Origin of the sequence: Pseudomonas baetica, from assembly GCF_019733355.1 — a bacterium.
In the GTDB taxonomy this organism is placed as follows: domain Bacteria; phylum Pseudomonadota; class Gammaproteobacteria; order Pseudomonadales; family Pseudomonadaceae; genus Aquipseudomonas; species Aquipseudomonas baetica_A.
The window spans coordinates 1-56337 of sequence record NZ_JAIHLQ010000023.1 but is presented as its reverse complement, the minus strand read 5'-3'; the positions used below and the strand labels follow the sequence as shown (position 1 = coordinate 56337).

General features: G+C 59.8%; 52 protein-coding genes and 1 riboswitch (1 of these 53 only partly in view). Of the genes, 32 read left to right on the top strand and 20 right to left on the bottom strand.

Annotation, left to right across the window (positions count from 1 at the left end; translation table 11 throughout):
- From ruvX to gshB, 4 genes are all read right to left on the bottom strand, one after another.
- On the bottom strand, positions 1-306 hold the 5' portion of the coding sequence (gene ruvX / locus K5E40_RS20835; protein ID WP_008077844.1) for a Holliday junction resolvase RuvX. It extends 132 nt beyond the left edge of the window; only the first 306 of its 438 coding nucleotides appear in the window; it begins with the start codon at positions 304-306; its stop codon lies beyond the left edge, outside the window.
- Positions 306-878, bottom strand: coding sequence for a YqgE/AlgH family protein (locus K5E40_RS20830; protein WP_221732378.1), 573 nt, complete (start codon positions 876-878; stop codon positions 306-308). Before K5E40_RS20830 ends, ruvX begins: the two co-directional genes overlap by 1 nt.
- Positions 879-1049: 171 nt before the next feature.
- Complete coding sequence (locus tag K5E40_RS20825; protein WP_221732377.1) at positions 1050-1949, bottom strand: energy transducer TonB; 900 nt, start codon at positions 1947-1949, stop codon at positions 1050-1052.
- Between the two features lie 77 nt (positions 1950-2026).
- Positions 2027-2980, bottom strand: coding sequence for a glutathione synthase (gene gshB, locus K5E40_RS20820; RefSeq protein ID WP_221732376.1), 954 nt, complete (start codon positions 2978-2980; stop codon positions 2027-2029).
- Between the two features lie 225 nt (positions 2981-3205).
- Here gshB and pilG point away from each other — a divergent pair, with 225 nt between their 5' ends.
- The 15 genes from pilG to madM all read left to right on the top strand — a co-directional run bounded on the left by pilG (position 3206) and on the right by madM (position 20621).
- Entirely contained in the window at positions 3206-3610 is a 405-nt protein-coding gene (pilG, locus tag K5E40_RS20815; protein WP_221732375.1) for a twitching motility response regulator PilG, read from the top strand.
- 60 nt (positions 3611-3670) lie between these two features.
- Positions 3671-4036, top strand: coding sequence for a twitching motility response regulator PilH (pilH, locus tag K5E40_RS20810; protein ID WP_221732374.1), 366 nt, complete (start codon positions 3671-3673; stop codon positions 4034-4036).
- Positions 4037-4046: 10 nt separating this feature from the next.
- Positions 4047-4586 carry a chemotaxis protein CheW gene (locus K5E40_RS20805; protein WP_221732373.1) on the top strand — a complete coding sequence of 180 codons (540 nt, stop codon included), beginning with the start codon at positions 4047-4049 and terminating at the stop codon, positions 4584-4586.
- A gap of 141 nt (positions 4587-4727) precedes the next feature.
- On the top strand, positions 4728-6788 hold the full coding sequence (locus tag K5E40_RS20800) for a methyl-accepting chemotaxis protein (RefSeq protein WP_221732372.1): 2061 nt from the start codon (positions 4728-4730) through the stop codon (positions 6786-6788).
- 11 nt (positions 6789-6799) lie between these two features.
- Entirely contained in the window at positions 6800-12709 is a 5910-nt protein-coding gene (locus tag K5E40_RS20795; protein WP_221732371.1) for an Hpt domain-containing protein, read from the top strand.
- Positions 12702-13172: a chemotaxis protein CheW gene (locus tag K5E40_RS20790; RefSeq protein ID WP_221732370.1), complete on the top strand. Its 471-nt coding sequence runs from the start codon at positions 12702-12704 to the stop codon at positions 13170-13172. Before K5E40_RS20795 ends, K5E40_RS20790 begins: the two co-directional genes overlap by 8 nt.
- Positions 13173-13394: 222 nt before the next feature.
- A complete protein-coding gene (gene mdcA, locus K5E40_RS20785) occupies positions 13395-15065 on the top strand; it encodes a malonate decarboxylase subunit alpha (RefSeq protein ID WP_221732369.1) in 1671 nt (556 codons plus the stop codon).
- Positions 15065-15937, top strand: a complete 873-nt coding sequence (locus tag K5E40_RS20780; RefSeq protein ID WP_221732368.1) for a triphosphoribosyl-dephospho-CoA synthase — start codon at positions 15065-15067, stop codon at positions 15935-15937. The genes mdcA and K5E40_RS20780 overlap by 1 nt, the downstream gene beginning before the upstream one ends.
- Positions 15937-16236, top strand: a complete 300-nt coding sequence (locus K5E40_RS20775) for a malonate decarboxylase subunit delta (protein ID WP_007913697.1) — start codon at positions 15937-15939, stop codon at positions 16234-16236. The genes K5E40_RS20780 and K5E40_RS20775 overlap by 1 nt, the downstream gene beginning before the upstream one ends.
- Complete coding sequence (locus K5E40_RS20770) at positions 16229-17080, top strand: biotin-independent malonate decarboxylase subunit beta (RefSeq protein WP_221732367.1); 852 nt, start codon at positions 16229-16231, stop codon at positions 17078-17080. The genes K5E40_RS20775 and K5E40_RS20770 overlap by 8 nt, the downstream gene beginning before the upstream one ends.
- Positions 17077-17862, top strand: a complete 786-nt coding sequence (gene mdcE, locus K5E40_RS20765) for a biotin-independent malonate decarboxylase subunit gamma (RefSeq protein WP_221732366.1) — start codon at positions 17077-17079, stop codon at positions 17860-17862. The genes K5E40_RS20770 and mdcE overlap by 4 nt, the downstream gene beginning before the upstream one ends.
- On the top strand, positions 17856-18476 hold the full coding sequence (locus K5E40_RS20760; protein WP_221732365.1) for a malonate decarboxylase holo-ACP synthase: 621 nt from the start codon (positions 17856-17858) through the stop codon (positions 18474-18476). Before mdcE ends, K5E40_RS20760 begins: the two co-directional genes overlap by 7 nt.
- Entirely contained in the window at positions 18473-19393 is a 921-nt protein-coding gene (mdcH, locus tag K5E40_RS20755) for a malonate decarboxylase subunit epsilon (protein ID WP_221732364.1), read from the top strand. The genes K5E40_RS20760 and mdcH overlap by 4 nt, the downstream gene beginning before the upstream one ends.
- Before the next feature lie 65 nt (positions 19394-19458).
- Positions 19459-19851 (top strand): malonate transporter subunit MadL, encoded by a 393-nt coding sequence (gene madL / locus K5E40_RS20750; RefSeq protein ID WP_221732363.1) that lies wholly within the window; start codon positions 19459-19461, stop codon positions 19849-19851.
- A 5-nt stretch (positions 19852-19856) separates the two neighbouring features.
- Positions 19857-20621: a malonate transporter subunit MadM gene (gene madM / locus K5E40_RS20745; protein ID WP_221732362.1), complete on the top strand. Its 765-nt coding sequence runs from the start codon at positions 19857-19859 to the stop codon at positions 20619-20621.
- 105 nt (positions 20622-20726) lie between these two features.
- On the opposite strand, the gene K5E40_RS20740 is transcribed toward madM, so the two are convergent.
- The gene (locus K5E40_RS20740; protein ID WP_221732361.1) at positions 20727-21641 is read right to left on the bottom strand and encodes a LysR substrate-binding domain-containing protein; all 915 of its coding nucleotides are present in this window, start codon (positions 21639-21641) and stop codon (positions 20727-20729) included.
- A gap of 141 nt (positions 21642-21782) precedes the next feature.
- On the opposite strand from K5E40_RS20740, the gene trhA reads away from it, so the two are divergent.
- Positions 21783-22400, top strand: coding sequence for a PAQR family membrane homeostasis protein TrhA (gene trhA, locus K5E40_RS20735; RefSeq protein WP_123469511.1), 618 nt, complete (start codon positions 21783-21785; stop codon positions 22398-22400).
- 174 nt (positions 22401-22574) lie between these two features.
- On the opposite strand, the gene K5E40_RS20730 is transcribed toward trhA, so the two are convergent.
- Positions 22575-23294 (bottom strand): 16S rRNA (uracil(1498)-N(3))-methyltransferase, encoded by a 720-nt coding sequence (locus K5E40_RS20730; RefSeq protein WP_221732360.1) that lies wholly within the window; start codon positions 23292-23294, stop codon positions 22575-22577.
- A gap of 153 nt (positions 23295-23447) precedes the next feature.
- Positions 23448-24854: an adenosylmethionine--8-amino-7-oxononanoate transaminase gene (locus K5E40_RS20725; RefSeq protein ID WP_221732359.1), complete on the bottom strand. Its 1407-nt coding sequence runs from the start codon at positions 24852-24854 to the stop codon at positions 23448-23450.
- 223 nt (positions 24855-25077) lie between these two features.
- Between K5E40_RS20725 and K5E40_RS20720 the strand changes: the two genes are divergently transcribed.
- From K5E40_RS20720 to K5E40_RS20710, 3 genes are all read left to right on the top strand, one after another.
- The gene (locus K5E40_RS20720) at positions 25078-26853 is read left to right on the top strand and encodes a flavin monoamine oxidase family protein (RefSeq protein ID WP_221732358.1); all 1776 of its coding nucleotides are present in this window, start codon (positions 25078-25080) and stop codon (positions 26851-26853) included.
- 327 nt (positions 26854-27180) lie between these two features.
- Positions 27181-27732: a cytochrome b gene (locus tag K5E40_RS20715; RefSeq protein WP_221732357.1), complete on the top strand. Its 552-nt coding sequence runs from the start codon at positions 27181-27183 to the stop codon at positions 27730-27732.
- Positions 27733-27763: 31 nt separating this feature from the next.
- Complete coding sequence (locus K5E40_RS20710) at positions 27764-28357, top strand: YceI family protein (protein ID WP_221732356.1); 594 nt, start codon at positions 27764-27766, stop codon at positions 28355-28357.
- Positions 28358-28608: 251 nt separating this feature from the next.
- Here the strand turns inward: K5E40_RS20710 and K5E40_RS20705 are convergent, their stop codons facing one another.
- The 4 genes from K5E40_RS20705 to ahcY all read right to left on the bottom strand — a co-directional run bounded on the left by K5E40_RS20705 (position 28609) and on the right by ahcY (position 34113).
- Positions 28609-30492, bottom strand: a complete 1884-nt coding sequence (locus K5E40_RS20705) for a DEAD/DEAH box helicase (RefSeq protein ID WP_221732355.1) — start codon at positions 30490-30492, stop codon at positions 28609-28611.
- Positions 30493-30714: 222 nt separating this feature from the next.
- On the bottom strand, positions 30715-31527 hold the full coding sequence (locus K5E40_RS20700) for an ABC transporter substrate-binding protein (RefSeq protein ID WP_221732354.1): 813 nt from the start codon (positions 31525-31527) through the stop codon (positions 30715-30717).
- A 170-nt stretch (positions 31528-31697) separates the two neighbouring features.
- Positions 31698-32543: a methylenetetrahydrofolate reductase [NAD(P)H] gene (metF, locus tag K5E40_RS20695; protein WP_221732353.1), complete on the bottom strand. Its 846-nt coding sequence runs from the start codon at positions 32541-32543 to the stop codon at positions 31698-31700.
- A gap of 160 nt (positions 32544-32703) precedes the next feature.
- Positions 32704-34113: an adenosylhomocysteinase gene (ahcY, locus tag K5E40_RS20690; RefSeq protein WP_221732352.1), complete on the bottom strand. Its 1410-nt coding sequence runs from the start codon at positions 34111-34113 to the stop codon at positions 32704-32706.
- Between the two features lie 23 nt (positions 34114-34136).
- Positions 34137-34235, bottom strand: a riboswitch (S-adenosyl-L-homocysteine riboswitch).
- 197 nt (positions 34236-34432) lie between these two features.
- Here ahcY and K5E40_RS20685 point away from each other — a divergent pair.
- Together K5E40_RS20685 and K5E40_RS20680 are read left to right on the top strand one after the other, a co-directional pair.
- Positions 34433-34840, top strand: coding sequence for a hotdog domain-containing protein (locus K5E40_RS20685; protein WP_221732351.1), 408 nt, complete (start codon positions 34433-34435; stop codon positions 34838-34840).
- A gap of 162 nt (positions 34841-35002) precedes the next feature.
- On the top strand, positions 35003-35884 hold the full coding sequence (locus tag K5E40_RS20680) for a formate/nitrite transporter family protein (protein ID WP_221732350.1): 882 nt from the start codon (positions 35003-35005) through the stop codon (positions 35882-35884).
- Between the two features lie 11 nt (positions 35885-35895).
- Here K5E40_RS20680 and K5E40_RS20675 read toward each other — a convergent pair whose 3' ends face one another.
- Positions 35896-36756 carry a LysR substrate-binding domain-containing protein gene (locus K5E40_RS20675; RefSeq protein ID WP_221732349.1) on the bottom strand — a complete coding sequence of 287 codons (861 nt, stop codon included), beginning with the start codon at positions 36754-36756 and terminating at the stop codon, positions 35896-35898.
- Positions 36757-36867: 111 nt separating this feature from the next.
- Between K5E40_RS20675 and K5E40_RS20670 the strand changes: the two genes are divergently transcribed.
- Together K5E40_RS20670 and K5E40_RS20665 are read left to right on the top strand one after the other, a co-directional pair.
- Positions 36868-37281 (top strand): VOC family protein, encoded by a 414-nt coding sequence (locus K5E40_RS20670; protein ID WP_221732348.1) that lies wholly within the window; start codon positions 36868-36870, stop codon positions 37279-37281.
- Between the two features lie 58 nt (positions 37282-37339).
- Complete coding sequence (locus tag K5E40_RS20665; RefSeq protein ID WP_221732347.1) at positions 37340-38623, top strand: amidase; 1284 nt, start codon at positions 37340-37342, stop codon at positions 38621-38623.
- 83 nt (positions 38624-38706) lie between these two features.
- Here the strand turns inward: K5E40_RS20665 and K5E40_RS20660 are convergent, their stop codons facing one another.
- Complete coding sequence (locus K5E40_RS20660) at positions 38707-39969, bottom strand: sodium:proton antiporter (protein ID WP_221732346.1); 1263 nt, start codon at positions 39967-39969, stop codon at positions 38707-38709.
- A gap of 269 nt (positions 39970-40238) precedes the next feature.
- Between K5E40_RS20660 and K5E40_RS20655 the strand changes: the two genes are divergently transcribed.
- The gene (locus K5E40_RS20655) at positions 40239-41072 is read left to right on the top strand and encodes an EamA family transporter (protein WP_221732345.1); all 834 of its coding nucleotides are present in this window, start codon (positions 40239-40241) and stop codon (positions 41070-41072) included.
- A gap of 38 nt (positions 41073-41110) precedes the next feature.
- Entirely contained in the window at positions 41111-41494 is a 384-nt protein-coding gene (locus K5E40_RS20650) for an MAPEG family protein (protein ID WP_221732344.1), read from the top strand.
- 96 nt (positions 41495-41590) lie between these two features.
- On the opposite strand, the gene K5E40_RS20645 is transcribed toward K5E40_RS20650, so the two are convergent.
- Positions 41591-42778 (bottom strand): murein transglycosylase A, encoded by a 1188-nt coding sequence (locus K5E40_RS20645; RefSeq protein ID WP_221732343.1) that lies wholly within the window; start codon positions 42776-42778, stop codon positions 41591-41593.
- Between the two features lie 128 nt (positions 42779-42906).
- On the opposite strand from K5E40_RS20645, the gene K5E40_RS20640 reads away from it, so the two are divergent.
- Entirely contained in the window at positions 42907-43356 is a 450-nt protein-coding gene (locus K5E40_RS20640) for a cytochrome c (RefSeq protein WP_221732342.1), read from the top strand.
- A 63-nt stretch (positions 43357-43419) separates the two neighbouring features.
- On the opposite strand, the gene K5E40_RS20635 is transcribed toward K5E40_RS20640, so the two are convergent.
- From K5E40_RS20635 to K5E40_RS20620, 4 genes are all read right to left on the bottom strand, one after another.
- Positions 43420-43815 carry a DUF1090 domain-containing protein gene (locus K5E40_RS20635; protein WP_221732341.1) on the bottom strand — a complete coding sequence of 132 codons (396 nt, stop codon included), beginning with the start codon at positions 43813-43815 and terminating at the stop codon, positions 43420-43422.
- 96 nt (positions 43816-43911) lie between these two features.
- Positions 43912-45588 carry an NAD-dependent DNA ligase LigB gene (gene ligB / locus K5E40_RS20630; RefSeq protein WP_221732340.1) on the bottom strand — a complete coding sequence of 559 codons (1677 nt, stop codon included), beginning with the start codon at positions 45586-45588 and terminating at the stop codon, positions 43912-43914.
- Positions 45589-45816: 228 nt separating this feature from the next.
- The gene (gene metK / locus K5E40_RS20625; RefSeq protein ID WP_221732339.1) at positions 45817-47007 is read right to left on the bottom strand and encodes a methionine adenosyltransferase; all 1191 of its coding nucleotides are present in this window, start codon (positions 47005-47007) and stop codon (positions 45817-45819) included.
- Positions 47008-47025: 18 nt separating this feature from the next.
- A complete protein-coding gene (locus tag K5E40_RS20620) occupies positions 47026-48021 on the bottom strand; it encodes a metalloregulator ArsR/SmtB family transcription factor (RefSeq protein ID WP_221732338.1) in 996 nt (331 codons plus the stop codon).
- Positions 48022-48280: 259 nt separating this feature from the next.
- On the opposite strand from K5E40_RS20620, the gene tkt reads away from it, so the two are divergent.
- The 6 genes from tkt (at position 48281) to fba (ending at position 54614) form a co-directional block, all read left to right on the top strand.
- Entirely contained in the window at positions 48281-50278 is a 1998-nt protein-coding gene (gene tkt / locus K5E40_RS20615; protein ID WP_221732337.1) for a transketolase, read from the top strand.
- A 180-nt stretch (positions 50279-50458) separates the two neighbouring features.
- Positions 50459-51511, top strand: a complete 1053-nt coding sequence (gene epd, locus K5E40_RS20610; RefSeq protein ID WP_221732336.1) for an erythrose-4-phosphate dehydrogenase — start codon at positions 50459-50461, stop codon at positions 51509-51511.
- Positions 51512-51523: 12 nt separating this feature from the next.
- Positions 51524-52687: a phosphoglycerate kinase gene (locus K5E40_RS20605; protein ID WP_221732335.1), complete on the top strand. Its 1164-nt coding sequence runs from the start codon at positions 51524-51526 to the stop codon at positions 52685-52687.
- Positions 52688-52721: 34 nt separating this feature from the next.
- Positions 52722-52943 (top strand): hypothetical protein, encoded by a 222-nt coding sequence (locus tag K5E40_RS20600; RefSeq protein WP_221732334.1) that lies wholly within the window; start codon positions 52722-52724, stop codon positions 52941-52943.
- A gap of 57 nt (positions 52944-53000) precedes the next feature.
- Positions 53001-53333, top strand: a complete 333-nt coding sequence (locus K5E40_RS20595; RefSeq protein WP_221732333.1) for an MliC family protein — start codon at positions 53001-53003, stop codon at positions 53331-53333.
- Positions 53334-53549: 216 nt separating this feature from the next.
- Entirely contained in the window at positions 53550-54614 is a 1065-nt protein-coding gene (gene fba / locus K5E40_RS20590) for a class II fructose-bisphosphate aldolase (protein WP_221732332.1), read from the top strand.
- 86 nt (positions 54615-54700) lie between these two features.
- On the opposite strand, the gene K5E40_RS20585 is transcribed toward fba, so the two are convergent.
- Both K5E40_RS20585 and trxA read right to left on the bottom strand, forming a co-directional pair.
- Positions 54701-54982 carry a hypothetical protein gene (locus K5E40_RS20585; RefSeq protein WP_221732331.1) on the bottom strand — a complete coding sequence of 94 codons (282 nt, stop codon included), beginning with the start codon at positions 54980-54982 and terminating at the stop codon, positions 54701-54703.
- Between the two features lie 463 nt (positions 54983-55445).
- A complete protein-coding gene (gene trxA, locus K5E40_RS20580; protein ID WP_221732330.1) occupies positions 55446-55775 on the bottom strand; it encodes a thioredoxin TrxA in 330 nt (109 codons plus the stop codon).
- Positions 55776-56337: the final 562 nt, after the last annotated feature.

Genomic DNA, 56337 nt, shown 5'->3' with positions numbered 1-56337 from the left:
GAACGTGGTCAGGCGTTCGTCGTGGGTATAGAAGGGCACGTTGAAGCGGCCGTTGAGGCGGCGGGCGAATTTCTCGGCGCGCAGGCACATCTCGCTCGGCGTACCGTCCATGTTCAGCGGCAAGCCGACCACCACGGCGTCGGGTTTCCATTCCTTTATAAGGGCCTCGACCTGGTTCCAGTCGGGCACGCCGTTCTGCGCTTTCAAGGTGCAGAGTTCGCGGGCTTGGCCGGTGATCACCTGGCCGACGGCAACGCCGATCTGTTTGGTGCCGTAGTCGAAGCCAAGAATCAAGCGCAGGGCCATCAGGCGTGACCTGCCTGGCTGGTCAGCAGATTGAGGTTGATTCCCAAGTGCCTGGCCGCCGCTTCAAGGCGTAATTCGCTGCTGGTGTTGAACAGGATGTCGGCGTCGTACGGGCAGGTCAGCCAGGCGTTGTCGGCCATTTCGGCCTCCAGTTGCCCGGCTTCCCAACCGGCGTAGCCGAGGGCGATCAGGCTTTTCGCCGGGCCCACGCCGTCAGCAATGGCGAACAGCACGTCCTGCGAGGTGGACAGGGCCAGATCGCCGTCGAGCTGGGCGGTGGCCTGGAAGGTCTTGCCCGCCGGGTGCAGGACAAAGCCGCGATCGGTTTGTACCGGGCCGCCGATGAAAATCGGCACATGCTGGCAGAGCGCAGGCGGGTCGATTTCCGGGCGCAATTGCTCAAGGATGTCAGCCAGATTCAGCTCTTGCGGCCTGTTGACCACAATGCCCATGGCGCCATTGGCCGTGTGCTCGACGATGTAGGTCAAGGTGTGGGCAAAGTTCGGGTCGGCCATGTGGGGCATGGCGATCAGGAATTGGTGCTTGAGGTAGCTGGGGCTGACGTTTTTCATGTGCGCTAGTGTGGCGTTCAAGGGGCGAACTGACAAGCTGGGGATGTAAGCAACACACCGATCAAATGTAGGAGTGAGCCTGCTCGCGACGAGGTCGGCAGACTCAAAATTGCACTGTCAGGCAGATTGCTATCGCGAGCAGGCTCGCTCCCACAGGGGGCTGCGGTGTATTCAGTTGCTGGACAACCGGTCACCCCGGGCGAATTTCCAGGTGCGGATGATTTCCAGTCGGTCGATATCTGACAGATCGCCGGTAAACGGTGCAAACGGCGCCGCCAGTCGGACGATGCGCTGTGCCGCCTGATCCAGCAGCGGATGGCCGGACGATTCCAGCACCAGCACTTCATACAGAGAACCGTCGCGGTTGATCGAGACCAACAGCCGCAAATTGCCGTAGATCTGTTTGCGCCGCGCTTCGTCGGGGTAATTGAGGTTGCCGATGCGCTCGACCTTCTTGCGCCAATCGTCTTTGTACCAGGCGCCCTTGTCACGCATGGTCGACGCGGCGCTCAAACGGTGGATGCGTGGGCGTTTGGCGTACAGCTGTTGTTCCTTGGCCAGTTCTGCTTCGAGGCTGGCGATGTCGCTGGACAGTTGCGAGCTGTCGAACTGCGGCGCGTCGACGGTCGGTTTGACTGCGGTCTTGGGTTCTTCTTTCTTGGTTGGCGCTTTTTTCGGCTTTGGCGCGACCGTGGTCACGGCAGCCTTGGGCGCGGCTTCCTGCACTGGCGGTTTGGCGGCCGGTGGCGGGGTGACCTTTTTGACCTGATTGTCCTGGAACGGCGCGACTTCGGTGGTCTTGGGGATCGCCTTCTTGTCGAGGGTGCCGCTGCCTTCCTGATGTTCCTGCGCCAGAAAGTCAGCTTTCTGGGGCTTCTTTTCGCTCTTGAAGGTGGCGAGGGTGATTTCCAGGGTTTTGCTGATCTGCTTGGGCTCGACCATCGAGAAGCCGACGCCAAGCAGCAGCGCCAAATGAATCAGCACCGCGAGAAACAGGGTAAATCCGAGGCGATCGGCCGGGCGCACGCCGCGATGGGCGAGTTCAGTGGGCAGATCGGACGGGAGGGTCATGACAAGGAAACCAACATCGCGTTTTTCAGAGGCGGGGCATGATAACGCAATGTTGGTCGCATCTTGGTTGTTCTATCTCAACGAGCTTGAAGCTTCTGATCGATGGCATCCATCAACAGGCCACCAATGTCGGTGCCAAACGCGTTATCGATTTCACGGATGCAGGTCGGGCTGGTGACGTTGATCTCGGTCAGGTGCTCGCCAATCACGTCCAGGCCGACGAACAACAGGCCTTTCTCGCGCAAGGTCGGGCCGACCTGAGCGGCGATCCAGCGATCCTTGTCGGTCAGCGGCCGCGCTTCACCACGGCCACCGGCCGCGAGGTTGCCACGGGTTTCGCCCTGCGCCGGAATCCGCGCCAGGCAGTAATCCACCGGCTCGCCGTCGATCATCAGAATGCGCTTGTCGCCGTCCTTGATGGCTGGCAGGTAAGCCTGACCCATGATCTGCTGGCCGCCGAGGGCGGTCAGGGTTTCCAGAATCACCGAGAGGTTCGGATCGCCTGCACGGTGGCGGAAGATCGACGTGCCGCCCATGCCGTCCAGCGGCTTGAGGATCACGTCGCCGTGTTTGGCGGCGAATTCACGCAACACATCCGCGCGGCGGCTGACCACGGTCGGTGGCGTGCACTGCGGGAACAGCGTGGCGAACAGCTTTTCATTGCAGTCGCGCAGGCTCTGCGGCTTGTTGACCACCAGCACGCCCGCGGTTTCGGCTTGTTCGAGCAGATAAGTGGAGTAGACGAACTCCATGTCGAACGGTGGATCCTTGCGCATCAGGATCACGTCCAGATCGCTCAGCAGGTTGTCCTGCTCGGCGTCCAGCTCAAACCATTTTTCCGGGTTGGCGAAGACTTTCAGCGGCTTCATGCGCGCCCGGGCCTGACCTTCGCCCTGATACAGGTCGCGCTGCTCCATATAGAACAGCTCCCAGCCACGCTTTTGCGCAGCCAGCAGCATGGCCAGCGAGCTATCCTTTTTATAGGAGATGCTGGCGATAGGGTCCATGACAATCCCGACGCGAACGCTCATTGGGTTTTCCTCGAAAATTGGCTACCGGATCGGTATGAAAAAAGTGCCGCCAGAGTGGCGCCGGGCGGGTTTGCGGTCAAGGAAAAACCCGTCGATAGATTGCATCTGGAGACTGTGCTAAAAAGGCTGCCATGCCGTGCTGGCCCTTGAACATCAAGGGTTTCCGGCCATCAGTCATCACAAAACGGACAATTTGATTCGCAAAGGCGACGGTAGAGCCCCCTTATGGAACAGCAGTCCAGCGCCTTGAAGGTCATGGTGATCGACGACTCCAAAACGATTCGTCGCACCGCCGAAACATTGTTGAAAAATGTCGGCTGCGAAGTGATCACGGCGATTGACGGTTTCGACGCGTTGGCGAAGATCGCCGACAACCATCCCGGAATCATTTTTGTCGACATCATGATGCCGCGTCTGGATGGTTATCAGACCTGCGCTTTAATCAAGAACAACAGCGCGTTCAAGGAAACGCCGGTGATCATGCTGTCGTCCAGGGACGGGTTGTTCGACAAGGCCAAGGGCCGGATTGTCGGTTCTGATCAATTTTTGACCAAGCCTTTCAGCAAGGAAGAACTGCTCAACGCGATTCAGGCCCATGTTCCGGGCTTCGCCGCTGTTTTGCCGCAGTAAGACACGCACAGTGACGCTCGGCCAGCGGGCCGGATGTCGACAAGAAAAATGGGGAAGACCATGGCACGTATCCTGATCGTCGATGATTCGCCGACTGAAATGTACAAACTGACCGGCATGCTGGAAAAGCACGGCCACGAAGTGCTGAAAGCCGAAAACGGCGCCGACGGTGTCGCGCTGGCCCGTCAGGAAAAACCTGACGCGGTACTGATGGACATCGTCATGCCCGGCCTCAACGGCTTTCAGGCGACCCGTCAGTTGACCAAGGACGCCGATACCAGCCACATCCCGGTGATCATCATCACCACCAAGGATCAGGAAACCGACAAGGTCTGGGGCACTCGTCAGGGCGCCAGGGACTACCTGACCAAACCCGTCGACGAAGAGACCCTGATCAAAACCCTGAACAACGTCCTCAAAGGCTGATCGCGCAACCATGAGCGAATCGCTGACCGCGTTCGAACTGCTCTGGCAGATCGACCAGCGCTGCCGCTTGCTGGCGGCGGACCTGCCGTCGCAACCGGCGCGCCAGGATCGCTGGAGCGGCATCGGCTTTCGCCTCGGCGAGCACTGGTATGTGGCGCCGATGGGCGAAGTCAGCGAAGTGCTGCATGAACCGCGTTTCACTCAGTTGCCCGGGGTCAAGCCGTGGGTCAAAGGGGTCGCTAATCTGCGGGGGCGCTTGTTGCCGGTCATGGACCTGTGCGGTTTCTTCGGACATGAACTGTCGCCACTGCGTAAACAGCGGCGGGTATTGGTGGTCGAGCATGGCGAGGTGTTTGCCGGGCTGATGGTCGATGAGGTCTTCGGTTTGCAGCACTTCGATCAGGACAGCTTCGAGCCCATTTCGATCAGTAAACGGCAGGGCTCCAAGGCTGAGTTCGTCAAAGGGTATTTCCGACGCGAGCAGAACTGGCGGGTGTTCAGCCTGTTTTCGCTGGCAAAATCCCCGGTGTTCATGAGCGTCGCAATTTAGTCGAAACACCACAAATCCCATGTGGGAGCGGGCTTGCTCGCGAATACGGTCTGACATTCAATTCGATGCTGGCTGACCCACCGCATTCGCGAGCAAGCCCGCTGCCACATTGAATGCGGCAGGTTTCATAGGCGAGGACCGATGACAAAAGCAAACACAGGCAAGTCGGCGGAAGGATCGCGCAGTCGCTCGCAGATCGTCGTGCTGTTCATCGCACTGATCGTGTTCATCATGCTGCTGTTCGCCAACTTCGCCTACCTCAACACCCAGGCGAACCACGACAAACAGTACATCGGCCACGCCGGTGAGCTGCGCGTGCTCTCGCAGCGTATCGCCAAGAACGCCACCGAAGCCGCTGCCGGCAAAGCGGCTGCGTTCAAGTTGCTCAGTGATGCGCGCAATGATTTTGCCCAGCGTTGGGGTTATTTGAAAAAGGGTGACCCGGCCACCGGCCTGCCACCCGCGCCGTCTGCCGTGCGCCCGGAAATGCGCGCCGTGCAACTGGACTGGGAGCGACTGCTGAAAAACACCGACGCCATTCTCTCCAGCGAACAGACCGTACTGTCCCTGCATCAAGTCGCCGCGACCCTGGCCGAAACCGTGCCGCAGTTGCAGATCGAATACGAAAAAGTCGTCGAGATCCTCCTCCAGCGCGGCGCTCCGGCCGCCCAAGTGGCGATGGCTCAGCGCCAATCGCTGTTGGCCGAACGCATCCTCGGCGCGGTCAACACGGTGCTTGCCGGTGATGAGAACTCCCAACAAGCTGCTGATGCCTTTGGCCGCGACGCCACCCGTTTCGGCCAGGTACTCAACGGCATGCTTCAGGGCAACCCGACGCTGAAAATCAGCCAGGTCGAAGACCGCGACGCCCGTGCACGCTTGAGTGAAATTTCCGAACTGTTCCAGTTCGTCTCCGGCTCCGTGGATGAAATCCTCGAAACCTCGCCGGAACTGTTCAAGGTTCGCGAGTCGGCCAGCAACATCTTCAACCTGTCGCAAACCCTGCTCGACGAAGCTTCGCACCTGGCCAACGGTTTCGAAAACCTGGCGGGCGGGCGCAACACCGACACCATCGGTGGCTATGTGCTGGGGTTGCTGGCGCTGGCCTCGATCATCCTTATCGGCCTGGTGATGGTGCGTGAAACCAATCGCCAACTGCGCGAGACCGCCGAGAAAAACGAGCGCAACCAGAACGCGATCATGCGACTGCTCGACGAAATCGAAGACCTCGCCGACGGCGACCTGACCGTGACCGCCTCGGTAACCGAAGACTTCACCGGCACCATCGCCGACTCGATCAACTATTCCGTCGACCAACTGCGCGATCTGGTCGCAACCATCAACCTCACCGCCGGCCAGGTCGCCGCAGCGGTGCAGGAAACCCAGGCCACCGCCATGCACCTGGCCCAGGCTTCGGAACACCAGGCCCAGCAGATTTCCGAAGCCTCGACCGCGATCAGCGACATGGCCCAGTCCATCGATCAGGTCTCGGCCAACGCCGCCGAATCGTCGGCGGTGGCCGAGCGCTCGGTAGAGATCGCCAACAAGGGCAACGAGGTGGTGCACAACACCATCCACGGCATGGACAACATTCGCGAGCAGATTCAAGACACCGCTAAACGCATCAAGCGCTTGGGCGAGTCTTCGCAGGAGATCGGCGATATCGTCAGCCTGATCGACGACATTGCCGATCAGACCAACATTCTGGCCCTCAACGCCGCGATTCAGGCGTCGATGGCCGGTGATGCCGGACGCGGTTTTGCCGTGGTGGCCGACGAAGTGCAGCGGCTGGCCGAGCGCTCGTCCGCCGCCACCCGGCAGATCGAAACCCTGGTGCGGGCGATCCAGACGGACACCAACGAAGCGGTGATCTCGATGGAGCAGACCACCACCGAAGTGGTGCGCGGCGCACGGCTGGCGCAGGATGCCGGTGTGGCCCTGGAAGAAATCGAAGGCGTGTCCAAGACGCTCGCGGCGCTGATTCAGAGCATCTCCAATGCGGCGCAGCAGCAGACGTCATCGGCTGGGCAAATTTCGCTGACGATGAACGTGATCCAGCAGATCACTTCGCAGACCTCGTCCGGCTCCACGGCCACCGCCGAGAGCATCGGCAACCTGGCAAAAATGGCCAGTCAGTTGCGCCGCTCGGTGTCCGGCTTCACCTTGCCGGCGGCCTCCGCGTCGGCGACGGATAAAGTGTGATTGGAGCTGCTATGGGTGATCGCCACGACTATGTGGCCCTCGAGTGGGTCAAAGGCGAAATAGCCGAAACGCTGAAACAGGCGCATCAGGCCATTGAAACCGTGCTCGATGATCCGCAGGCGACGCCTGGGCTGGACGAGTGCCTGGATTACATCCATCAGGTCCACGGCAGCCTGCAGATGGTCGAGTTCTATGGCGCGGCACTGCTGGCCGAAGAAATGGAGCAACTGGTCGAAGCCCTGCAACACGAGCGTGTCAGCCATCGCGACGAAGCCCTGCACCTGTTGCTGCAAGCCCTTGGGCAATTGCCGATCTACCTTGATCGCGTGCAGAACGCTCGGCGCGATCTGCCGTTGGTGGTGCTGCCGCTGCTCAACGATTTGCGCAGTGCCCGGGGCGAAAGCCTGCTTTCGGAAACCAGCCTGTTCAGCCCACAACTGCCCGAACTGCCGCCCCTGAGCGCAGAAGCGCTGGCATTGCTGGCGCCGGCAGAACTGCCAAACATGCTGCGTAAATGGCGCCAGATGCTGCAAATGGCCTTGGTCGGTTTGCTGCGCGAGCAGGACGATCAGACGCACCTCGATTATCTGGCGAAGGTCTTCACCCGCCTCGAAGCCTTGAGCGGCAATGCGCCGTTGAGCCCCTTGTGGCAGGTGGCATCAGCCTTGGTCGAAGGCATGCGCCAAGGCGAGATCGCCAACAGCCCGGCGCTGCGCAGCCTGCTCAAGGATGCTGACAAGGAACTCAAACGTCTGCTCGAACAGGGCATGGCCGGCCTCAACCAGCCGCCACCGCCGGAGCTGCTCAAAAGCCTGTTGTTCTATATTGCCAAAGCCGAACATCCCACCGGGCAGATGCTGACCATGAAAGATCACTACTCTCTGGACGACGCGTTGCCCGACAGCGCGATGGTCGACGAAGAGCGCACGCGCCTGGCCGGCCCCGACCGCGACGCGATGCGCTCGGTGCTGGCGGCGTTGTGTGAAGAACTGGTGCGGGTCAAGGAGCGCCTGGACCTGTTCGTGCGCAGCGACCGTCAGCACATCTCGGATCTGGAGACGCTTCTGGCGCCGCTGCGGCAGATCGCCGACACCCTCGCGGTGCTCGGTTTCGGCCAGCCGCGCAAAGTCATCATCGATCAACTGGCGGTGGTGCTCAGCCTCGCTCAAGGCCAGCGCGAGCCGAACGACGCCATCCTGATGGACGTCGCCGGGGCGCTGCTGTATGTCGAAGCAACGCTGGCCGGCATGGTCGGAACCGTCGAGCCGCAAAGCCCGGAAGATTCGCGCCTGCCGACCACCGACCTGACGCAGATCCACCAGATCGTGATCAAGGAAGCGCGCATTTGCCTGCAACAGGCCAAGGACATGATCGTCGACTACATCGACGCCGACTGGGATCGCCAGCATCTGCTGCCGCTGCCGGCGCTGCTGACCCAGGTGCGCGGTGCGCTGGCGGTGATTGCGCTCAGTCGCGCGGCCAATCTGGTTGAGGCCTGCAATGGTTTTATCCGCGAACACCTGCTACTCGATCCGCACGAACCGGGCTGGCAGCAACTGGACAACCTCGCCGACGTCATTACCAGTCTTGAGTATTACCTTGAGCGTTTGAGCGATGACCCACTGGCGCCGAGCGAGCAACTGTTGGACGTCGCGCAAAAGTCCCTCGCCAGCCTCGGTTTCTTTCCCGACGAGCAGCCCAACGAACAGCATGTGCCGGTGCTCGACGATGTGCTCAGCCCCAGCGAAGCGCTGGTGATGCAAGACATGCAGGCGCTCGACGACCCGCACATCGTCCAGTCGCTGGCGGATGTGCTGGCCAGCCCGGTGTCGGCGGTCAACCCACCGGCACTGATCACCCCCGGCAGCCTGATGCCGCCGCCGGCGGATGAAGAACCGGTCGACGATGAACTGCGCGAAGTGTTCCTCGAAGAGACCGACGAAGTCCTCGAAGTCCTCCACGAATACCTGCCGCGCTGGACGGCCAATCCGCAGGATCGTGCCGCGCTGAGCGAACTGCGCCGCGCCTTCCATACCCTCAAGGGCAGCGGACGCATGGTGCGTGCGTTGATCCTCGGGGAGCTGGCGTGGGCGATGGAAAACCTGCTCAATCGCGTGCTGGAACAGAGCGTCGAGCCCGGCTCGATCGTGCAGCAACTGCTTGGCGACACCGTGCTATTGCTGCCGGAGCTGATCAGCGAGTTCGCCACCCAACGTCAACGCCAGCGCAGCGATGTCGATCAACTCGCCGCCCGCGCCCACGCCCTGGCCAAGGGTGACGAGCCGCTGGCCGCCGAAGACGTCGATGACGTCGCGGCGCTCGACCCCTTGTTGCTGGAGATCTTTCGCAACGAGGCCGAAAACCATCTCGTCAGCCTCAATCGTTTCCTCGATCAAGCCGCCGAACATGTGCCGCTGCAAGCCAGCGACGAGTTGCAGCGCGCGTTGCACACCCTCAAGGGCAGTGCATCGATGGCCGGTGTTTCGCCGATTGCCGAACTGGCCGCCCCGCTCGATAAACTCGCTCGCGAATTCAAGGCCCATCAACTGGCGCTGGACCTTGATGAGGTGGAATTGCTGCTTGAAGCCGAAGGCCTGTTTCGGGTCGGCCTGCGTCAGCTAAAGCACGATCCGCTGGCACCGATTGTCGGTGCTCAGTCGCTGATCAAACGCACGGAAACACTGCTTGCCGAACGTCTGGAATCGATCCTCAATGCGCTGAACACCGGCCTGCGCGTCAAGCGCGACCCGCAACTGATCAACAATTTCCTCGCCCAGGGCATGGACATCCTGCTCGACGCCGAAAGCCTCTTGCAGCGCTGGCAGCAGCACCCCGGCGAACGTCAGGAACTCAGCGCGTTGCTGGACGAACTGACCACCCTCGGCGAAGGTGCGCACCTGGCGGATCTGCTGCCGGTCGACGTGTTGTGCGAAGCCTTGCTCGACCTTTATGGGGCCGTCGAAGAAAGCAGCCTGGCGGTCAGTGACAGGTTTTTTCAGGAAGCGCAGAACGCCCACGAAGCGCTGATCAACATGCTCGACGAACTGGCTGCCGGTCAGGAAGTCACGCCGCAGCCTGAGCGGATTCGTGCCTTGCATGACCTGCTCGATGAGAGTCTCGACCCGTCGTCCATGGGCTTGATCCGCAGCGATGGCAGCCGCAGCCTGAGCATCCGCGAACTGGGTGCGGCGACGGCCGAACTGTCACAAACCGCTGCGTCTGCTGCGCCGGATGACGAGATTGTCGAGATCTTCCTCGAAGAGGCGGTGGACATTCTCGACAGTTCCGGCCAGGCCTTGCAGCGCTGGTTGAAAGACCCTGACAACACCGCGCCGCTGTCGTCCTTGCAACGCGACCTGCACACCCTAAAGGGCGGCGCGCGGATGGCTGAGGTCGAGGCCATCGGCGATCTGGCTCAGGAACTGGAAAGCCTTTATGAAGGGCTGCTCGATCGGCGCTACAGCCATAACGAAGCCTTGGACCGCTTGCTGCACAAGAGCCATGACCGGTTGGCTCAGTTGCTTGATCAGTTGCAAAACCATCAGTCGCTGACCCCGGCGCAGGAGCTGATTGAAACCATTCGACAGCTGCGCCAGGGGCAGTCGCTGAGCGAGACACACCAGCCGACGACGGATCACGACAGCGCCGGGCACGATCCGGAACTGCTGGAAATCTTCCTCGAAGAAGGTTTCGACATCATCGAAAACTCCGGCGCCGCGCTGCTGCGCTGGCAAGCCGAGCCGGGCAATCGTCAGGAAGTCGAGACCCTGCTGCGCGATCTGCACACCCTCAAGGGCGGCGCGCGGATGGTCGAGATCGGTCCCATCGGCGACCTCGCTCATGAGCTGGAATACCTTTACGAAAGCGTCTCGGCGGCCACGCTGCAAACCTCGGGCGAGCTGTTCGCCCTGGTGCAGCGCGGCCATGACCGATTGGCGCAAATGCTCGATGCTGTGCGCGCCGGGCAACCGTGCCCGCCGGCGGATCGCCTGATCAATGCGATTCAGAATTTCAGTCACCCGGCGAGCCTCGACACGCCGCCGCTGTTGCCTCTGGCGGTTAAAACCGAAACCACGGCGCCCGCCCCGGACGCGGGTGCGGACATGGTCAAGGTCTCCGCCGAACTGCTCGACGATCTGGTTAACCTGGCCGGGGAAACCTCGATTTTCCGGGGCCGCATCGAACAGCAAGTCAACGACGCGCAAGTGGCGCTCAACGAGATGGAAACCACCATCGAGCGCATGCGCGATCAGTTGCGCCGCCTCGACACCGAAACCCAGGGACGCATCCTTAGCCGTCAGCAAGTGGACGCCGAGCGCCTCGGTTACGAAGAATTCGATCCGCTGGAAATGGACCGTCACTCGCAGTTGCAGCAACTTTCGCGGGCCCTGTTCGAATCCGCCTCCGACCTGCTCGATCTCAAGGAAACGCTGGATCGACGCAATCAGGACGCGGAAAACCTGCTGCAGCAGCAAGGGCGGATCAACACCGAATTACAGGAAGGCCTGATGCGCTCGCGCATGGTGCCGTTCGAGCGGATGTTGCCGCGCCTCAAACGCATCGTCCGCCAGGTCGCCGAAGAGCTGAACAAAGATGTCGCGTTCGTCGTTGGCAACGCCGAAGGCGAGATGGATCGCAACGTGCTTGAGCGCATGGCCGCACCGCTGGAACACATGCTGCGCAACGCCGTTGACCACGGGCTGGAAACCGCCGAAGTGCGGTTGGCGGCGGGCAAACCTGCGCAAGGGCAGATCCGCCTCGACCTGTCCCGCGAGGGCGGCGACATCATTTTCGACATCCGCGACGACGGCGCCGGGGTGCCGCTGGACGCCGTGCGCCGCAAAGCGATCAAGCGCGGCATGCTCGCCGCGCAGGCCGAGATCAGCGACCGCGACGTGTTGCAATTCATCCTCCAGCCGGGGTTTTCCACCGCCGAAAAAATCACCCAGATTTCCGGGCGCGGCGTCGGCATGGACGTGGTTCACGAAGAAGTCCGGCAACTGGGCGGCAGCATGAGCATCGACTCGGTGCCTGGGCAGGGCGTGCATTTCCGCATTCGCCTGCCGTTCACTGTGTCGGTCAACCGTGCGCTGATGGTGCAGTGCTTTGAAGACCAGTACGCGATACCGCTGAACACCATCGAGGGCATTGTTCGCGTATTGCCGAATGATCTGGAGGGGCATTTGCGCCACGATCCGCCGAGCTATCAATACGCCGGGCAACGCTATGAATTGTGCTATTTGGGCGAGCTGCTCAAAACCGCGCCGCGCCCCAAACTGATCGGTCAGAGCTTGCCGTTGCCGGTGCTGCTGGTGCAGTGCAACGACCGCCGCGTCGCCGTGCTGGTCGACGCCATGGCCGGTACCCGCGAGATTGTGGTCAAGAGCCTCGGCCCGCAGTTTGCGGCGGTGCAGGGCGTGTCCGGCGCGACGATTCTCGGCGATGGCCGGGTGGTGCTGATTCTTGATTTGCTGGCGCCGATCCGGGCGATGCAGGCGCGCGTTGCGCGACATCCGGCGCTGCCGGACATCGACAGCGAACCGCACAAACCGCTGCTGGTGATGGTGGTCGACGACTCGGTCACCGTGCGCAAGGTCACCAGCCGTTTGCTCGAACGTCACGGCATGAATGTGCTGACCGCCAAGGACGGGGTCGATGCCATGTTGCTGCTGGAAGAACACATGCCCGACCTGATGTTGCTCGACATCGAAATGCCGCGCATGGACGGCTTCGAAGTCGCCACCCAAGTGCGCCACGACGAACGCCTGCAACACCTGCCGATCATCATGATCACCTCACGCACGGGGCAGAAACACCGCGACCGCGCCATGGCCATCGGCGTCAACGACTACCTCGGCAAGCCGTATCAGGAATCGGTGCTGCTCGAGAGCATTGCCCACTGGAGCAAGAAACATGCATGAGCGCCGGTACAATGCGCGTAACAGCCAACTCACCGGCCTGCTGCTGCCGCTGGCCGATCGCAACCTGATTCTGCCCAACGTCGCGGTGGCCGAGTTGATCGACTACCAGGCCAGCGCGTTCGATCTGGACACGCCGCCGTGGTATCTGGGGCGGGTGAGTTGGCGTGAACGGCAGATTCCGTTGCTCAGTTTCGAGTCGGCGTGCGGGCAGAAAATCGTCATCGGCGAACGGGCACGGATCGTCATTCTCAATGCCCTCGGCGGGTTGCCGGAGCTGAAGTTCATTGCGCTTCTGGTGCAGGGGATTCCTCGGTCTTACAAACTCGATAGCCAGTTGAGCTATGTCGATGTGCCGTTGTGTGCGTTGGAGCAGGCAGCGGTGCAGGTTGGCGAACAAGTGGCAAAGGTCCCGGATTTGTTGGGGCTGGAGCAGTTGTTGGTGGGGGCTGGCCTCGCTCACTGATCGAGCATTTTGGGGCTCTGACTGACCTCTTCGCGAGCAAGCCCGCTCCCACAGGTGCCTGCATTTCATCTGAAGAAACGCGCTCAGCTGTGGGAGCGGGCTTGCTCGCGAAGGCGTCGGTGAACGTTACGCTAACCGTAATGATTCACCGCTGCGCTTGATTGATGCTCCCCATCCCACACGCCTAACTTAGCTCCACGACAGCGAACCCGTGGAGTGAGCATGACAACAACAATAAACCCCGACTCGCGCTGGACGCGGCGGCGCGATGAAAAGCGGCGTCGTCTCGACAAGGTGCGCGGGATGGCCGATGGTGCGGTGTTGCCCACCGACAAAATCGTCGCCGCGCTCCAAGCGCTGATTCATCCCGGCGACCGCGTGGTGCTGGAGGGCAATAACCAGAAGCAGGCGGATTTCCTCTCTCGATCCTTGGCCAAGGCTGATCCGCAAAAGCTCCACGACCTGCACATGATCATGCCCAGCGTCGGCCGCTCCGAGCACCTCGACCTGTTCGAACGCGGCATCGCCCGCAAGCTCGATTTCTCCTTCGCCGGCACCCAGAGCCTGCGCATCAGCCAGCTACTTGAAGACGGCCTGCTGGAAATCGGCGCCATTCACACCTACATCGAACTCTATGCACGGCTGGTGGTGGACCTGATCCCCAATGTCGTGCTCTCGGCCGGGTTCATGGCCGACCGCGCCGGCAACATCTACACCGGCCCCAGCACCGAAGACACTCCAGCGTTGATCGAACCCGCCGCGTTCAGCGACGGCATCGTCATCGTCCAGGTCAACCAATTGGTCGACGACGTCAGCGAACTCCCGCGTGTGGACATCCCCGCCTCATGGGTCGATTTCGTCGTGGTGGCCGACAAGCCGTTCTACATCGAACCACTGTTCACCCGCGACCCACGGCACATCAAGCCTGTGCATGTGTTGATGGCGATGATGGCTATCCGTGGGATCTACGAAAAACACAACGTGCAGTCGCTCAACCACGGCATCGGTTTCAACACCGCCGCCATCGAATTGATCCTGCCGACCTACGGCGAATCCCTCGGCCTCAAAGGCAAGATCTGCCGTAACTGGACGCTTAACCCGCACCCGACGCTGATCCCGGCGATCGAAAGCGGCTGGGTCGAAAGCGTGCATTGCTTCGGCACCGAACTGGGCATGGAAAACTACATCGCCGCGCGACCAGACGTGTTTTTCACCGGCCGCGACGGCTCGCTGCGTTCCAACCGGATGTTCTGCCAACTGGCCGGGCAGTACGCGGTGGATCTGTTTATCGGCGCGACATTGCAGGTCGATGGCGATGGTCATTCTTCGACAGTGACCCGTGGTCGCCTCGCCGGTTTCGGCGGTGCGCCGAACATGGGCCACGACCCGCGTGGTCGCCGTCACGGCACCCCAGCGTGGCTGGACATGCGTCACGACGATTCGCAGCAACCGATGCTCGAACGCGGCAAAAAACTTGTGGTGCAAATGGTCGAGACCTTCCAGGAGGGCGGCAAACCGACCTTCGTCGAAACCCTCGACGCGGTGGAAGTGGCGAAGAAAAGCGGCATGCCGCTGGCGCCGATCATGATCTACGGCGACGACGTCACCCACTTGCTGACGGAGGAAGGCATCGCCTACCTGTACAAGGCGCGTTCGCTGGAAGAACGCCAAGCAATGATCGCCGCCGTCGCCGGCGTCACCGCCATCGGTCTGCGCCACAACCCGAAAGACACCGAACGCATGCGCCGCGAAGGCCTGATCGCCTTGCCCGAAGACCTCGGCATCCGCCGCACTGACGCCACCCGCGAATTGCTCGCGGCGAAAAGTGTGGCCGATCTGGTCGAGTGGTCCGGCGGCCTCTACAACCCGCCCGCCAAGTTCAGGAGCTGGTAATGCACGCACTCAACCTGCAAGCGAAACCGCTTTCTCTGGCCGAGCACCTGGCGGATCTGGCGGTGGATGCGCTGATCGACGAAGCCGATCTGTCGCCGAAACCGGCGCTGGTCGATCGTCGTGGCAATGGCGCACACACCGATCTTCACTTGGGCCTGATGCACGCGTCGGCACTGTCGTTGTGGCCGGCGTTCAAGGAGATGGCTGAGGTCGCCATTGAAATCGGCGAGATCAATCCGACGTTGCGTGAAAGCATTGGCCGCATCGGCCGTGAAGGCGAGCAAGCCATGCTCGCCACCACCGACGGCGTGAACACCCATCGCGGCGCGATCTGGGCCTTGGGCCTGTTGGTCACGGCCGCCGCGCTGGAAGCGAAATCCACGGGCGCCGGCGCCGTTACTTTGCGTGCGGCGCGCCTGGCATTGCTCGAAGATCGTTACGCACCGCGCCCTCTGAGCCACGGTGCCCAAGTCGCCCTGCGCTATGGCGCCCGCGGTGCCCGCGAGGAAGCGCAACTCGGCTTCCCGTCCGTGCTGCAACGTGGCCTGCCGCAACTGAAAAAAAGCCGCGCCAATGGCCACGGCGAACAGAACGCCCGACTCGACGCCTTGCTCGCGATCATGACGGACCTGGCCGACACCTGCGTGCTCTATCGCGCCGGAGAACAAGGCCTGCAAACCATGCAACAGGGTGCGCAAGCGGTGCTCGACGCCGGAGGCAGCGCTAGCCTCAACGGTCGCCGTTGCCTGCACGAACTGGATCAACAACTCATCGCATTGAATGCCTCGCCCGGTGGCGCCGCCGACTTGCTCGCCGCCACGCTGTTGCTCGACCGTATCGAGCACGACGGCATCTTTCAGGGAGCGTTTTGATGGAAACCCTATCGTTTGAATTCCCCGCCGGGCAGCCGCCACGCGGGCGTGCGCTGGTCGGTTGTGTCGGCTCGGGTGATCTGGAAGTGCTGATCGAACCGGGGTTGGCCGGCAAGCTGACGATCAATGTGCAGACGTCGGTCAACGGCGCACAGCTGCGCTGGCAGCACCTGTTTGCGCGCATGTTCGACGGCACCACGCCGCCAGCCATGGCCATCGATATCCACGATTTCGGCGCAACACCGGGTGTGGTGCGCTTGCGTCTGGAACAAGGTTTCGAGGAGATCGGCCATGACTGACAGCGCAGCGCTTCTCAACAAACACAGCTTCGTCGAACTCGGCGCGCGGCAACGGGCGAAAGCCTTGCTCGACGCCGGCACCTTTCGCGAATTGCTCGACCCGTTTCAACGCGTCATGTCGCCGTGGCTCGAACGCCAAGGTGTCGTGCCGCAGGCCGACGACGGCGTGGTGATCGCCAAGGGCAACCTCGACGGTTTGCCGGTGGTGATTGCCGCCATCGAAGGCGCTTTCCAGGGCGGCAGCCTTGGCGAAGTCGGCGGGGCAAAGATCGCTGGCGCGCTGGAAATGGCCGCCGAAGACAACCGCAAAGGCCTCCCGACTCGCGCCATCCTGCTGCTGGAAACCGGCGGCGTGCGCTTGCAGGAAGCCAATCTCGGCTTGGCGGCGATTGCCGACATCCATGCGGCGATTGTCGATTTGCAGCAATACCAACCGGTGGTGGGTGTGGTGGCGGGCAGCGTTGGTTGCTTTGGCGGCATGTCGATTGCCGCTGCGTTGTGCAGCTATTTGCTGGTGACTCAGGAAGCGCGCCTTGGTTTGAACGGCCCGCAAGTGATCGAACAGGAAGCCGGGATCGAAGAATACGATTCCCGCGACCGGCCGTTTATCTGGAGCCTGACCGGGGGCGAGCAACGCTTTGCCAGTGGTCTGGTGGATCGCTACGTCGGCGATGATGTGGCGCAGATTCGTCAGCAGGTCGGCGAGTTGTTGCAGCAAGGCTTGCCGACGCAACCGCGCAGCCAAAGGGCCGAGTGGTTCCTGCAACGTCTGGCCAGCCTGGACACTGACACGCAAATCGAGCCTTCGGTGGTTCGCGATCTGTATCAAGGAGAGCGCTCATGAGTGGTTATTCATTGCGCGGTTTGAACTGGTTCAACGCCTTGTGCGCCGGGGCGAAAACCGTTGAAGGTTTGCCGGCGTCACTGCGGGTGGCGGACACGGCGCTCGGTCGCTTGCTGGCCGTGGTCGCTGACCCGGACAACCGCTTCCCTCGCGCTCGCGATGGCGAAGTCGGCTTGCTGGAAGGCTGGGGTCTGGCCAAGGCTGTCGATGACGCGATCACCGCCGACCGTGAGCAAACGCACAAGCGTGCGTTGATCGCCATCGTCGATGTACCAAGCCAGGCCTATGGCCGTCGCGAGGAAGCCCTCGGCATTCATCAAGCGTTGGCCGGTGCAGCAGACAGCTATGCCCGCGCACGTTTGGCCGGGCACCCGGTGATTGCACTGCTGGTGGGCAAAGCCATGTCCGGTGCGTTTCTCGCCCATGGTTATCAGGCCAACCGTTTGATCGCCCTGCGTGATCCCGGGGTGATGGTGCATGCAATGGGCAAAGCCTCGGCGGCGCGAGTGACCTTGCGCAGCGTCGAAGAACTCGAAGCATTGGCCGCCAGTGTGCCGCCGATGGCCTATGACATCGACAGCTACGCCAGCCTCGGATTGCTCTGGGAAACCCTGTCGGTGCAACAGATCGAACAGCCGACAGCGCAGGATCTGGCGCGGGTCACTGAGTGCCTGACCCAAGCCATCAGCGATATCTCCAACACGGGTCTGAGCTCTCGCCTCGGCGCGAAGAACCGCGCAGCGTCCAGCCGCGTGCGGGAACTGTTGAGGGCGCAGTGGTGAACACGCCTCTGGCCCACGATCTGCTCTGGGGCATGACCCCGGCGCAATTGCCGGCGGATGCGCCGGATTGGGCTATCGAGTCGCTCAGCGCCGGGCAACCGGTGGTGGTGCGCCGGGCCTTGAGCGTAGAGGGTTTTGTCGCCGTGGGTGTGCGCGGTGTATCGCGTGAACAGCGCTTGGCGGCGTTCATGGCGGTCGATTCAATGGCCTGTCGGGTCAGCCCCGAGGCGCTGAGTCATGTCGACAGTGAGCGTGATCTGCCCGTCATGCGCGCCCTCAAGCAATTGCGCCCGATGCTCGACGATTGCGGTTGGGTCTGGGGTGTCAGCGGCAGTGCCGGGTTTGAACTGGCCAGCGGCTTTGCCGCGATGCACGAGGGCAGCGATCTCGATTTGATCCTGCGTACGCCGCAACTGATTACCCGTAATCAGGCACGCAAACTGGTGGCGCTTTTCGATCAATCCTCATGCCGGGTCGATATGCAATTGCAGACGCCGTTCGGCGCTGTGGCCCTGCGTGAGTGGGCGGGCGCTTCGGCTCATGTGCTGCTGAAAAACGCGCATCAGGCCTGCCTGGTTTCTGATCCATGGAATCTGCAGGAGCAGGCAGCGTGAGCAGTCTGCTGGTGTTCCCCGGCCAGGGCGCGCAACAACCGGGCATGCTCCAGCGTTTGCCTGGGGAGACGCTGGCCGAGGCCAGCGATGTACTCGGTGAGGATGTGTTGTTGCTCGATTCTGCCGACGCGTTGCGCAGCACAAGGGCGGTTCAACTGTGCCTGCTGGTCGCCGGGGTCGCGGCGTCGCGGCAGTTGTTGCGCGAAGGCCTCACGGCCGATTACGTCGCCGGTCTGTCCATCGGTGCTTACCCGGCAGCCGTGGTGGCCGGGGCTTTGAGCTTCAGCGATGCCCTGCATCTGGTCAGCCTGCGCGGTGAGTTGATGCAGCAAGCTTATCCACAGGGCTTTGGCATGACCGCGATCATCGGTCTGCAATTATCCACAGTCGAAACGTTGCTGGCGCAGGTTCACGGCGAGGAGTCGCCGGTTTATCTGGCCAACATCAATGCCGATAACCAGGTGGTCATTGCCGGCAGTGATGAGGCGATGCACGCGGTCGCTGAATTGGCGCGCAGCCGTGGCGCAGGACTGGCGAAACGGTTGGCGGTGAGCGTGCCGTCGCACTGTCCGTTGCTGGATACGCCTGCGCAAACCCTCGCCGAAGCTTTCGCCAAGGTAGAGATGCACACCCCGAAGATCGCCTACCTGAGCGGCAGTCGTGCTCGGCCGGTGATCAAGATCCAAGCCTTGCGTGACGACCTCGCGTTCAACATGTGCCGCGTGGTGGATTGGCGTGGCACCGTGCAAAGCGCTTATGAGCGCGGCGTGCGTTTACAGATCGAACTGCCGCCCGCTGCGGTGTTGACCGGGCTGGCGCGCCGGGTGTTTGAGCAGGGCACCGTCACGGCGTTTGACAGTGCTCGCCTGGACACCTTGCAGGCGCTGTTGCGTGAGGAGGGAAGCCGCCAACTCTAAGACCGCCGACTCAAGCTTCGAACAACAAAAACAACATTCGACGATGCAATTTGAGGACTACAACAATGATTATTTACGGTGTGGCGTTTCTGGCCTTTTGTACCCTGGCGGGTATCTGGATCGGTGAAATGCTTGGCAAGTTGATCGGCGTGCCGGCCAACGTCGGCGGCGTCGGTATTGCGATGCTGCTGTTGATCGGTCTGGGCAGTTATCTCAACAAATCCGGTTGGTTCAAGGGCAAGACCGAGCAGGGCGTGGAGTTCTGGAGCGCGATCTACATTCCGATCGTGGTTGCGATGGCGGCGCAGCAAAATGTTTATGGCGCGCTGAAGGGCGGGCCGATGGCGATTCTGGCGGGGACGCTGGCCGTGGTGATTGCCTTTGCGATGGTGCCCGTGCTGGTACGCCTTGGTAACAAGGAACCGGCCGCCGTCATTCCACCTAAGACTGTGGGGTAAGCGCCATGTACGAATCATTGATGAAAGTCATCACCGGTTACGGTCTGATCAGCGGGTTCTTGATTGTTGGCCTGACCATGTGGGTGTCCTACTGGATGTCCAACACCTTCACCAAGGGCCGCTTGCACGGTTCGGCCATCGCCATTTTGCTCGGGCTCTTGCTGTCGTATATCGGCGGTGCGGTGACCGGGGGCCAGAAAGGCGTGGTGGATATTCCGATGCTCTCGGGCATCGGCTTGCTCGGCGGGGCGATGCTGCGTGATTTCGCAATCGTCGCCACAGCGTTCGGCGTGAGTGTCGATGAACTCAAACGTGCCGGATTTGTTGGGGTGCTGGCGCTGTTTGTCGGCGTTGGCACGTCCTTCATCGCAGGCGTCGGTGTGGCGATGGCGTTCGGTTACACCGATGCCGTGAGCCTGACCACCATTGGCGCAGGGGCGGTGACTTACATCGTCGGTCCGGTGACTGGTGCCGCCATTGGCGCTACTTCCGAAGTCATGGCGCTGTCGATTGCGGCGGGGCTGATCAAGGCGATTCTGGTGATGGTGATGACGCCGTTCGTGGCGCCGATGATCGGCCTGAACAATCCGCGCAGTGCGGTGATCTTCGGCGGGTTGATGGGCACGTCCAGCGGTGTGGCCGGCGGCTTGGCGGCGACGGATCCGAAGCTGGTGCCTTATGGCTGCCTCACCGCCGCGTTCTATACCGCGCTGGGGTGTTTGCTTGGGCCTTCGGTGTTGTTCCTGGCGATGCGTGGGTTGATGGGTTAAGTCACCTGCTGTCGGGCCTGACGCCTTCGCGAGCAAGCCCGCTCCCACATGTGGAATGCGTTTTCCTGTGGGAGCGGGCTTGCTCGCGAAGGACGCGACTCGGTTTCAGACCTGCCGATTGGCATACATTCGACACTCCGCCAACAACGCCAGCAGATTCGGATCGCGCTCCTTGGCCTTCAAAAACACCACGCCAATGTGCTGCTGCAACCGGTACTTCTCCTGCAACGGAATCAGCTTCACCCGGTTCTCATACACCGCCGCAATCCTTCCTGGCAGCAACGCATAACCCACCCCGGAACTGACCATGCTTAGCAGGGTGAAGATGTCGTTCACCTGCATCGCCACCTTCGGCTCGAAGCCTGCCTGTTTGAACACCCGATTGCCGTCCTGATGCGTGGCAAAACCCTGGGTCAAGGTGATGAAGGTTTCATCACGCACCTCGGCCAGATCCACTTCGCTGCGCTGGGCGAACCTTGAATCGGCTGGCGTGGCGAGGAAAATGTCATCGCAGAACAGCGCAATCTGCTCGCAGTCCGGGTCGTTGATGCTGTCGTCCAGTGACACCAGAATCGCGTCGACTTCCATGTTTTTCAGCTTGTAGAGCAGGTCAATGTTCGAACCCAGAATCAAATCGATGTTGAGTTCGCTGCGGCGGATCTTCAGGCCCATGATCAGTTGCGGCACGGTCTTGACCGTCAGCGAATACAGCGAGCCGAGCTTGAAGCGTTCAGCGGAGAACCCGGCCGCCTCGCGGGTCAGGCGCACGCTTTCGACCACGTCCTGGATCAGCTTCTGCGCGCGCTCTTCCAGCACATAGGCGCTTTCCAGCGGCGTCAGGTTGCGTCCTTCGTGTTTGAACAGCGGGCAGCGCAGGGCGCTTTCCAGTGAATGAATGGCGCGATGCACGCTGACGTTACTGGTCTGCAACTCGGCAGCGGCGCGGGCCAGATTGCCGGTGCGCATGAAAGCGAGGAACACCTCGAGTTTTTTCAGGGTCAACTCTTCGTCGATCAGCATGGCGCGGACTCTTTTTGGTATCGGCCGATTGTGCCCAATTACCACGACCTGCGCAGGCTCGTGTTTAACAGAAACATTGCGCTTTTACGCTCAAGGCCCGAGCCTTGCGCGCTGCGGCAATGAATTTGAGGTGAGCGATACATGTATCACGGGGAACGATTGAACGCCTGGACCCATCTGGTCGGGGCGGTGGCGGCTTTTATCGGCGGGGTCTGGATGCTGGTGATCGCCAGCCTCGACGGCAGTCCTTGGAAGATTGTCAGTGTGGCGATTTACGCCTTTACCTTGCTGGTGCTTTACAGCGCTTCGACCGTGTACCACAGCGTGCGCGGGCGCAAGAAAGCGATCATGAAGAAGGTCGATCACTTTTCGATCTACCTGCTGATCGCGGGCAGCTACACGCCGTTCTGTCTGGTGACGCTGCGTGGGCCGTGGGGCTGGACGCTGTTCGGGATTGTCTGGGGGCTGGCCCTGATCGGCATTCTGCAGGAGATCAAGCCGCGCTCCGAAGCGCGGATTCTGTCGATCGTGATTTACGCGGTCATGGGCTGGATTGTGCTGGTGGCGGTCAAGCCGTTGCTGGCGGCGCTGGGTACTACCGGCTTCGCCTGGCTGGCAACCGGTGGGGTTTTGTACACCGTGGGGATTATCTTCTTTGCCCTGGATCACCGGTTACGGCATGCCCACGGGATCTGGCATCTGTTCGTGATCGCCGGGAGTTTGCTGCACTTCGTGGCGATTCTGTTTTACGTCCTGTGAAGGCGGTTCCTGTGGGAGGGGCTTGCTCCCGAAGGCGCCAGGTCAGCCAACATCATTGTTAAATGACGTACCGCATTCGGGAGCAAGCCCCCTCCCACAGTGGATTTCCAGTGAACACAAATTCTTTGTACACCCAAGATCTACTGTGGGAGCGGGCTTGCTCGCGAAGAGGCCCTAGAAATCACCCCACAACTGTTGGGCCACCGCCAACGCCACAACCGGTGCCGTCTCGGTGCGCAGCACTCGCGGGCCGAGGCGTGCAGCGTGAAAACCATTGCCCTTGGCCAACTCGACCTCGGCATCGGACAAGCCACCCTCAGGGCCAATCAGGAACGCCAGCGTCGAAGGTTTTGCATGGCTCACCAGCGGCTCGGCCACCGGATGCAAAACCAGTTTCAGGTCTGCCTGCGTCTGCTTCAGCCAATCGGCCAGCAACACTGGCGGATGAATCACCGGCACCCGCGAACGACCACACTGTTCACACGCACTGATTGCGACCTGACGCCAGTGCAGCAGGCGTTTGTCAGCGCGTTCGTCCTTGAGCCGCACTTCACAGCGCTCGCTGAAGATCGGGGTGATTTCACTGACACCCAGTTCGGTGGCCTTCTGAATCGCCCAGTCCATCCGCTCGCCCCGGGACAGGCCCTGGCCGAGGTGAATCTGTAACGGCGATTCAATCTGGCCGGGCAACTGCTCGTCTATCTGCACGACGACGCGTTTCTTGCCGACTTCCAGCAGCGATCCGCGAAACTCATGGCCGGAGCCGTCGAACATCTGCACCGCATCGCCCTCGGCCATGCGCAGCACGCGGCTGATGTAATGCGCCTGGGCTTCCGGCAGTTCGTGTTCGCCAGTGCTCAGCGGGGCGTCGATAAAGAAGCGGGACAGTCTCATGTTGGATCTCTGGAAAAATGTGAATCAGGTGGATCGGTGTCGACTTCATTCGCGAGCAAGCCCGCTCCCACAGGGAAATGCATTCCAAAATGTGGGAGCTGGCTTGCTCGCGAAAGCGGCAGTCCAAACACCGCAAATCTAAAGTAAACCGAATCAGCCCGGATCACGGAAGCCCGGATGGAAATCCTTCGGCACCGCCACGCTGACGCTGTCACGCGTCGCGATGTCGATGCCTTCGCTGGCGACCTCGGCGAGGAAGTCGATCTGCTCCGGAGTAATCACATACGGCGGCAGGAAATACACCACGCTGCCCAGCGGACGCAGCAATGCGCCACGCTCCAGCGCATGCTGGAACACCTTCAAGCCGCGCCGTTCCTGCCAAGGGTAGGCCTCTTTGGTGGCTCTATCCTTGACCATCTCGATGGCCAGCACCATGCCGGTCTGGCGCACTTCGGACACGTTCGGGTGATCGACCAGATGCGCTGTGGCCGAAGCCATGCGCTGAGCGAGGGCCTTGTTGTTCTCGATCACGTTGTCCTGCTCGAAGATATCCAGCGTCGCCAGCGCCGCCGCACAGGCCAGCGGGTTGCCGGTGTAGCTGTGCGAATGCAGGAAGGCGCGCAGGGTTGGATAGTCGTCGTAGAAGGCGCTGTAGACGTCGTCGGTGGTCACGCACGCCGCCAGCGGCAGGTAGCCGCCGGTCAGGGCTTTGGACAGGCAGAGGAAATCCGGACGGATGCCGGCCTGCTCACAGGCGAACATCGTCCCGGTGCGGCCGAAGCCGACGGCGATTTCGTCAAGGATCAGGTGTACGCCGTAGCGGTCGCAGGCTTCGCGCAGCAGCTTGAGGTATATCGGGTGATACATGCGCATGCCGCCAGCGCCCTGAATCAACGGTTCAACGATCACTGCCGCGACACTGTCATGGTTCTCGGCCAGCGTCTGTTCCATCGCCGCGAACATGTTGCGCGAGTGTTCTTCCCAGCTCATGCCTTGCGGGCGCAGGTAGCAGTCCGGGCTTGGCACCTTGATGGTGTCCAACAACAGGGCTTTGTAGGTTTCAGTGAACAGCGGCACGTCGCCGACCGACATCGCGGCCATGGTTTCGCCGTGGTAGCTGTTGGTCAGGGTGACGAAGCGCTTCTTGGCAGGCGTGCCGCGATTGAGCCAGTAATGAAAGCTCATTTTCAACGCGACTTCGATGCAGGACGAACCGTTATCGGCGTAGAACACCCGGCTCAGGCCTTCGGGCGTCATCTTCACCAGACGCTCGGACAACTCGATCACCGGTTGATGGCTGAAACCGGCCAGAATCACATGTTCAAGCTGATCGACCTGATCCTTGATGCGTTGGTTGATGCGCGGGTTGGCGTGGCCGAACACGTTGACCCACCAGGAGCTGACGGCATCGAGGTAGCGCTTGCCTTCGAAGTCTTCGAGCCAGACGCCTTCACCGCGTTTGATCGGGATCAGCGGCAGCTGTTCGTGGTCTTTCATCTGGGTGCAGGGATGCCACAACACCGCGAGATCGCGTTGCATCCACTGGTTATTCAGGCCCATTTACAGTCTCCTCGAGGCGGCTCGCGTCAGGCGCGGGCAAACAATCGCGCAAGCCTATGCAATGCATCGCGCGGGAACAACCCATTGTGTCGATTGAGCTACTTTGTATGAGCCGATAGACGTCGCTGGCGGCGCTTTGATGGCTAACGTATTCTTCGCGGTTCTTTGGGTCGTCTGACCCGCAAAACTGCTTTTTCCTACGTGTATTTCCGGAGTTCGCTGAATGTCTGTCGGTTGGCTGCGCGCCTGTGCGCTGGTGATGTTGGGGCTGTTCAGCGTTACAGCGCTGGCCAAGGATAAAACTGCAATCGTGATCGGCGGCGGCCTGTCGGGTCTGACGGCCGCCTACGAGCTGCAAAACAAGGGCTGGCAGGTGACGTTGCTGGAAGCCAAGCCAAGCCTGGGCGGTCGTTCGGGCATGGCCACCAGCGAGTGGATCGGCAACGACAAGACTCAGCCGGTGCTGAACAAGTACGTCTCGACGTTCAAGTTGAGCACCACGCCGGCGCCGGAATTCGTGCGCACGCCGGGTTATCTGATCGACGGTGAGTATTTCTCCGCCGCTGATCTGGCGACCAAGCAACCGGCCACTGCCGATGCGATGAAACGCTATCAGAAAACCCTCGACGATCTGGCGCGCTCGATCGACGATCCGCAGAACCCGGCGGCGACCAACACGCTGCACGCACTGGATCAAATCAACGTGTCGAGCTGGCTCGACAAGCAGAACCTGCCAGCCACCGCGCGCCAGTTGATCAATCAGGACATCCGCACCCACTACGACGAACCCTCGCGTCTGTCGCTGCTGTACTTCGCCCAGCAGAACCGCGTGTATCGCGGTGTCTCCGACCGTGACTTGCGCGCTGCGCGTCTGGTCGGCGGCAGCCAGGTGCTGGCCCAGGCCTTCGTCAAACAGATCAAGGTCATCAAGACCAACTCGCCGGTGTCGGCCATCAGCCAGGACAAGGACGGTGTGACCGTCAAAGTCGGCGCTGTGGGTTATCAGGCTGATTACGTGGTGCTGGCCGTGCCGCTGCGCGCCTTGAACAAGATTCAGATGACGCCGGCACTCGACGCTCAGCATCTGGCGGCGATCAAGGGCACCAACTACGGCTGGCGCGACCAGATCATGCTCAAGTTCAAGACGCCCGTGTGGGAAAGCAAGGCGCGCATGTCCGGCGAGATCTATAGCAACACAGGTCTGGGCATGTTGTGGATCGAGCCAGCGTTGAAGGGCGGTGCCAACGTGGTGATCAACCTGTCCGGCGACAATGCTCGTGTGATGCAAGCGTTCGGCGACAAGCAGGTGGTCGATCAGGTGCTGATTCGTCTGCACGCGTTTTATCCACAGGCCCGCGGCTCGTTCACCGGTTATGAGATCCGCCGCTACAGCATCGACCCGTCGATGGGCGGCGCCTACCTGGCCTTCGGTCCAGGCCAGATCAGCAAGTTCTGGCGCCTGTGGGAACGCCCGCTGCAACGCGTAGCGTTTGCTGGCGAACACACCGACACCTTGTACCCGGGCACGTTGGAAGGCGCACTGCGCACCGGTCAGCGAGCGGCCAGCCAGGTTGAAGATCTGGCGGCAGGCAAGTCGTTTGAACCAGCCAAAGTGGTTCCGGCTGCAGCAGCGGCAGGCGCAGCGGGTGCTGTGGCGGCGAAGAAGGGCAACTTCTTCAGCAACCTGTTTGGCGGCTCCGATGACGAGAAGAAGCCAGCGCCAGCCAAGGCCCCGGAACCGGCTCCAGCCCCCGTGGCTCCAGCGCCAACCCCAGCACCTGCGCCAGCTCCGGTGGAAGCGCCGAAGCCTGCTGCTGCGGTAAAAGCTGAGCCAGCGAAGAAAGCGGCGACCAAGCCGGCTGCGAAGAAGCCTGCGGCCAAAACCCAAGCCAAAAAACCTGCGGCCAAGCCAGCAGCGAAAAAGACTGAGCCGGCGAAGAAGCCAGCGGCAAAACCTGCCGCCAAGCCTGCTGCAACGAGCGAAACCAAGGCGCAGTAAGGCCTTTCGGTAAAAAAAGCGCGGCTCTGATGCCGCGTTTTTTTTTGCCTGTAAGGGCCTCATCGCGGGCAAGCCGGCTCCCACATGGGGCGGTGCTGTTCACAAATATTGCGGTCACTGCAAAAACTGTGGGAACGGGCCTGTTCAGGCCGTACACGTTCGAGATCGATGGCCAACAATCGACAACACTTTCGCCTTTAATCTTTTCTTAACACGCTACTTTCAGACTCTTGATCGTATTTCTCGATATTTCAAAGCGAAATTTTCCGCTTTAATTCGATAGATAACTCGCTAGTCTTGGTTCGCAGTTCTCACAGGATTTGGGCAATGCAGCTACGTAACTCTTCTTCGCGCTATGGTTGGGTCAGCATCTTCATGCACTGGGGCGTGGCGCTGGTGGTCTTTGGACTGTTCGCGCTGGGCTTGTGGATGGTGGGGCTGGATTACTACAGCACTTGGCGCAAAGACGCGCCGGACCTGCATAAAAGCATCGGTCTGGTGCTGCTGGGTGTGATGGTGTTGCGGGTGTTGTGGCGCTTTATCAGCCCACCGCCGCCGACGCTGCAAAGCTACAGCCGCATGACCCGTATCGGCGCCAGGTTCGGCCACGGGTTTCTGTACCTCGGTCTGTTCGCTGTGATGATTGCCGGTTACCTGATTTCCACCGCAGACGGTGTCGGGATCCCGGTGTTTGGCCTGTTTGAAGTTCCTGCACTGCTCTCCGGGCTACCGGATCAGGCAGATACCGCTGGGGTGATTCATCTCTGGCTGGCGTGGGTGGTGGTAATTTTTTCCGGCCTCCATGCGTTGGCAGCACTGAAGCACCACTTTATCGATCGTGATGCGACCCTCGCTCGAATGCTCGGTCGCAAAGCCTGAAGCTCAACCTTGACTCAAAGGAAAAGAAAGCATGTTGAAAAAGACTCTGGCCGCTCTGGCAATCGGTTCTGCCGTGCTGTCCGCCAACGTAATGGCCGCTGACTACACCGTCGACAAGGAAGGCCAACACGCCTTCGTTGACTTCAAGATCAGCCACCTGGGTTACAGCTACATCACCGGTACGTTCAAGGACATCGACGGCAAGTTCAGCTTTGATGCTGCCAAGCCTGAAGACAGCAAAATCGTATTCAACGTGCGCACCGCCAGCGTGTTCACCAACCATGCCGAACGCGACAAGCACATCTCCAGCAAAGACTTTCTGGACGTGGGCAAATTCGCTGACGCCAAGTTCGTCTCCACCAGCGTCAAGTCCACCGGCAAAAACGCTGCGGGCAAAGACACGGCTGACGTGACCGGCGACCTGACTCTGCACGGCGTGACCAAGCCAATCGTGGTCAAGGCTGTGTTCCTGGGTGAAGGCAAGGATCCGTGGGGCGGCTACCGTGCCGGCTTCGAAGGCACCACCAGCATCAAGCGTTCTGATTTCGGCAAGATGATGGATCTGGGCCCACAGTCCGACAACGTCGACCTGTACATCTCGTTTGAAGGTGTGAAAGCGAAGTAACTTTCGCCCGCCACACAAAAACGCCCCCGGTCGTAAGACCGGGGGCGTTTTTGATTGCCCGCCCCCTTCCTTGTGGGAGCGAGCCTGCTCGCGAAGGCGTCAGGTCAGTCAGTATTGATGTTGGCTGAATGACCGCTTTCGCGAGCAGGCTCGCTCCCACAGTGAATGTGCAGTGATTTAGTGATATCTGCAGGCTCATAAAAAATGCCCCGGCTCTTTCGAACCGGGGCATTTTTCATGGCAGCGTCAACTCAGCGATTGCGTGTCAGCAACGCTGGTTTTTCGCCACGCGGGCGGCTTGGCAGTTGATCGAGTTGCTCAGGCGTCGGGAAGCGGTCGGCTTTCGATTCCTTGTGCATGATCTTCGGGCCATTGCTGCGCGGGTTCTGCACAGCCGGTTCGGTGCGTGGCTGATCGTCACGGGCCGGACGGCGGTTGCGCGACGAGGACGACGAGGATTCGTCACGACGACCCTGACCATCACGCGGAGCACCGTTGCGAGGGCCGCTGCGTTTGCCCGGCGGAGTGCCGGTGCTCGAACCATTGTTGTTGCGCGGACCGTTCTGACGACCTTGTGGCTGACCGCCGCGTGGAGCGCCTGAACCTGCGCCTGCGCCCTGAGCCGGTGCGCCTGGACGGCGACCACGGCCGCCGGCAGGGGCTGGCTTGGGTACGTAATCAACGCGGTTACCGAAGTTATCGACATCGTCGTCAAGAAACTCGTCCGGTGCACGGTCAGCGGCCGCACGTGCCGGTTGGCTCGGACGTTGTTCGCGGGACGGAGTGCCTTCGCGTGGTTTCTGTTGACGGGCAGGACGCTCGCCACGTTCGCCGGCGGGCTTGTCTTTGCCCTTGTCTTTGCCTTTGTCTTTACGACCGCCGCCACCGCCGCCGCCATTCGGGCCGTCACCGCGTGGGCCGCGAGGGTTGCGCGGATTGCGCACGTCCGGACGTTCACGGACTTCAGGCTTCTCGGCTTCAATGGTGCTCGAATCGAAGCCCATCAAGTTGCCATCGGCGATTTTCTGCTTGGTCATGCGTTCGATGCTTTTCAGCAGCTTTTCTTCGTCCGGAGCAACCAGCGAGATCGCCTCGCCCGAACGGCCGGCACGGCCAGTACGGCCAATACGGTGAACATAATCTTCATCAACGTTCGGCAGTTCGAAGTTGACGACGTGTGGCAACTGGTCGATGTCCAGACCGCGAGCGGCGATGTCGGTGGCCACCAGGATGCGCACTTCGCCAGCCTTGAAGTCGGCCAGGGCTTTGGTGCGGGCGTTCTGGCTCTTGTTACCGTGGATTGCCACGGCCGGCAGGCCATGCTTGTCCAGGTATTCGGCCAAACGGTTGGCGCCGTGCTTGGTGCGGGTGAACACCAGCACCTGTTCCCAGGCGCCTGCGGTGATCAGGTGCGCCAACAACGCACGCTTGTGACTGGCCGGCAGGCGGAACACGCGTTGTTCGATGCGCTCGACCGTGGTGTTCGGCGGTGTCACTTCGATGCGTTCCGGGTTGTGCAGCAGTTTGCCGGCAAGGTCGGTGATGTCTTTGGAGAACGTCGCCGAGAACAGCAGGTTCTGACGCTTGGCCGGCAGACGCGCGAGCACTTTCTTCACGTCGTGGACAAAGCCCATGTCGAGCATGCGGTCGGCTTCGTCGAGGACGAGGATTTCAACGTGGGACAGATCGACGCTGCCTTGGCCGGCGAGGTCGAGCAAGCGACCCGGGCAAGCGACGAGCACGTCAACGCCACGGGACATGGCCTGAACCTGCGGGTTCATGCCGACGCCACCAAAGATGCAGGCGCTGACGAATTTCAGGTCACGGGCGTAGATCTTGAAGCTCTCGTGAACCTGGGCCGCGAGTTCGCGGGTCGGGGTCAGAACCAATACACGCGGTTGGCGCGGGCCGTGACGCTGGGATTTGTCCGGGTGACCGTTGGGGAACAGGCGCTCCAGGATCGGCAGGGCGAAGCCGCCGGTTTTACCAGTACCTGTCTGTGCCGCAACCATCAGGTCGCGACCTTGCAACACGGCGGGAATGGCCCGCTGTTGCACCGGAGTAGGCTCGGTATAGCCCGCATCGTTGATGGCGCGGACTAAAGCCTCGGAGAGACCGAGGGAAGCAAAGGACATGAGTAATCCTGTTTTAGTTAGGGCTTGGCCCAATGGGAGTCTTGCCTGGCGCGAATCACGTTTAAGAGGACGCAATCCCGTCCGGTCCTGCTGCGGTTCCGAAGGCACGTCTGGAGCGCTCGCGCGGGCTGGAAAGCTGCGCTGTAGCGGGTCGAGAGGCCTGTTACGGTTCCGGGCGTCCGGGCGTGAGCCTGGCGGGAACGCCGGAGTATAACAGAGCAATCACTGCGCGCTGCTTTCCTGCTGCTCAACGGTTTTGCGGCTGGCCGAGGCAGAGCCCAACGGCGGGTCCTCGACAGGCGCCGCGCCATAGCGTGCGCTGAGTACGGCATAGGCCGGTTCTCGCTTGAAACGTTTGAGTTCTGCGCCGAAGCGTTGCACCAGCAAATCCATCCCGGCATTGCGCCGAACCGCGAGAAATTGGCTCTGGCGGCTAATAACGGTAGGGTTTTCGCTGATCTGATCGCGCAGATTCAGCTCATCGAGCAAATGCTGGCCGACGCGGCGATCAGTGATCAACAAGTCGATACGACCGCGTAACAGCTTGCCGAAGTTCGCTTCGTGGGTGGGGGCCGGTTCACGGGTAAACAATGTTGATTCGCTGAAGTCGGGACTGTAGAGATAACCCGGCGAGGTGCCGATGGTCAGGCCCTTGAGTTGTTCGAGTTGGCTGAAAGGGTGCGGCCGGTCGTTGGCATAGAACATCACGAACTCGACGTCCGACAGCGGTTCGCTGGGATAGAGCAGGGTGGCGTCGCGCTCGTCGCTGTGAAAGATGTCCAGTGCGCCGTCGGCCTGGCCGGTTTCCAGCATCGACAGGCAACGCTTCCAGGGCAGGAATTGCCATTCGACTTCAATGCCCAGGCGCTTGAACACGATGGCCGTGGTTTCGAAGTCCAGCCCGAGTTTCTTGCCGTTCTCCTCGTACACGTACGGCGCCCATGGCTCGGTGACAATACGCAACTTCTCGCCTCGAGCGGCGAAGCTCAGGCAAGCAAAAACCAGCACTGCGAATAACTGCGTGATCAAAGGCATGGCCTGAGATTACGACGAGAAACACGAAAGAGCCAGAAAGTGCCTGCACAAGCTCTGTTTCGGGCCTTTAAAAGCAAAAGATCGCAGCCTTCGACAGCTCTTGAGAGCTGTCGAAGGCTGCGATCTTTTGATCTTGCTTTGCTGCTTTTAGCGTGAAGCTTGCAACTGCTTCAACGCGGCAACTTCAGGTTATTCCAGATCGCCAGGCTAGGTTCGGCCTGGTTCATGGAATAGAAGTGCAGCCCCGGTGCGCCGCCCTGTAACAGGCGTTCGCACATCTCGCTGACGACGTGTTCGCCGAAGCGCTGAATGCTCTGGCTGTCATCGCCGTAGGCTTCCAGTTGCTTGCGGATCCAGCGCGGAATTTCCGCACCGCAGGCATCGGAGAAGCGCGCCAGTTTGCTGTAGTTGGTGATCGGCATGATCCCTGGAACCACCGGAATATCCACGCCCAGCGCCTGCAAACGGTCGACGAAGTAGAAGTAGCTGTCGGCGTTGAAGAAGTACTGGGTGATCGCGCTGTCGGCACCGGCGCGGGCCTTGCGCACGAAATTGGCGAGATCGTCTTCGTAGTTGCGCGCTTGCGGATGCATCTCCGGGTAAGCAGCCACTTCGATGTGGAAATGATCACCGGTTTCTTCACGAATGAATTCAACCAGCTCATTGGCGTGACGCAGCTCACCGCTGGTCATGCCCATGCCGGACGGCAGGTCACCACGCAGGGCAACGATGCGCTTGATGCCGGCAGCCTTGTACTCGTTCAGCAGGCCGCGCAGGTCGTCCTTGCTGTCGCCGACGCACGACAGGTGCGGTGCGGCCGGTACTTTGACTTCGCTTTCCAGTTGCAGAACGGTGTTGAGGGTGCGATCACGGGTCGAACCACCAGCGCCATAGGTGCAGGAGAAGAAATCGGGATTGTACGTTGCCAACTGACGGGCAACGTTGAGCAGCTTTTCATGCCCAGCATCGGTCTTGGTCGGGAAGAACTCGAAGCTGTAGCGACGGTCTTGGGACATGGGAAATACCCTTGGAAACACGAAGCCTGTGAGGCTTGCGCCGCCCATGTGGGAGCGGTCTTGCTCGCGAAAACAGTGGGTCAGGCAACATCTATGTTGAATGATGTACCGCTTTCGCGAGCAAGCCCGCTCCCACAGGGAGAGCAGGCCGCCGCGTCAATCAGTAGCGGTAAGCGTGCGGCTTGAACGGGCCTTCGACGGTCACGCCGATGTAGTCAGCCTGTTGCTTGGTCAGTTGAGTGACCACACCACCGAAGCCGCGCACCATTTCCAGGGCCACTTCTTCGTCGAGTTTCTTCGGCAGGACTTCAACGGTCAGGCGCTCGGCTTTCTGGGCTGGCGACAGGTCGGCGTACTTCTGGCCGAACAGGAAGATCTGTGCCAGAACCTGGTTGGCGAACGAACCGTCCATGATACGGCTTGGGTGACCGGTGGCGTTGCCCAGGTTCACCAGACGGCCTTCGGCCAGCAGGATCAGGTAGTCGTCGTTCTGTGCGTCGAAAGCGCCCGAACCGGTACGGTGGATCTTGTGTACCTGTGGCTTCACTTCTTCCCATGCCCAGTTCTTGCGCATGAAAGCAGTGTCGATTTCGTTGTCGAAGTGACCGATGTTGCAGACAACAGCGCGCTTTTTCAGAGCTTTGAGCATGTTAGCGTCGCAAACGTTGACGTTACCGGTGGTGGTCACGATCAGGTCGATCTTGCCCAGCAGCGCTTTGTCGATGCTGGCTTCGGTGCCGTCGTTGATGCCGTCGATGAACGGCGAAACCAGCTCGAAACCGTCCATGCAGGCTTGCATGGCGCAGATCGGGTCAACTTCGGAGACCTTGACGATCATGCCTTCCTGACGCAGGGACTGGGCCGAGCCCTTGCCCACGTCACCGTAACCGATGACCAGCGCTTGCTTGCCGGACAGCAGGTGGTCGGTACCGCGCTTGATCGCGTCGTTCAGGCTGTGACGGCAGCCGTACTTGTTGTCGTTCTTGGACTTGGTCACCGAGTCGTTGACGTTGATGGCCGGGATTTTCAGCTCGCCCTTGGCCAGCATGTCCAGCAGACGGTGTACGCCGGTGGTGGTTTCTTCGGTCACGCCGTGAACGCGATCCAGAACCTGTGGGTACTTGTCGTGCAGCAGTTGAGTCAGGTCGCCGCCGTCGTCGAGGATCATGTTGGCGTCCCATGGCTGGCCATCCTTCAGGATGGTCTGTTCCAGGCACCACTCGTACTCTTCTTCAGTTTCGCCTTTCCAGGCGAAAACCGGGATGCCGGCAGCAGCGATAGCGGCAGCAGCCTGATCCTGAGTCGAGAAAATGTTGCACGACGACCAGCGTACTTCGGCACCCAGGGCAACCAGGGTTTCGATCAGCACGGCAGTCTGAATGGTCATGTGGATGCAGCCGAGGATCTTGGCACCTTTCAACGGCTGTTCGCCGGAGTACTTGCGACGCAGACCCATCAGGGCTGGCATTTCCGATTCGGCGATGATGGTTTCGCGACGGCCCCAGGCAGCCAGGGACATGTCGGCCACTTTGTAATCGTTAAAATCTGCAGGCGTGATAACAGCGCTCATGAAGAGCCTCCATTCGTAATGTATGCGAATGGGCGCCGTTGTGCGTTTAGTGTCCGGCCCAGGCCAGTCAACGCCCCATCCGAGCCTGACAGGTTGAACCTGCTGCAGCGCCCCTCGGACAGGTGGCGGGAAAACGGTAGCAAGTGAACGTTACCGTTTTGAAACGGGGGCGATTATAGCTGTCTAGACTGATCTTCCAAAGGCTTTCTGTCGGCCAAATGAAGATCGCCAATGGCGACCATAGTCGAAGGCTCATGGAGCATGACCGATCAGTCTGCCAAGATGGCGCCCATCTTTCGGCAAACGCTCAGGAGTGAACATGAATTTCCACACCCGCAAATGGGTAAAACCCGAAGACCTCAACCCCAACGGCACCCTGTTCGGCGGCAGCCTGTTGCGCTGGATCGACGAAGAAGCAGCGATTTACGCCATCGTCCAGTTGGGCAATCAGCGCGTGGTGACCAAGTACATCTCCGAAATCAACTTCGTCAGCGCCTCGCGTCAGGGCGACATCATCGAGTTGGGCATCACTGCCACCGAGTTCGGCCGCACCTCGATCACACTGACCTGCGAAGTGCGCAACAAGATCAGCCGCAAGAGCATTCTCACCGTCGAGAAAATGGTCTTTGTGAACCTGGGGGAAGACGGCTTGCCGGCCCCGCATGGGCGGACCGAGATCAAGTACGTCAAAGACCAGTTCAAGGACGATGAACGGGTCACTCCGTAACATCGGCAGCGAGCAAGTCACTCTCCCACAGTTTCAGCGCAGCCCCTGTGGGAGCGGGCTTGCCCGCGAGGGCGGTGTGGCAGGCGGCGAAGATTTTCCCGCCTACTGAACAGCCATGAACGCCGGAGGTCGTAGCTAAAAGCCCCCACCGGTTCCGACGCTATGACAACCCCTACAGACGGCAAGACCCCTGACCTCTCGGCCAAAGAGCAAGACGATGTCAAGGAAAGCCAACCGCCCCGTGCGGCGGTGCTGCACGAAATCATTCGCTCCCAAGGTGATCATGAACTGGAGCGCAGCATCGCTGCGTTGTGGTGGTCGGCGCTGGCCGCCGGGCTGACCATGGGGTTGTCGCTCATGGCCATGGGCTTGCTCAACTCTCGCTTGCCCGCAGGTGAAGAGTTCAAGGTGATTGCCAGCTTCGGCTACTGCGCCGGCTTCCTTGCGGTCATTCTCGCCCGCCAGCAACTGTTCACCGAAAACACCCTGACTGCCGTGTTGCCGGTGATGAGCAAACCCACCCTGGCCAACTTTGCTCGTCTGCTCCGCCTGTGGACAGTGGTGTTGGTCGGCAACTTGTGCGGCACCATTCTGGTGGCTTACGGGATGCTGGAACTGCCGATTTTCGATAACAATACGGACTTGGCCTTTCTCGAAATCGGTCGCAAGGTCATGGAAAACCAGCCGAGCCAGATGTTTGCCAAAGGCATCGTTTCAGGCTGGATGATCGCCACCATGGTCTGGATGATTCCTTCCATGGAGAGCGCGAAGATCTGGATCATCATCCTCATCACTTACCTCATGGCGCTCGGCGATTTCACCCATATCGTGGTGGGTTCGGCAGAAGTGTCGTATCTGGTGTTTGCCGGCGAGTTGCCGTGGAGTGATTTCTGGAAGGTGTTCGCAGGGCCGACGCTGGCCGGGAACATCATTGGCGGTAGCTTCATCTTCGCGCTGATCAGTCATGCGCAAATCCGTAGCGAAAGCCGGCCAGTGGAATCCGCCGGCCCTGACGACGCTTATGGCAAATCGAAGAAGGATTGAGCGCGGTCAGGCTACGCTGTTGAAAGTGCCTTGCACAAAGCGCTCATCATGTTCGGCCGGTCAGTCTGAACATGGCTGATCAGTGCGATCTCTCGGTCATACCGATCATTGCCAACCCGGCTCACGGCACATTTATGGCCCCATTGTTCAAAGCCGGACCAATAAGGCACGAGGCTCACGCCAAGACCGCCAGTCACGAGCATGGCGATGGTCTCCAATGCATCCAGATCTACCAACGGCGTCGGTATCAATCCATGGTCCGCCAAATAATGTTCGGCATGCCGCCCACCCCACGAATCAGGGTCGTAGCGGATGTACGGTTGGGTCATCAGTTGGGTCGGGATGCTATCGGCGCTCTCTTCCTTCGACAGAAACACCAGAGGTTCCTTGCGTAGCGATACCGCCTGCAGGGCTTTAGGCAACTCAAACGGCGGAACGACGAGGATCGCAGCGTCCACTTCTCCCGAAAGAAGCGCTTGATACAACGACCGCGATGTTCCTGGCACGATGACCGGCGTGAGCCCCGGCGCCAACTCGGTCAGTGCTCGCAATGCCCCCGGTAGAAGCCCCGTGAGAACAGTAGAAACAGCGCCTATTCTCAACTGCCCGGTAAGCCCCCGCACGTCAGCATCTGCGGCCAGTAATTCGATTTCGCGAACGATGCGTTTAGCTCTGGGCAATAAACCAAGGCAGGCTTGACTCGGCTTGGCTGCGTGCCCGACGCGAGATAGCAGCTCAAAACCGAGTTGCCGTTCGAGCGCGAGCACTCGCTGGCTGATCGCTGCTGCCGTCAACCCTTCGATGCGTGCGGCATGTGCTATGGAACCTGACTCCACGACGGTGATGAGGCTCTTCAAGTAACGCGTATCCATAAGAAATACTTTCGATAGCGAAAAAATTACATGCTATCTCTTTTGATATAAATCGCACAGTCTTCAACTCGCCAGTAATTTCCGTCTTCCGGCGATCTTCAGGAGCTACCTATGCAGTCTATTTTTCATATTGCTATTCACGTCAGCGATCTGGAACTTTCCCGCCAGTTCTATGGTGAGTTGCTGGGATGTGAGGAAGGTCGTAGCACCGATACCTGGGTCGATTTCAATTTTTTCGGGCATCAATTGTCGTTGCATTTGGGAGAACCCTTTAGGGTCAGTAACACCGGGAAAGTAGGTGAGCACGACGTACCGATGCCCCATTTTGGCGTGATACTCCAGATGTCGGACTGGATTGTTTTAAAAGACCGTTTGATCAAAGGCCGGGTGAAATTTGTCCTGCCCCCCAGCATTCGTTTTCCAGGAGAGCCTGGTGAGCAAGCAACCATGTTTTTTCTGGATCCCGCCGCAAATCCTATCGAGATAAAGGGCTTCACTGATTTGCAGTCAGTTTATGCCGCTTGAAGTTTTCATGTAGTGCACTCCCATCAAGTGCTTTTCGAAGGGAAGCCCAAGGAGCGGTATGCAAACTATTAATAACGCAGACGCCACAGCCATTTCGCAAATGGTGCGTTCTGGTGTCGTGAGCGCAGAGACAGTCGCCGAGCACTTTCTTGAATGTGTCGAATCGCAAGAGCGAAACATAAATGCGTTTGTTTCCTTCGACCCGGACAGGGTGCGCAGTCAAGCTTGCCAATTAAAAAACAGCGATGCGAAAGGCCTCCTGGCGGGTGTGCCCGTGGGGGTCAAAGACATCTTTGACACCATGGATCATCCCACCCGTTTTTACTCCCCCATCTATGAGGACAACCGGCCTTCGCGTGACGCCCATGTCGTCGCGCTTCTGCGCCAGGCCGGAGCCGTCATCATGGGCAAGACCCATACCACCGAATTCGCTTACATGCATACCGGTCCAACCCGCAACCCACATGATCTTGACAGAACTCCAGGAAGCTCAAGTGCCGGTTCGGCAGCGGGAATGGCGGCAGGCTTTTTTCCGATCGCGTTGGGCTCACAGACAGCCGGATCATTGATTAAGCCAGCATCCTATTGCGCACTGTATGCGTTCAAACCTTCGTATGGGTTGATTTCTCTAGAGGGGGTCAAACCCTTGGCGCCGAGCTTCGATACGGTGGGTTGGTATGGCCGCTCCGTGCGTGATCTGGAACTGATGGCTCAAGTCTTGATCCCGGGTTTGGCGAAGCGTGTTCATGACCGTCGTTTATGTACGTTCGGCTTCTGTCGTACGGCCCGTTGGGATCAGGTTGACGAGGATGTGGCGAAATCACTGGACGCTGCTGTTGAAGATCTGCGAATGGCGGGACATCAAGTGAGCGAGGTGTTGCTGCCTGAGGAGTTTGCAGCGGTATTTGATGACCATCTGCTGATAAACGATTGCGAGGGCGCTCGTTCATTGGCCAAAGAACTGCAAGCGCATCCTGACAAACTAAGTGAAGAATTATTGGCCATGATCGAGCGCGCCAGTCTGACGACGTGGGAGCAAGAGTCAGCGGCAAAGAAGCGTTTGGCAACGTTGGCCACGGTGTTGGAACCGATATTCGAGCCTTTCGATGCCGTCCTGGGCGCAAGTTGTGGCATCGTCGCTCCGATGGGCCTCGGCGCCACCGGACCTTCCGATTTCAGCAAGTTCTGGATGGCGTTTGGCTTGCCCCAAATTAACCTCCCTCTCGTTCGCGCTACCGGGGCGTTGCCGGCAGGACTTCAAATGATTGGAAGTTTTAGGGGCGACAGTGTTCTTTTACACGCCGCGGAGCAGGTTGATGCGGTGCTGAGAGCTGCTGGTTAATACGTAGGCGCTGTGGCATCTGCTCTGGATGCTGAGCAGGCCGTCGCAAAGCGAGTGCTCTGCGACGGTGCCTGATTGAGCTGTCAGTGTGCTGAGTCGGCAGCGCTGACGTTCTGTGCACGGGTCACCCCGCGAACGACGCGGCCAATGGTCAGGCCCTGAAGCAGGATCGATGACAGCACCACGATGTAGGTGATGCTCAGCAGCAAATCACGCTCTTCTCCCAGTGGCAGCGACAGCGCCAGGGCCACCGAGACCCCGCCGCGCAACCCGCCCCACGTCAGCACGCGGATGGTACCGCGTGGCACGGTGCGCCAGCGCCGCAACAGCAGGATCGCCGGGGCCACGGTGAGCAAGCGCGACAGCAGGATCGCCACCGCCAGCAAGCTCGCCGCTGCTACGTGCAACCAGTTGAACGGCAGCAACAACAGCTCCATGCCGATCAGCGCGAACAGCAGGGCGTTGAGCATGTCATCGAGCAACTCCCAGAAGCCGTCGAGGTATTTGCGCGTCATGTCGTTCATCGCCAGGTTGCGGCCCAGGTTGCCGATGATCAGTCCGGCAACCACCATCGCAATCGGTGCCGAAACATGCAACTCACTGGCCATCGCCGAGCCGCCGATCACCAGTGCCAAGGTCAGCATCACTTCGATCTGGTGCTGCTCGATGCTCTTGATCATCAGATAGACCAGATAACCGATCAGCCCACCGAACAGCACGCCGCCGATGGCTTCGTGAGCGAACAGCATGGCCGTGGCGCTGACGGTCGGGGTTTCGCCGAGTTGGGCAATGCCCAGCAGCACGGTAAACACCACGACGGCGGTACCGTCGTTGAACAGCGACTCGCCGACGATGGTGGTTTTCAGCGGTTTCGAGGCATTGGCGGTACGCAATACACCGAGCACCGCGATCGGGTCGGTGGGCGAAATCAGCGCACCGAACAACAGGCAGTAGAGGAAGCTCACGTGCCAGCCGAACAGCGCGAAAATGTAGTAGGCAAGGCTGCCGATCAGCGTGGTAGCGATCAAGACACCGAAGGTTGCCAACAGACCGATAGGCCAGCGATAGCTGCGCAGGTCATTCAGATTGACGTGCAAGGCGCCGGCGAACAGCAGGAACGACAGCATCCAGTTCATCAGCAGATCGCCGAAGTCGATCTGGCCGATCAGTTGCTGCACACGCTCTTCGAGGCCGGGATAGCCGAGCACGCTGAGGCCCTGTAGCAGCAAGGAAAACATCAGTGCGGTCACCATCACGCCAATGGTCGGCGGCAGGCCGATGAAGCGGAAGTTGACGAAGGTGAGCAGGGTGGTGAGGCAGATGAAAGCGGCTACGAGCTCAAGCATCCGGGGTCCTTGGGATGAGGTATGGAAAGACAGCGCACCGATTCTTCAGTGCAAGGGTTGGATGGGCTGAGTCAGGCTTGGGACACAGTGACGTGTGATCCGATCAAGAGACCTTCACCCCAGCCCTCTCCTGGAGGAAAGGCAACCAGTGCTGTTTATCGGTGCGCAACTGAGTGAGGCGTGATCGCTTGCGGTATAAACCGCTACCGCATCACGAATCAATAACCTGACTGACGGGTGCAGGGTCAACCACAAAAAAGGAGTGGGGTGTGCTGGCGACGACTTTGGTGTTGATAGCGGCGCTGCTGCATGCGGCGTGGAATACCCTGATCAAATTCAGCGCCGAACGGCTGCTGGTGGTGGCGTGCATGGACACCGTGGCGCTGTTGTTTGTCGCTGTCGCGTTGCCCTTTGTGAGCTTGCCTCCCGCAGACATCTGGCCGTGGATTCTGGCTTCGGCAGCCTTTGAGTTGCTGTATCGCTATCTGCTGATTCAGGCGTATCGGGTCGGCGATCTCGGGCTGGTCTATCCGCTGATGCGGGGTTTGTCGCCGCTGGTGGTGCTGGCGCTGACGCTGATCTTTGCCGGTGAGGAACTCAGCACTCGGCAGATATTCGGCATCATGCTGATTCCGTTCGGGATGGCATGCCTGCTGTGGCAGGGCGGCGGCGGTAAACATTTGCCGTGGTCGATGTTGCCCGTGGTGGCGCTTATCGGCCTGTGCATTGGTTGCTACACCTACATCGATGGTCAAGCGTTGCGGCGCTGGTCGCATCCGCTGGATTACCTGGTCTGGGTCACGCTGCTCAGCGCCTGGCCATTTCCCTTGCTGGCGTGGGCCGCCAAGCGCTCGGCGTTCATACAGTTCTGGCGTGAGCAATGGAAGTTGGGGCTGGCGGTCGGGTTCTGCGTGTTGTTCAGCTACGCTCTGGTGCTGTGGGCGATGCAATTGGGCTCGATTGCCGAGGCAGCGGCGTTGCGCGAGATCAGCGTGATCCTGGTGGTGCTGTTCGGCATGCGATATCTGAAAGAACCTTTCGGTCGACCGCGGCTCTTAGCCTGTGGGCTGGTGCTGATCGGCATGCTGGTCATGAAGTTCTGACCGCCCGCAAACCCTATCACTCGAAAAAGGATGGCGTTATGACGGTGGCTCTATGGTGTGTGTTGATCGCGATCTTTTTGCCGTATGTGTGCACGATTGTGGCCAAGGTCTCGGGCGGTTTCAGGCTGAGCGACAATCATGATCCTCGGGATTTTCTCGACAGCGTCGATGGCGTAGCCCGGCGGGCGCATGCGGCGCAGATGAACAGCTTTGAGGTGATGCCGGCGTTTGCGGCGGCGGTGATCGTTGCGCATCTGGTGGGCACGGCGCAGTTGGTGACGGTCAATGTGCTGGCGGTGCTGTTTATCACCAGTCGCCTGCTTTACATCATCTGCTATCTGGCGGACTGGGCGATTTTGCGGTCGCTGGTGTGGTTTGTCGGGATGGGGTTGATTGCTTCGTTCTTCTTTGTGTCGATCTGATTCTGGGGGGGCTGCTGGCCCTTTGCGAGCAGCGCGCTCACACAGGGGATGTATTCCAACTGTGGGAGCGGGCTTGCTCGCGAAAGCGCGAGTAACCTAAGGTTTGTTTTTGGCTGTGTCTGCCACCTGCGGCACTTGTGGCAACGCGACACCTTTGGGCCAGAGCATCCAGATCTGCCCCTGCTGCTTCATGTCCCCGGCCAGTTGCCCGGCTGCATCTCCAGTACCCCAGAACAGATCCGCACGAACCTCGCCGGCAATCGCGCCGCCGGTATCCTGCGCGGCGACCGGGCGGACCAGGGCCGTGCCGTCCGGGCGGGTGGTTGACAGCCACAACAGGCTGCCCAACGGAATCACCTTGCGATCCACCGCTGCGCTATAACCGGCCGTTAGCGGCACGTTCAACGACCCGCGGGGGCCTTCATTGCTGTCGGGGTTGCGCGTGAAGAACACGTAGCTCGGGTTGCTGGCCAGCAGTTCCGGGATGCGCGACGGATTGGCCTTGGCCCAGTTGCTGATCGCGCCCATGGTTACGTCTTCTTTCTTCAACTCGCCTTGCTCGACCAGCCAGCGGCCGATCGGTCGGTACGGGTGACCGTTCTGGTCGGCGTAGGCGATGCGTAGCTGCCGTCCGTCCTGGGTCTGAATCCGTCCCGAACCCTGGATTTGCAGGAATTGCAGATTCATCGGGTCGGTGAGGTAAGCCACCACGGGGGCTTTCACGCCTTTGGATTCGATGGTTGCTGCATCGTCATAAGGCTTGAGCACCCGGCCTTCGAGACGACCGCGCAAACGCTTGCCCTTGAGCTCAGGATAAATGCTGTCGAGGGAGACGATGATCATGTCCTCCGGTACGCCGTAGACCGGCACATTGGCCGTTTCGGTTGGCGTCAGGCTGCCGGGGTAGACCGGTTCGTAGTAACCGGTGATCAAGCCATTGGGGTTGTCATTTTCGGCCCGCAGGCCGAAGACATCCAGATTCTGTTTGAGGAAGGCACGGATCTCGTTTGCGCTCTGCGAAACATTGGCCGCCGCTGCGCAGGTGGCGCCCCAGACCGGATCTGCCTTGAGTCGGGTGCAGGCGCTGCGCCACGAACCGAAACCGGCCACCAGATCGTTATCGGACACCGCCGGCAATGTTTCCCAGGTTGCGCTGGAATAAGTGGCCAACGCGTGGGTTTTCGGTTTGGCGTCGTCGTCGCCGCCGGTACAGCCAGCCAGTATTGCCAGCAGCGGAAGAGTTGCGATCAGCGGGTGACGCCAGGCCTTTAAGCGGCTGTTCATGGAGTGATTCCTGTGCCGGTTGCCCGAGAGCTCCATGCGCTCAAGCAACCCGTATTTTTAATAGGGCTATTGGTGTTTGTTGGTGAGGCGAGGATACTGGCCGCCGAATTCCGTGACCTGAAGCCACCATGACTCTTAAAAGAATTTCTGTTGTATTGCTGGCCTGTATGACCTTGTCCGCCTGTGGCGGTGTCGATCCGAATTCCCCGCTGGGTCAACGCAAAGCGATCTTCAAACAAATGCTCAAGACCAGTGAAAACCTGGGCGGGATGTTGCGTGGGCGCGTTCCGTTCGACGGGCCGAAGTTCGCCGAAGGTGCCGTCAAACTCGATGCGTTGTCCCATGAACCCTGGAAGCACTTCCCGCAGGTTCGCGAAGAAGATCACACCAGCGCCAAAGACGATGTCTGGCAGAACCAGGCCCGTTTTCAGGACATGGCCCGCACCCTTGAAGCAGCGACCGGTGAACTGGTGATCGCCAGCCAGGTTCAGCCCTACAAGGCCAGTAACCTGGGGCCTGCGGTACAAAAAGTTGAAGATGCCTGCAGCGCTTGCCATAAAAAGTTTCGGGATCATTGATTTTTGTAGCCTGACGCCATCGCGGGCAAGCTCGCGATGGCGTCAGGCAACTTTGCCGGCTTCTTATTTATCGATTTCGTCCAGCGCTTCCTGCAATTCCTTGCGCGCCTCGGCCAGTTTGTCTTTGCGTTTGTTGATCTTCTCGGGATCGCCTTTCTTCATGGCTTTGTCCAGATCAGCCTGGCGCTTGCTGACTTCGTGTTTGGCATCGAGCACCTTGTTTTCGCGCTCTTTCTTCAGGCCGGCGTCGGTGCAATGTTCGGTGACTTCGCGCAGCGCCGTTTCCAGTCCTGTCTGCTGATCGGCATTGCCGCGCGACTTGGCCTGCTCGATCTGATTCATGATGCCTTGCTTCTTGGCTGCGCAGCCGGTCAGGCCCGGAGCGTCTTCAGCGGCCATCACGGGGGCGGCCATCACACCGCAGAGGGTAAGCAGGGCGAGCGGTGCAAGAAATTTCATAAGAGCTCCATGTGCAAGGGCAATCGGGTCGGTTGGGCGCTGCGCTGTTGGAGCGCCTCGGTGGCCGTTGGGTTCCCGGGCGCCGGGTTTGCATGTTCAGAAACCGTCGATTCCGGCGGTGTGTAAGGTTTCGCTCAGTGCCAGCACCTGCGGGTCGCGGAAGAATGCGCTCAATTGCGCTGCGCGACCGGGGCCGATGCCTGGCTCTGCCTGCCATTGTGCGGTGTCGCGTTGTGCCAGCGCCTGCCATGAGTCAGCCAGTTGTGCCTGGCCGGTGGGCGGTAAACCCAACGCTTTGAGCCATCGTGCAAACGGTTGTTGCCGTGCACTGCGAAAACTGACCATCAGGCGCACGCTGCTGCGTTCGCCAAAGCCGGCAATGTTAGCAAGCTCTGGCCCGTCGAGGGTCAACCAATCCAGCAGGTTGTTCAGACGGCCTGTTTCCAGAAGTTTCTCCCAAGTGCCTCGGCCGACCTGCGACATGGCCAGCCCCTGTTTGCCGCTGAGCCACGTCAAGCGAGCGAGAAACTGGGTTTCGCAGCCCGCTGTTGGTTGCCAACAGCTGAGTGCGTGAAATTCGCTGGAGTCGGGGATGTAAATGGCTGCGCGTTCGGTAGTGCGCAGCACAACACTGTCGAGGCGTGGAATCGTCAGCCCGGCGAGACTGATTGCCACCTGATCGCCGGGGCGAATGTCCAGTTCCTGCCAGCGTTTCAGAGAGCTGGCGCTGACCCGTTTGATCTCCCGGTCGTCGAGCATGACGGGTGTCAATTCGAGTACGGGGGTGATGCGCCCGGTGCGGCCGATTTTGAAATTGACCTTGCGCACGTCGGCCAACGCCTGAGCGAACGGATACTTCCAGGCGATGGCCCAGTAGGGCGCACGCGCCTGCCAGCGCTCGGCGGACGGCCGCTGGCTTTGGCGCAGAACGACGCCATCGCTGGCAAACGGCAGGGGCGAACGGTACCAGTGATCGCGCCACTTCTGCGCGTCTGCGAGGTGGGCGACGGGATGGCTGTATCGCTCGGTCGAGGCGAAACCCAATGTCGCCAGGGTGGATGATCGTTCGGCCAGATCCAAAGCCCCTTGCGGCCAGTCCCAGACGAACAATCCGATCCCTGCCGCTTGCTCCGAACTCAGGGCTTTGCGGCCCATCAATCCGGCCACGATTGCGCGGGCGTTGACGCTGCCGGCGCGTGCTTGCACATGCTCGTTCAGACGCCAATAGAGTTCGCCTTGCACGAGCAAATCCAGCGGTTGCTGCAGTTGTTGAGGAATGGCGCCGATCTTGCGCGCCGACGCGGTCCAGTCCTGCCCGCTGATGCCGTCTCCCCGACTGATCGCCTGGTGCAAACGTCCGCCGCGATACATCAACGTCACTGCAACACCATCGACCTTGGGCTGTACCCAGACATCCTTGCGATCCCGAAGCCAGGCTTCTACCGCCTCGGCTTTATGCAGTTTATCCAGACCGGTATGGGCGATGGGGTGTGCAACTGTGCCTGAGGCTGCGCGCAAAGGCTCGGCAGTCAATGGCAAGTTGAAGCACTGGCGCCAGTCGCTTAGTCGCAAGCGCGATTGGTCGTAGAGTTCGTCGGCAATCAATGAGCGGCCTTGGCGGTGATAGGCGTCGTCCCATTGGTCGATCTGGTTTTGCAGGGTAGTGATTTCGCGTTGGGCTTGGGCCGGAGGCCAGTTCGGGCATTCAGCTTGGGCGTTGAAACTGTGGAGCGTCAGCAGCAACGTCATCAACAGGCGCAGTGTGGCAAACATCGTGAGCGTCCTTGCTCAAGGGGAATGCTTGAAGGCTAGGCGAGGATTCCAGATTGGGTGTGTGGGGTGTTTTGCGGGGTGTTTCTGATCGGGGATTGATGTCGCCTGTTGGGGCTCTTCGCAGGCAAACCTGCCACAGGTGTATCGGTTGAATTCAGAATTGCCTTTCGGGCAAGAAAAAGCCCCGCACGGCGCGAACCGTGCGGGGCTTTTCATGCCGCCAGGGAGTTACAGGCCAGCAGCAGAACGCAGGGCGTCGGCGCGGTCGGTTTTTTCCCAAGTGAAGGTGGTGAAGGTGTCTTCGCCAACAGTCTTGGTTTGCGGAGTGCGACCGAAGTGGCCGTACGCTGCGGTTTCCTGGTACATCGGGTGCAGCAGATCCAGCATGGTGGTGATCGCGTATGGGCGCAGGTCGAACACTTCACGCACCAGTTTGACGATCTTGTCATCGCTGATCTTGCCGGTGCCGAAGGTGTTCAGCGAGATCGATGTTGGCTGAGCCACACCAATGGCGTAGGACACCTGGATCTCGCAACGCTCGGCCAGGCCGGCAGCGACGATGTTCTTGGCAACATAGCGGCCAGCGTAAGCCGCCGAACGGTCAACCTTCGATGGATCTTTACCGGAGAACGCGCCGCCGCCGTGACGGGCCATGCCGCCGTAGCTGTCGACGATGATCTTGCGACCGGTCAGGCCGCAGTCACCTACCGGGCCGCCAATGATGAACTGGCCGGTCGGGTTGATGTGGAACTGGGTGTCTTTGCTCAGCAGTTCGGCAGGCAGTACGTGCTTGACGATCAACTCCATCACGCCTTCGCGCAGGTCTTTGTAAGACACTTCAGGGTTGTGCTGGGTCGACAGGACAACCGCCTCGATACCGACAACCTTGCCACCTTCATAACGGCAAGTGACTTGCGACTTGGCGTCTGGACGCAGCCAAGGCAGCAGGCCCGATTTACGGGCTTCGGCCTGACGCTGCACCAGTTGGTGCGAGAAGGTGATCGGCGCTGGCATCAAAACGTCGGTTTCGTTGCTGGCGTAGCCGAACATCAGGCCTTGGTCGCCGGCGCCCTGATCTTCAGGCTTGGCGCGGTCAACACCCTGATTGATGTCCGGGGATTGCTTGCCGATGATGTTCATCACGCCACAAGTGGCGCCGTCGAAGCCGACTTCGGAGCTGGTGTAGCCGATGTCGCAGATGACGTCACGAACGATCTGCTCCAGGTCGACCCAGGCGCTGGTGGTCACTTCACCGGCAACGATGGCCACGCCGGTCTTGACCAGGGTTTCCACCGCAACGCGTGCGTGTTTGTCCTGGGCAATAATGGCGTCCAGCACCGCATCGGAAATCTGGTCGGCGATTTTGTCCGGATGTCCTTCAGACACGGACTCGGAGGTGAAGAGGGAGTATTCGCTCATCTCGATGTTTTCCTGAATTTACCGATGGTGAGTGTTGCCAGCCGGTCGCTGAAAGTGGCGAACCTGGATCTGGAAACCATTACGTAAACCTATATAGAGGCTTTCCCCGGGAACGAGTCCCGCAGCGGTGGCCCAACGGGCCAAATCATCCTGTTCAAACCCCAACCACAGATCACCGCAGGCCTCCTTGGCCCAACTCTGGTTGTGGCTACATAACTCTGTTACGAGCAAGCTACCGCCCGGTTGCAGCAGGTTGGCCATGTGCTTGAGCGCTTCGGCCGGCGCGGCGAAATGGTGCAAGACCATGTTCAGCACTACGCAATCGGCCTGAAGGCTGGGGCTGTTCAATGCATCGGCCAATTGCAGGCTGACGTTAGCCAGTTCTTCGCGAATGCATACCTGACGCGCCAGTTCGAGCATCGCCGGGCTGTTGTCCAGCGCGGTGACGGTGCCAAAGCGGCGGGCCAGTTCCGGCAGAAAAGTACCATCGCCGGGGCCGACTTCAATGGCCGTGGCAGCACCACTGAAGTTCAGTTTGTCGAGCAGGGCCAGCACGCTGTCGCGGTACTGCGGCAAGCCTGCAATCAAGTCTTGCTGGGCGCGGAATTTCTCCGCCACCCGGGCGAAAAAGTCCTGGCTGGCCGCAGCGCGTTGTCCGTGAACCTGAGCGATTCGCGCCAAAACATCGTTGGGCAGGGTCAGTTGGTCGACTTCTTCTAACAATGCCGTGTGCAGTTTGCCGCCGAGCAATTGGGTGTGGGGCAGGGCGCGGCGATAAAAGATCGCATTGCCTTCGCGGCGGGTCGCCACCAGATCGGCCTGGGCCAGCACTTTAAGGTGATGGCTCATGCCCGACTGACCGATACCGAAGATCTGTGCCAGCTCCAGTACACCGAACGAATCGTTGGCCAGCGCGCGCAATACATTCAGCCGCAGCGGATCGCCGCCGGCCTTGCACAGGGCTGCCAGCTCGTCGCAATCATCATGTCGAATGGAAGGCGCGTGTAAGTTCATAGGGCAGGCAGTCTATTGATGGGCGGAAAGCACCGCAAGGGCAATATCAAAAAGTTTTGATATTGCACGATAGATGGCACTTCTCGCCGACGGGTTAACTCTACAAACCAACAGCGGAAAGGTTTCACCCGCACAATCCGCCGCTAACCATGGGAAAAACGCCTCCGGATGACTATCTGTCATTGCCCCGAGGCGCTCCGGTGAGGGAAAATGCCCTCCTTTTTTCCGTTTCAATCTATTCACACCCAGGAGATCAGCGATGCCTAGCCGTCGTGAGCGTGCCAACGCCATTCGTGCCCTCAGCATGGATGCCGTGCAAAAAGCCAACAGCGGCCATCCCGGTGCCCCTATGGGTATGGCAGATATCGCCGAAGTACTTTGGCGCGACTACCTCAAGCACAACCCGAGCAATCCATCGTTCGCTGACCGTGACCGCTTCGTGCTGTCCAACGGCCACGGCTCGATGTTGATCTACTCGCTGCTGCACCTGACCGGTTACGACCTGTCGATCGACGACCTCAAGCAATTCCGTCAACTGCACAGCCGCACCCCGGGTCACCCGGAGTTCGGTTATACCCCGGGCGTTGAAACCACCACCGGCCCGCTGGGTCAGGGTCTGGCCAACGCTGTGGGTTTCGCTCTGGCAGAAAAAGTCCTGGCGGCGCAGTTCAACCGTCCGAGCCATAACATCGTTGATCACCACACCTACGTTTTCCTGGGTGATGGCTGCATGATGGAAGGCATTTCCCACGAAGTCGCTTCCCTGGCCGGTACTCTGGGTCTGGGCAAGCTGATCGCCTTCTACGATGACAACGGCATCTCCATCGACGGCGAAGTCGAAGGCTGGTTCACCGATGACACCCCGAAGCGTTTCGAAGCCTACAACTGGCAAGTGATCCGCAACGTTGACGGTCACGACCCGGAAGAGATCAAGACTGCCATCGAAACCGCTCGCAAGAGCGCGCAGCCGACCCTGATCTGCTGCAAGACCACCATCGGTTTCGGCTCGCCTAACAAACAGGGCAAAGAAGACTGCCATGGTGCCCCACTGGGTGACGCGGAAATCGCTCTGACCCGTCAGGCGCTGAACTGGAACCACGGCCCGTTCGAAATCCCGGCCGACATTTATGCCGAATGGGATGCCAAAGAAGCTGGCCGCGCTGTTGAAGCCGAATGGGATCAGCGTTTCGCTGCCTACTCCGCCGCGTTCCCGACTGAAGCCAACGAACTGATCCGTCGTCTGAGCGGTGAACTGCCGGCTGACTTCTCGGAAAAAGCCTCGGCCTATATCGCTGAAGTCGCTGCCAAAGGCGAAACCATCGCCAGCCGTAAAGCCAGCCAGAACGCCCTGAACGCGTTCGGCCCGCTGCTGCCGGAACTGCTTGGCGGTTCGGCTGACCTGGCCGGTTCCAACCTGACCCTGTGGAAAGGTTGCAAAGGCGTCAGCGCTGAAGATGCCAGCGGCAACTACATGTACTACGGCGTGCGCGAATTCGGTATGACCGCCATCATGAACGGCGTCACCCTGCACGGCGGCCTGGTGCCTTACGGCGCGACCTTCCTGATGTTCATGGAATACGCTCGCAACGCCGTGCGCATGTCCGCTCTGATGAAGCAGCGCGTGATCCACGTCTACACCCACGACTCCATCGGTCTGGGCGAAGACGGCCCGACGCACCAGCCGATCGAGCAACTGACCAGCCTGCGCACCACGCCGAACCTCGACACCTGGCGTCCAGCCGATGCCGTTGAATCGGCCGTGGCCTGGAAAAACGCTCTGGAGCGCAAGGACGGTCCATCGGCGCTGATTTTCTCGCGTCAGAACCTGCAGCACCAAGCCCGTGATGCTGGCCAGATCGCCGACATCAGCCGCGGTGGCTACGTGCTGAAGGACTGCGCAGGCGAGCCTGAGCTGATTCTGATTGCGACCGGTTCGGAAGTCGGCCTGGCTGTTCAAGCCTTCGACAAACTGACCGAGCAGGGCCGCAAGGTGCGCGTGGTTTCGATGCCTTGCACCAGCGTGTTCGATGCTCAGGATGCTGGCTACAAGCAAGCCGTCCTGCCGTTGCAGGTCAGCGCGCGTATCGCGATCGAAGCGGCTCACGCCGACTTCTGGTTCAAGTACGTGGGTCTGGAAGGTCGCGTGATCGGCATGACCACTTACGGTGAGTCGGCGCCTGCGCCAGCACTGTTCGAAGAGTTCGGTTTCACCCTGGAAAACATCCTGGGTCAGGCTGAAGAGCTGCTGGAAGACTGATCCAGAAGTCACGTCGTCCGGACTGACGCCTTCGCGAGCAAGCCCGCTCCCACAGGGGGATTTGTTGTGTGACACGAACAGTGTTCACAACCCTGATCCAATGTGGGAGCGGGCTTGCTCGCGAAAGCGGTGGTTCAGACGCCACTGCAATAACGGATTCAAACGGTAATCGAGAACCCCATGCCTCAACCGCGTCCTTACAAAGTTGCACTCAACGGCTACGGCCGGATTGGTCGTTGCGTCTTGCGTGCGTTGTTTGAGCGAGGCGAAAAAGCCGGGTTCGAAATTGTCGCAATCAACGATCTGGCTGACATGGCCAGCATCGAATACCTGACACGCTTTGACTCCACTCACGGCCGCTTTCCCGGCGAAGTGCGAGTAGACGGCGACTGTCTGCATATTAATGGCGACTGCGTGAAGGTCCTGCGCAGTGCCACTCCCGAAGGCATCGATTGGGCGTCCCTGGGCGTCGATCTGGTGCTTGAATGCTCCGGCGCCTACAACACCCGTGAAGACGGCCAGCGTTTTCTCGACGCCGGCGCACCACGCGTGTTGTTCTCGCAGCCAATGGCCAGCGAGGCGGATGTCGACGCCACCATCGTCTACGGCGTCAATCAGGACTGCCTGACCGGCGACGAACTGCTGGTGTCCAACGCCTCCTGCACCACCAACTGCGGCGTGCCGCTGTTGCGCCTGCTGGACAAGGCCATTGGCCTGGATTACGTGTCGATCACCACCATTCACTCGGCGATGAACGATCAGCCTGTGATCGACGCCTATCACCACGAAGACCTGCGCCGCACCCGTTCGGCGTTCCAGTCGGTGATCCCGGTGTCCACCGGTCTGGCGCGCGGTATCGAGCGCCTGCTGCCGGAACTTGCCGGGCGAATTCAGGCCAAAGCCGTACGCGTGCCGACGGTCAACGTCTCCTGCCTCGACATCACGATGCAGACGGCCACCGCCACCGATGCCAATGAAGTCAACCGGATCCTGCGCGAAGCCGCCACCAGCGGCCCGCTCAAAGGCCTGTTGGCCTATACCGAGCTTCCCCATGCAAGCTGTGATTTCAACCATGACCCACATTCGGCCATCGTCGATGCCAGCCAGACCCGTGTCTCAGGCCCAAAGCTTGTGAACATCCTGGCCTGGTTCGATAACGAATGGGGTTTTGCCAACCGAATGCTGGACGTTGCAGAACACTATCTGCAAACAGCAACTTCAAAAAAAACGTAGGAAGTGCGACCCATGACCGTGTTGAAGATGTCCGACCTCGATCTGCAAGGTAAGCGCGTATTGATCCGCGAAGACCTCAACGTCCCAGTCAAGGACGGTGTCGTCACCAGCGACGCGCGTATCCTGGCTTCGCTGCCGACCATCAAGCTGGCCCTGGAAAAAGGTGCCGCCGTCATGGTGTGCTCGCACCTTGGCCGTCCGACCGAAGGCGAGTTCTCCGCCGAGAACAGCCTCAAGCCAGTCGCTGACTACCTGAGCAAGGCGCTGGGCCGTGAAGTGCCGCTGGTGGCCGATTACCTGGGCGGCGTTGACGTCAAGGCTGGCGACATCGTGCTGTTCGAAAACGTGCGCTTCAACAAGGGCGAGAAAAAGAACGCTGACGAACTGGCCCAGCAATACGCTGCCCTGTGCGATGTGTTCGTGATGGACGCCTTCGGCACCGCGCACCGCGCCGAGGGCTCGACCCACGGCGTGGCCAAGTTCGCCAAAGTCGCCGCCGCTGGACCGTTGCTGGCCGCTGAACTGGATGCGCTGGGCAAAGCCCTGGGCGCTCCGGCCAAGCCAATGGCGGCCATCGTTGCCGGCTCCAAGGTGTCGACCAAACTCGACGTGTTGAACAGCCTGAGCCAGATCTGCGATCAACTGATCGTCGGTGGCGGCATCGCCAACACCTTCCTCGCCGCTGCCGGTCACCCGGTTGGCAAGTCGCTGTACGAGCCGGACTTGCTGGACACCGCTCGCGCCATCGCCGCCAAGGTCAGCGTGCCGCTGCCGGTCGATGTTGTGTGCGCCAAGGAATTCGCTGAAAGCGCTGAGGCGACCGTCAAACTGATCGCTGACGTCGCTGCCGATGACATGATTCTGGACATCGGCCCACAGACCGCCGCGAACTTCGCCGAACTGTTGAAATCGTCGAAAACCATTCTGTGGAACGGCCCGGTCGGCGTGTTCGAGTTTGATCAGTTCGGCAACGGCACCAAAGTGCTGGCCCAGGCCATCGCTGACAGCGCTGCGTTCTCCATTGCGGGCGGTGGCGACACCCTGGCCGCCATCGATAAATATGGCGTAGCTGAGCAAATCTCCTACATTTCCACCGGTGGTGGCGCATTCCTCGAATTCGTCGAGGGCAAAGTGCTGCCGGCCGTTGAAGTCCTGGAAACCCGGGCCAAGGCCTGAGGCCGCCCGTTTGGCCAGGCAAAGGAGTGGTCACATGGTCAAGTCGTTAGCACTGTTGCTGCTGACCGGTACGCTGGCGGCCTGCGGGAGTAACCCGAAGGCCGAAGCGACGCCGGCACCCAGCGAGTTGAACAAGGGCTGTTATCAGGCCGACTGGCAGGCCGAAACCAACCCGGTGCTGAACAAGCGCTCGGGGCCGGACGGTCTGGAGAAATACGAGACGCAAACCCCGGCCAAGGAACATGGTTGTCCTTGACGGGTCTGACTCTTTAACTCAGGGCTGGCGGCGTGCGCTGCCGGTCGAGGAACACGGATGAAAGGCTTGATCGCCATTGCGGCGTTGGCATTGTTGGGCGGTTGCGCACAGTTGAACCTGTTTCAGTCGTCCGCCCCGGCGGATAACTGGACGACCTGGACCTGCGACAGCCAGGCCAAAGTGCTGTGGCGCTACGCCGATGCCGACAAGAAGGAAGTCGACGTCCGTTTGGGCGGCGGTGATCAGGTCTATCGCCTGAAAGAAGAGCCGGGCGCCTCGGGCACGCTGTACAGCGACGGCATGCTGGCGTTTCACGTCAAGGGTGATGAAGGCCTGGTGTACTGGGTCGCCACCAATGACCTGATTGGCCGCGGCTGCAAAGCGCAGTAACACGATTGAATTGATGTACAGAGATCCAAATGTGGGAGCGAGCAAGTCGAATCGTCGCACCGCCGCTCCCACAGAGGTTCTATTTTGTTCACAAGATTTTGGTAACACCGAATCACCAGACCGGGCCTCAACCCCCGATCTGCAATCACTTGAATAGCCGCCGCCGCTCCGGCAGGCTGGCACGATTAACGACCCAAACCGGGAGAGACACACACAATGGCACTTATCAGCATGCGCCAGATGTTGGACCACGCAGCCGAGTTCGGCTACGGCGTTCCAGCTTTCAACGTCAACAACCTTGAGCAGATGCGCGCCATCATGGAAGCCGCTGACAAGACTGACTCCCCGGTGATCGTTCAGGCTTCGGCCGGCGCCCGTAAATACGCCGGTGCACCTTTCCTGCGCCACCTGATCCTGGCGGCGATCGAAGAATTCCCGCACATCCCGGTGTGCATGCACCAGGACCACGGCACCAGCCCTGACGTCTGCCAGCGCTCCATCCAACTGGGCTTCAGCTCGGTCATGATGGACGGCTCGCTGGGCGAAGACGGCAAGACCCCGACCGACTACGACTACAACGTGCGCGTTACCCAACAAACCGTGGCCTTGGCGCACGCCTGTGGCGTCTCGGTAGAAGGCGAGCTGGGCTGCCTGGGTTCGCTGGAAACCGGCATGGCCGGTGAAGAAGACGGCATCGGCGCCGAAGGCGTTCTGGATCACAGCCAGATGCTGACCGACCCGGAAGAAGCCGCTGACTTCGTCAAGCGCACTCAGGTGGATGCCTTGGCCATCGCCATCGGCACCAGCCACGGCGCGTACAAGTTCACCAAGCCACCGACCGGTGACGTGCTGGCGATCGACCGCATCAAGGAAATCCACAAACGCATCCCGAACACCCACCTGGTGATGCACGGTTCGTCCTCGGTGCCACAAGAGTGGCTGGCGATCATCAACCAGTACGGCGGCGACATCAAAGAAACCTACGGCGTACCGGTTGAAGAAATCGTTGAAGGCATCAAGCACGGCGTGCGCAAGGTCAACATCGACACCGACCTGCGCCTGGCCTCCACCGGCGCCATGCGTCGCCTGATGGCCACCAACCCGAGCGAATTCGACCCACGTAAATTCTTCGGCGCCACCGTGACGGCGATGCGTGATGTGTGTATCGCGCGTTATGAAGCGTTTGGTACTGCGGGCAATGCTTCGAAAATCAAGCCGATTTCGCTGGAAGCGATGTACCAGCGTTATCTGAAGGGTGAGTTGAACGCCAAGGTTATCTAAATCTAAGTGTTTGAAAGAAGCCCGCAGTGATGCGGGCTTTTTTCATGGTAAGTAGCTCGAAATAAATTCGATTTCTCCTTTAGTTCCTAACCGTAGATATTCACCGGATCGCTCCACTCTACATTCGAGACCGGAGCATTTGGAGTGGCGTAGCATCGAGCTTGAACCTGAATCCATTCACCTGTTTTGATTGTTAACTCGACTCTCCATTGTCCACCCGATTCGACACGACCTTTTCCGAGCACCTGACCGGTGTTGGAAACAGCAACGTCAACAAAATAATTAGGCTCGCCTGTTCCGTAAAGTACGGGATGTGGACCAAGGGGGGGCGCATATTGAAGGGGGGCGATATTTGCTTTCTGTGCCATGTTAGTTTCTTCCATGTAGATTAGTTTGTTTTTGACTGTAAGCGATGCGGGTAAATGCGTGTATCGCTTGTTTTTGATGTTAAGTATTATATGATCGCGCGTAACCTGTAATAAGTGACAGTGTTTAATATGAATTGGCTATATTTTTAGGTTGTTTGGCTATAAGAAAGTTTTGGTGAGTCCTGAGCGGGGACAGATTTATTAAATCAATCCCCATCGTTTTTTTAAGGTCAAAAGTGGACGGATTTTTTAATTAAGATCTCGATGAAAGCGATGTGTCAGTGTTATCTGAAGGGTGAGTTGAACGCCAAGGTGAACTAAACGTTAGTTGCTGATTCAAGAAACCCGCCGATGGCGGGTTTCTTGTGGCGGCGTTTACAGAGGTCGTGGCGAAATTGGAATTTGATGGGTTACTCCTCGTGGACTTTTAAAAACTAGAAGTACAGCGAGCGGAGGTAAATCTTTAGAGAGCGTTGTTGAGGAACGTCTCCAGTTCAGCCTTGCGAAAGGTGCCAGATTTCGTCGCCGCGACGGCTCCGTTTTTGAAAAGCGTCATGGTTGGGATGTTACGCACGCCTTGACTGGCGGGGATTTCAGGGTTCTCGTCGACGTTCAGTTTGGCAACGGTCAGCTTGCCTTTGTAAGCCTCGGCGATCTCGTCCAGTATCGGATCCATCATTTTGCAAGGGCCGCACCATGGCGCCCAGAAATCGACCAATACGGGTAACTCGGATCGTAAAACATCCCATTCAAAGCTTTCGTCGCTGATGTGTTTAATAAGTTCGCTGCTCATTGGGATTTCCTTGAATTAATAGCACTGGCGGGCCAGACGTTATTGCCTGGCTCGCGTTGTCCTGTGCAGGTTGCTTTGCTTCGTTGAATCTAGAACGGTATATGCGGTGCGTCACCTGTAATAACTGACAGTTTTTTATATGAATTCGCTATGTGACCTAGACCCGGATGTGAACTGAAAAAACTCGATGATCAAACAATCGAGGTGGAGCCAGCGTTCCAGCATTAGCTAAAAGGTTTGTTGAACAAGCGCTCGGCTTTGACCCACGTTATGAAAAACCCGCCGTGAGGCGGGTTGCTTTTTTGCTGAACAGAACTACTCCTTCAACTCAACATGATCCAGTGCCTGATTCACCGCCAGTTCGCCAAGCATGACGACCTGCGCGATGCCTAGGGAAGGTCTGAAGTAAGACCTTCTTTTTCCAGCAAATCGGGCGTCAGGCTGTAAAAAAGAGAGCACTTCGCTGAAACTCTAGAAATATCGACTTTTTTCGATGAATAAGCCTGTTTTAAGCACTTATTAATCCTTAATTTCCATACTGCGGACGCACCTGTCCTATAGG

What these genes read in the sequence shown, in the direction of transcription:
- K5E40_RS20775 (WP_007913697.1), top strand. Translation starts at nt 15,937, where the DNA reads ATGGAAACCCTATCGTTTGAATTCCCCGCCGGGCAGCCGCCACGCGGG.
- K5E40_RS20720 (WP_221732358.1), top strand. Translation starts at nt 25,078, where the DNA reads ATGTCTGTCGGTTGGCTGCGCGCCTGTGCGCTGGTGATGTTGGGGCTG.
- K5E40_RS20640 (WP_221732342.1), top strand. Translation starts at nt 42,907, where the DNA reads ATGACTCTTAAAAGAATTTCTGTTGTATTGCTGGCCTGTATGACCTTG.
- K5E40_RS20595 (WP_221732333.1), top strand. Translation starts at nt 53,001, where the DNA reads ATGAAAGGCTTGATCGCCATTGCGGCGTTGGCATTGTTGGGCGGTTGC.
- K5E40_RS20805 (WP_221732373.1), top strand. Translation starts at nt 4,047, where the DNA reads ATGAGCGAATCGCTGACCGCGTTCGAACTGCTCTGGCAGATCGACCAG.
- K5E40_RS20650 (WP_221732344.1), top strand. Translation starts at nt 41,111, where the DNA reads ATGACGGTGGCTCTATGGTGTGTGTTGATCGCGATCTTTTTGCCGTAT.
- pilG (WP_221732375.1), top strand. Translation starts at nt 3,206, where the DNA reads ATGGAACAGCAGTCCAGCGCCTTGAAGGTCATGGTGATCGACGACTCC.
- K5E40_RS20770 (WP_221732367.1), top strand. Translation starts at nt 16,229, where the DNA reads ATGACTGACAGCGCAGCGCTTCTCAACAAACACAGCTTCGTCGAACTC.
- metF (WP_221732353.1), bottom strand. Translation starts at nt 32,543, where the DNA reads ATGTCCCAAGACCGTCGCTACAGCTTCGAGTTCTTCCCGACCAAGACC.
- K5E40_RS20665 (WP_221732347.1), top strand. Translation starts at nt 37,340, where the DNA reads ATGCAAACTATTAATAACGCAGACGCCACAGCCATTTCGCAAATGGTG.
- K5E40_RS20675 (WP_221732349.1), bottom strand. Translation starts at nt 36,756, where the DNA reads ATGGATACGCGTTACTTGAAGAGCCTCATCACCGTCGTGGAGTCAGGT.
- K5E40_RS20740 (WP_221732361.1), bottom strand. Translation starts at nt 21,641, where the DNA reads ATGCTGATCGACGAAGAGTTGACCCTGAAAAAACTCGAGGTGTTCCTC.
- K5E40_RS20710 (WP_221732356.1), top strand. Translation starts at nt 27,764, where the DNA reads ATGTTGAAAAAGACTCTGGCCGCTCTGGCAATCGGTTCTGCCGTGCTG.
- K5E40_RS20705 (WP_221732355.1), bottom strand. Translation starts at nt 30,492, where the DNA reads ATGTCCTTTGCTTCCCTCGGTCTCTCCGAGGCTTTAGTCCGCGCCATC.
- K5E40_RS20795 (WP_221732371.1), top strand. Translation starts at nt 6,800, where the DNA reads ATGGGTGATCGCCACGACTATGTGGCCCTCGAGTGGGTCAAAGGCGAA.
- trhA (WP_123469511.1), top strand. Translation starts at nt 21,783, where the DNA reads ATGTATCACGGGGAACGATTGAACGCCTGGACCCATCTGGTCGGGGCG.
- K5E40_RS20635 (WP_221732341.1), bottom strand. Translation starts at nt 43,815, where the DNA reads ATGAAATTTCTTGCACCGCTCGCCCTGCTTACCCTCTGCGGTGTGATG.
- K5E40_RS20685 (WP_221732351.1), top strand. Translation starts at nt 34,433, where the DNA reads ATGAATTTCCACACCCGCAAATGGGTAAAACCCGAAGACCTCAACCCC.
- mdcA (WP_221732369.1), top strand. Translation starts at nt 13,395, where the DNA reads ATGACAACAACAATAAACCCCGACTCGCGCTGGACGCGGCGGCGCGAT.
- K5E40_RS20660 (WP_221732346.1), bottom strand. Translation starts at nt 39,969, where the DNA reads ATGCTTGAGCTCGTAGCCGCTTTCATCTGCCTCACCACCCTGCTCACC.
- K5E40_RS20605 (WP_221732335.1), top strand. Translation starts at nt 51,524, where the DNA reads ATGACCGTGTTGAAGATGTCCGACCTCGATCTGCAAGGTAAGCGCGTA.
- K5E40_RS20730 (WP_221732360.1), bottom strand. Translation starts at nt 23,294, where the DNA reads ATGAGACTGTCCCGCTTCTTTATCGACGCCCCGCTGAGCACTGGCGAA.
- K5E40_RS20585 (WP_221732331.1), bottom strand. Translation starts at nt 54,982, where the DNA reads ATGGCACAGAAAGCAAATATCGCCCCCCTTCAATATGCGCCCCCCCTT.
- fba (WP_221732332.1), top strand. Translation starts at nt 53,550, where the DNA reads ATGGCACTTATCAGCATGCGCCAGATGTTGGACCACGCAGCCGAGTTC.
- K5E40_RS20800 (WP_221732372.1), top strand. Translation starts at nt 4,728, where the DNA reads ATGACAAAAGCAAACACAGGCAAGTCGGCGGAAGGATCGCGCAGTCGC.
- epd (WP_221732336.1), top strand. Translation starts at nt 50,459, where the DNA reads ATGCCTCAACCGCGTCCTTACAAAGTTGCACTCAACGGCTACGGCCGG.
- K5E40_RS20620 (WP_221732338.1), bottom strand. Translation starts at nt 48,021, where the DNA reads ATGAACTTACACGCGCCTTCCATTCGACATGATGATTGCGACGAGCTG.
- K5E40_RS20825 (WP_221732377.1), bottom strand. Translation starts at nt 1,949, where the DNA reads ATGACCCTCCCGTCCGATCTGCCCACTGAACTCGCCCATCGCGGCGTG.
- madL (WP_221732363.1), top strand. Translation starts at nt 19,459, where the DNA reads ATGATTATTTACGGTGTGGCGTTTCTGGCCTTTTGTACCCTGGCGGGT.
- K5E40_RS20680 (WP_221732350.1), top strand. Translation starts at nt 35,003, where the DNA reads ATGACAACCCCTACAGACGGCAAGACCCCTGACCTCTCGGCCAAAGAG.
- K5E40_RS20725 (WP_221732359.1), bottom strand. Translation starts at nt 24,854, where the DNA reads ATGGGCCTGAATAACCAGTGGATGCAACGCGATCTCGCGGTGTTGTGG.
- K5E40_RS20830 (WP_221732378.1), bottom strand. Translation starts at nt 878, where the DNA reads ATGAAAAACGTCAGCCCCAGCTACCTCAAGCACCAATTCCTGATCGCC.
- K5E40_RS20645 (WP_221732343.1), bottom strand. Translation starts at nt 42,778, where the DNA reads ATGAACAGCCGCTTAAAGGCCTGGCGTCACCCGCTGATCGCAACTCTT.
- K5E40_RS20790 (WP_221732370.1), top strand. Translation starts at nt 12,702, where the DNA reads ATGCATGAGCGCCGGTACAATGCGCGTAACAGCCAACTCACCGGCCTG.
- madM (WP_221732362.1), top strand. Translation starts at nt 19,857, where the DNA reads ATGTACGAATCATTGATGAAAGTCATCACCGGTTACGGTCTGATCAGC.
- metK (WP_221732339.1), bottom strand. Translation starts at nt 47,007, where the DNA reads ATGAGCGAATACTCCCTCTTCACCTCCGAGTCCGTGTCTGAAGGACAT.
- gshB (WP_221732376.1), bottom strand. Translation starts at nt 2,980, where the DNA reads ATGAGCGTTCGCGTCGGGATTGTCATGGACCCTATCGCCAGCATCTCC.
- K5E40_RS20700 (WP_221732354.1), bottom strand. Translation starts at nt 31,527, where the DNA reads ATGCCTTTGATCACGCAGTTATTCGCAGTGCTGGTTTTTGCTTGCCTG.
- pilH (WP_221732374.1), top strand. Translation starts at nt 3,671, where the DNA reads ATGGCACGTATCCTGATCGTCGATGATTCGCCGACTGAAATGTACAAA.
- K5E40_RS20780 (WP_221732368.1), top strand. Translation starts at nt 15,065, where the DNA reads ATGCACGCACTCAACCTGCAAGCGAAACCGCTTTCTCTGGCCGAGCAC.
- K5E40_RS20715 (WP_221732357.1), top strand. Translation starts at nt 27,181, where the DNA reads ATGCAGCTACGTAACTCTTCTTCGCGCTATGGTTGGGTCAGCATCTTC.
- K5E40_RS20670 (WP_221732348.1), top strand. Translation starts at nt 36,868, where the DNA reads ATGCAGTCTATTTTTCATATTGCTATTCACGTCAGCGATCTGGAACTT.
- ligB (WP_221732340.1), bottom strand. Translation starts at nt 45,588, where the DNA reads ATGTTTGCCACACTGCGCCTGTTGATGACGTTGCTGCTGACGCTCCAC.
- K5E40_RS20600 (WP_221732334.1), top strand. Translation starts at nt 52,722, where the DNA reads ATGGTCAAGTCGTTAGCACTGTTGCTGCTGACCGGTACGCTGGCGGCC.
- ahcY (WP_221732352.1), bottom strand. Translation starts at nt 34,113, where the DNA reads ATGAGCGCTGTTATCACGCCTGCAGATTTTAACGATTACAAAGTGGCC.
- trxA (WP_221732330.1), bottom strand. Translation starts at nt 55,775, where the DNA reads ATGAGCAGCGAACTTATTAAACACATCAGCGACGAAAGCTTTGAATGG.
- tkt (WP_221732337.1), top strand. Translation starts at nt 48,281, where the DNA reads ATGCCTAGCCGTCGTGAGCGTGCCAACGCCATTCGTGCCCTCAGCATG.
- mdcE (WP_221732366.1), top strand. Translation starts at nt 17,077, where the DNA reads ATGAGTGGTTATTCATTGCGCGGTTTGAACTGGTTCAACGCCTTGTGC.